The 47,449-nt window shown below is 66.1% G+C and carries 49 protein-coding genes and 2 pseudogenes; 25 read left to right on the forward strand and 26 right to left on the reverse strand.

The window, feature by feature from the left end; translation table 11 throughout:
* On the forward strand, positions 1–735 hold a 735-nt coding region (locus C486_RS13930), incomplete at its 5' end, for a sodium:calcium antiporter (protein WP_008457185.1).
* On the opposite strand, the gene C486_RS13935 is transcribed toward C486_RS13930, so the two are convergent.
* Complete coding sequence (locus C486_RS13935; protein ID WP_008457188.1) at positions 717–923, reverse strand: hypothetical protein; 207 nt, start codon at positions 921–923, stop codon at positions 717–719. The two genes, C486_RS13930 and C486_RS13935, sit on opposite strands and share 19 nt — an antisense overlap.
* A 125-nt stretch (positions 924–1,048) precedes the next feature.
* Between C486_RS13935 and C486_RS13940 the strand changes: the two genes are divergently transcribed.
* Both C486_RS13940 and ftsZ read left to right on the forward strand, forming a co-directional pair.
* On the forward strand, positions 1,049–2,383 hold the full coding sequence (locus C486_RS13940) for a D-aminoacyl-tRNA deacylase (RefSeq protein ID WP_008457190.1): 1,335 nt from the start codon (positions 1,049–1,051) through the stop codon (positions 2,381–2,383).
* A gap of 160 nt (positions 2,384–2,543) precedes the next feature.
* Positions 2,544–3,716, forward strand: a complete 1,173-nt coding sequence (ftsZ, locus tag C486_RS13945) for a cell division protein FtsZ (protein ID WP_008457191.1) — start codon at positions 2,544–2,546, stop codon at positions 3,714–3,716.
* A gap of 111 nt (positions 3,717–3,827) precedes the next feature.
* Here the strand turns inward: ftsZ and C486_RS13950 are convergent, their stop codons facing one another.
* Positions 3,828–4,460, reverse strand: coding sequence for a hypothetical protein (locus tag C486_RS13950; RefSeq protein ID WP_008457193.1), 633 nt, complete (start codon positions 4,458–4,460; stop codon positions 3,828–3,830).
* Positions 4,461–4,548: 88 nt separating this feature from the next.
* Between C486_RS13950 and C486_RS13955 the strand changes: the two genes are divergently transcribed.
* Positions 4,549–5,772: an MBL fold metallo-hydrolase gene (locus C486_RS13955; protein ID WP_049910589.1), complete on the forward strand. Its 1,224-nt coding sequence runs from the start codon at positions 4,549–4,551 to the stop codon at positions 5,770–5,772.
* A gap of 78 nt (positions 5,773–5,850) precedes the next feature.
* On the opposite strand, the gene C486_RS13960 is transcribed toward C486_RS13955, so the two are convergent.
* A complete protein-coding gene (locus C486_RS13960) occupies positions 5,851–6,186 on the reverse strand; it encodes a 2Fe-2S iron-sulfur cluster-binding protein (protein WP_008457197.1) in 336 nt (111 codons plus the stop codon).
* A gap of 87 nt (positions 6,187–6,273) precedes the next feature.
* Positions 6,274–6,612 (reverse strand): twin-arginine translocation signal domain-containing protein, encoded by a 339-nt coding sequence (locus C486_RS13965; RefSeq protein WP_008457199.1) that lies wholly within the window; start codon positions 6,610–6,612, stop codon positions 6,274–6,276.
* Between the two features lie 222 nt (positions 6,613–6,834).
* On the opposite strand from C486_RS13965, the gene C486_RS13970 reads away from it, so the two are divergent.
* On the forward strand, positions 6,835–8,238 hold the full coding sequence (locus tag C486_RS13970) for a geranylgeranyl reductase family protein (protein ID WP_008457200.1): 1,404 nt from the start codon (positions 6,835–6,837) through the stop codon (positions 8,236–8,238).
* A 759-nt stretch (positions 8,239–8,997) separates the two neighbouring features.
* Here the strand turns inward: C486_RS13970 and C486_RS13975 are convergent.
* The 4 genes and pseudogenes from C486_RS13975 to C486_RS13995 form a co-directional block, all read right to left on the reverse strand.
* Entirely contained in the window at positions 8,998–10,233 is a 1,236-nt protein-coding gene (locus C486_RS13975) for a M48 family metallopeptidase (RefSeq protein WP_008457202.1), read from the reverse strand.
* 310 nt (positions 10,234–10,543) lie between these two features.
* Positions 10,544–11,011 (reverse strand): annotated as a pseudogene (locus C486_RS22360) (M48 family metalloprotease); the annotation flags it as partial.
* A gap of 128 nt (positions 11,012–11,139) precedes the next feature.
* Complete coding sequence (locus tag C486_RS13990; protein WP_008457206.1) at positions 11,140–12,417, reverse strand: amidohydrolase; 1,278 nt, start codon at positions 12,415–12,417, stop codon at positions 11,140–11,142.
* A 65-nt stretch (positions 12,418–12,482) separates the two neighbouring features.
* Positions 12,483–12,818 carry an uS10/mL48 family ribosomal protein gene (locus C486_RS13995; RefSeq protein ID WP_008457208.1) on the reverse strand — a complete coding sequence of 112 codons (336 nt, stop codon included), beginning with the start codon at positions 12,816–12,818 and terminating at the stop codon, positions 12,483–12,485.
* A gap of 184 nt (positions 12,819–13,002) precedes the next feature.
* On the opposite strand from C486_RS13995, the gene C486_RS14000 reads away from it, so the two are divergent.
* On the forward strand, positions 13,003–13,443 hold the full coding sequence (locus C486_RS14000) for a bis(5'-nucleosyl)-tetraphosphatase (RefSeq protein ID WP_008457210.1): 441 nt from the start codon (positions 13,003–13,005) through the stop codon (positions 13,441–13,443).
* A 183-nt stretch (positions 13,444–13,626) separates the two neighbouring features.
* The gene (locus C486_RS14005; protein WP_008457212.1) at positions 13,627–14,679 is read left to right on the forward strand and encodes a DUF5787 family protein; all 1,053 of its coding nucleotides are present in this window, start codon (positions 13,627–13,629) and stop codon (positions 14,677–14,679) included.
* A gap of 16 nt (positions 14,680–14,695) precedes the next feature.
* Here C486_RS14005 and C486_RS14010 read toward each other — a convergent pair whose 3' ends face one another.
* The gene (locus C486_RS14010; RefSeq protein WP_008457214.1) at positions 14,696–15,199 is read right to left on the reverse strand and encodes a DUF5797 family protein; all 504 of its coding nucleotides are present in this window, start codon (positions 15,197–15,199) and stop codon (positions 14,696–14,698) included.
* A 131-nt stretch (positions 15,200–15,330) separates the two neighbouring features.
* Entirely contained in the window at positions 15,331–16,620 is a 1,290-nt protein-coding gene (locus C486_RS14015; RefSeq protein WP_008457222.1) for an MFS transporter, read from the reverse strand.
* A gap of 421 nt (positions 16,621–17,041) precedes the next feature.
* Between C486_RS14015 and C486_RS14020 the strand changes: the two genes are divergently transcribed.
* On the forward strand, positions 17,042–17,350 hold the full coding sequence (locus C486_RS14020) for a transcription factor S (protein ID WP_008457223.1): 309 nt from the start codon (positions 17,042–17,044) through the stop codon (positions 17,348–17,350).
* Between the two features lie 279 nt (positions 17,351–17,629).
* Here the strand turns inward: C486_RS14020 and C486_RS14025 are convergent, their stop codons facing one another.
* The 3 genes from C486_RS14025 to C486_RS14035 all read right to left on the reverse strand — a co-directional run bounded on the left by C486_RS14025 (position 17,630) and on the right by C486_RS14035 (position 19,801).
* Complete coding sequence (locus C486_RS14025; RefSeq protein WP_049910584.1) at positions 17,630–18,430, reverse strand: methyltransferase domain-containing protein; 801 nt, start codon at positions 18,428–18,430, stop codon at positions 17,630–17,632.
* Positions 18,427–18,810 (reverse strand): nascent polypeptide-associated complex protein, encoded by a 384-nt coding sequence (locus tag C486_RS14030; protein WP_008457225.1) that lies wholly within the window; start codon positions 18,808–18,810, stop codon positions 18,427–18,429. Before C486_RS14030 ends, C486_RS14025 begins: the two co-directional genes overlap by 4 nt.
* Positions 18,811–18,943: 133 nt before the next feature.
* Positions 18,944–19,801 (reverse strand): SDR family oxidoreductase, encoded by an 858-nt coding sequence (locus tag C486_RS14035; protein WP_008457226.1) that lies wholly within the window; start codon positions 19,799–19,801, stop codon positions 18,944–18,946.
* Between the two features lie 98 nt (positions 19,802–19,899).
* Here C486_RS14035 and C486_RS14040 point away from each other — a divergent pair, with 98 nt between their 5' ends.
* Positions 19,900–20,514, forward strand: a complete 615-nt coding sequence (locus C486_RS14040) for an HD domain-containing protein (protein WP_008457227.1) — start codon at positions 19,900–19,902, stop codon at positions 20,512–20,514.
* A 12-nt stretch (positions 20,515–20,526) separates the two neighbouring features.
* Here the strand turns inward: C486_RS14040 and C486_RS14045 are convergent, their stop codons facing one another.
* On the reverse strand, positions 20,527–21,015 hold the full coding sequence (locus C486_RS14045) for a PUA domain-containing protein (protein WP_008457229.1): 489 nt from the start codon (positions 21,013–21,015) through the stop codon (positions 20,527–20,529).
* Between the two features lie 192 nt (positions 21,016–21,207).
* On the opposite strand from C486_RS14045, the gene C486_RS14050 reads away from it, so the two are divergent.
* Entirely contained in the window at positions 21,208–21,396 is a 189-nt protein-coding gene (locus tag C486_RS14050; RefSeq protein ID WP_008457230.1) for a hypothetical protein, read from the forward strand.
* A gap of 138 nt (positions 21,397–21,534) precedes the next feature.
* Here the strand turns inward: C486_RS14050 and C486_RS14055 are convergent, their stop codons facing one another.
* The gene (locus C486_RS14055; protein WP_008457231.1) at positions 21,535–22,032 is read right to left on the reverse strand and encodes a LabA-like NYN domain-containing protein; all 498 of its coding nucleotides are present in this window, start codon (positions 22,030–22,032) and stop codon (positions 21,535–21,537) included.
* Positions 22,033–22,106: 74 nt separating this feature from the next.
* Positions 22,107–22,931: a M48 family metallopeptidase gene (locus C486_RS14060; protein WP_014865668.1), complete on the reverse strand. Its 825-nt coding sequence runs from the start codon at positions 22,929–22,931 to the stop codon at positions 22,107–22,109.
* Between the two features lie 342 nt (positions 22,932–23,273).
* On the opposite strand from C486_RS14060, the gene dapA reads away from it, so the two are divergent.
* The 3 genes from dapA to C486_RS14075 are packed head-to-tail and all read left to right on the forward strand — an operon-like array spanning position 23,274 to position 25,797.
* Positions 23,274–24,200 carry a 4-hydroxy-tetrahydrodipicolinate synthase gene (dapA, locus tag C486_RS14065; protein ID WP_049910586.1) on the forward strand — a complete coding sequence of 309 codons (927 nt, stop codon included), beginning with the start codon at positions 23,274–23,276 and terminating at the stop codon, positions 24,198–24,200.
* Positions 24,197–24,964 carry a 4-hydroxy-tetrahydrodipicolinate reductase gene (gene dapB, locus C486_RS14070; protein WP_008457234.1) on the forward strand — a complete coding sequence of 256 codons (768 nt, stop codon included), beginning with the start codon at positions 24,197–24,199 and terminating at the stop codon, positions 24,962–24,964. Before dapA ends, dapB begins: the two co-directional genes overlap by 4 nt.
* Positions 24,961–25,797 carry a 2,3,4,5-tetrahydropyridine-2,6-dicarboxylate N-succinyltransferase gene (locus C486_RS14075; RefSeq protein WP_008457235.1) on the forward strand — a complete coding sequence of 279 codons (837 nt, stop codon included), beginning with the start codon at positions 24,961–24,963 and terminating at the stop codon, positions 25,795–25,797. The genes dapB and C486_RS14075 overlap by 4 nt, the downstream gene beginning before the upstream one ends.
* A 51-nt stretch (positions 25,798–25,848) precedes the next feature.
* On the opposite strand, the gene C486_RS14080 is transcribed toward C486_RS14075, so the two are convergent.
* On the reverse strand, positions 25,849–26,619 hold the full coding sequence (locus tag C486_RS14080; RefSeq protein WP_008457236.1) for a hypothetical protein: 771 nt from the start codon (positions 26,617–26,619) through the stop codon (positions 25,849–25,851).
* Positions 26,620–26,787: 168 nt separating this feature from the next.
* On the opposite strand from C486_RS14080, the gene lysA reads away from it, so the two are divergent.
* The 4 genes from lysA (at position 26,788) to C486_RS14100 (ending at position 31,184) form a co-directional block, all read left to right on the forward strand.
* Entirely contained in the window at positions 26,788–28,128 is a 1,341-nt protein-coding gene (gene lysA, locus C486_RS14085) for a diaminopimelate decarboxylase (protein ID WP_008457237.1), read from the forward strand.
* Positions 28,129–28,132: 4 nt separating this feature from the next.
* The gene (gene dapF, locus C486_RS14090) at positions 28,133–28,963 is read left to right on the forward strand and encodes a diaminopimelate epimerase (protein WP_008457238.1); all 831 of its coding nucleotides are present in this window, start codon (positions 28,133–28,135) and stop codon (positions 28,961–28,963) included.
* Positions 28,960–30,153, forward strand: a complete 1,194-nt coding sequence (locus C486_RS14095) for a M20 family metallopeptidase (protein ID WP_008457239.1) — start codon at positions 28,960–28,962, stop codon at positions 30,151–30,153. Before dapF ends, C486_RS14095 begins: the two co-directional genes overlap by 4 nt.
* Before the next feature lie 128 nt (positions 30,154–30,281).
* Complete coding sequence (locus C486_RS14100) at positions 30,282–31,184, forward strand: hypothetical protein (protein WP_008457240.1); 903 nt, start codon at positions 30,282–30,284, stop codon at positions 31,182–31,184.
* 50 nt (positions 31,185–31,234) lie between these two features.
* On the opposite strand, the gene C486_RS14105 is transcribed toward C486_RS14100, so the two are convergent.
* Positions 31,235–32,014, reverse strand: coding sequence for a CPBP family intramembrane glutamic endopeptidase (locus C486_RS14105; protein WP_008457241.1), 780 nt, complete (start codon positions 32,012–32,014; stop codon positions 31,235–31,237).
* A gap of 74 nt (positions 32,015–32,088) precedes the next feature.
* A complete protein-coding gene (purB, locus tag C486_RS14110) occupies positions 32,089–33,474 on the reverse strand; it encodes an adenylosuccinate lyase (RefSeq protein ID WP_008457242.1) in 1,386 nt (461 codons plus the stop codon).
* Positions 33,475–33,651: 177 nt separating this feature from the next.
* On the opposite strand from purB, the gene purH reads away from it, so the two are divergent.
* Positions 33,652–35,283: a bifunctional phosphoribosylaminoimidazolecarboxamide formyltransferase/IMP cyclohydrolase gene (gene purH / locus C486_RS14115; protein ID WP_008457243.1), complete on the forward strand. Its 1,632-nt coding sequence runs from the start codon at positions 33,652–33,654 to the stop codon at positions 35,281–35,283.
* 144 nt (positions 35,284–35,427) lie between these two features.
* Here the strand turns inward: purH and C486_RS14120 are convergent, their stop codons facing one another.
* Entirely contained in the window at positions 35,428–35,871 is a 444-nt protein-coding gene (locus tag C486_RS14120; protein ID WP_008457244.1) for a DUF5518 domain-containing protein, read from the reverse strand.
* 178 nt (positions 35,872–36,049) lie between these two features.
* Between C486_RS14120 and C486_RS14125 the strand changes: the two genes are divergently transcribed.
* Positions 36,050–37,393: a glycerate kinase type-2 family protein gene (locus tag C486_RS14125; RefSeq protein WP_008457245.1), complete on the forward strand. Its 1,344-nt coding sequence runs from the start codon at positions 36,050–36,052 to the stop codon at positions 37,391–37,393.
* Positions 37,394–37,429: 36 nt separating this feature from the next.
* Here the strand turns inward: C486_RS14125 and C486_RS14130 are convergent, their stop codons facing one another.
* On the reverse strand, positions 37,430–38,290 hold the full coding sequence (locus tag C486_RS14130; protein WP_008457246.1) for an amidohydrolase family protein: 861 nt from the start codon (positions 38,288–38,290) through the stop codon (positions 37,430–37,432).
* Between the two features lie 160 nt (positions 38,291–38,450).
* Between C486_RS14130 and thsA the strand changes: the two genes are divergently transcribed.
* On the forward strand, positions 38,451–39,995 hold the full coding sequence (gene thsA / locus C486_RS14135; RefSeq protein WP_049910588.1) for a thermosome subunit alpha: 1,545 nt from the start codon (positions 38,451–38,453) through the stop codon (positions 39,993–39,995).
* Positions 39,996–40,112: 117 nt separating this feature from the next.
* Positions 40,113–40,484: a HalOD1 output domain-containing protein gene (locus C486_RS14140; protein ID WP_008457248.1), complete on the forward strand. Its 372-nt coding sequence runs from the start codon at positions 40,113–40,115 to the stop codon at positions 40,482–40,484.
* A gap of 39 nt (positions 40,485–40,523) precedes the next feature.
* Here the strand turns inward: C486_RS14140 and C486_RS14145 are convergent, their stop codons facing one another.
* Both C486_RS14145 and C486_RS14150 read right to left on the reverse strand, forming a co-directional pair.
* Positions 40,524–41,342 (reverse strand): SAM hydrolase/SAM-dependent halogenase family protein, encoded by an 819-nt coding sequence (locus tag C486_RS14145; RefSeq protein ID WP_008457249.1) that lies wholly within the window; start codon positions 41,340–41,342, stop codon positions 40,524–40,526.
* An 83-nt stretch (positions 41,343–41,425) separates the two neighbouring features.
* Positions 41,426–41,944, reverse strand: coding sequence for a nicotinamide-nucleotide adenylyltransferase (locus C486_RS14150; RefSeq protein WP_008457250.1), 519 nt, complete (start codon positions 41,942–41,944; stop codon positions 41,426–41,428).
* Positions 41,945–42,238: 294 nt separating this feature from the next.
* Here C486_RS14150 and lonB point away from each other — a divergent pair, with 294 nt between their 5' ends.
* Both lonB and C486_RS14160 read left to right on the forward strand, forming a co-directional pair.
* Complete coding sequence (lonB, locus tag C486_RS14155) at positions 42,239–44,395, forward strand: ATP-dependent protease LonB (protein ID WP_008457251.1); 2,157 nt, start codon at positions 42,239–42,241, stop codon at positions 44,393–44,395.
* Entirely contained in the window at positions 44,396–45,370 is a 975-nt protein-coding gene (locus C486_RS14160; RefSeq protein ID WP_008457252.1) for a CPBP family intramembrane glutamic endopeptidase, read from the forward strand. It abuts the gene before it with no gap.
* Between the two features lie 186 nt (positions 45,371–45,556).
* Here C486_RS14160 and C486_RS14165 read toward each other — a convergent pair whose 3' ends face one another.
* Both C486_RS14165 and C486_RS14170 read right to left on the reverse strand, forming a co-directional pair.
* Positions 45,557–45,889 carry a hypothetical protein gene (locus C486_RS14165; RefSeq protein ID WP_008457253.1) on the reverse strand — a complete coding sequence of 111 codons (333 nt, stop codon included), beginning with the start codon at positions 45,887–45,889 and terminating at the stop codon, positions 45,557–45,559.
* A complete protein-coding gene (locus C486_RS14170) occupies positions 45,882–46,145 on the reverse strand; it encodes a hypothetical protein (protein ID WP_008457254.1) in 264 nt (87 codons plus the stop codon). Before C486_RS14170 ends, C486_RS14165 begins: the two co-directional genes overlap by 8 nt.
* Positions 46,146–46,316: 171 nt before the next feature.
* On the opposite strand from C486_RS14170, the gene C486_RS14175 reads away from it, so the two are divergent.
* Positions 46,317–46,499 carry a hypothetical protein gene (locus tag C486_RS14175; protein WP_206536974.1) on the forward strand — a complete coding sequence of 61 codons (183 nt, stop codon included), beginning with the start codon at positions 46,317–46,319 and terminating at the stop codon, positions 46,497–46,499.
* A 385-nt stretch (positions 46,500–46,884) separates the two neighbouring features.
* A complete protein-coding gene (locus tag C486_RS14180) occupies positions 46,885–47,229 on the forward strand; it encodes a hypothetical protein (RefSeq protein WP_008457257.1) in 345 nt (114 codons plus the stop codon).
* 35 nt (positions 47,230–47,264) lie between these two features.
* On the opposite strand, the pseudogene C486_RS22835 reads toward C486_RS14180, so the two are convergent.
* Positions 47,265–47,426, reverse strand: a pseudogene (locus tag C486_RS22835) (trimeric intracellular cation channel family protein); the annotation flags it as partial.
* Positions 47,427–47,449 lie beyond the last annotated feature (23 nt).

The following is a 47,449-nucleotide window of genomic DNA, read 5'->3' on the forward strand; positions in this document are numbered from 1 at the left end:
GATGTGTATAAGAGACAGGTCGTCGGCTCGAACATCGCGAACATCGGACTGGTACTCGGGGTCGCCGCGCTGATCAAACCCCTGCCGATCGCGGACCAGGTCATGCGGCGACACGTCCCCACGATGGTGCTCGCGGCAATCCTCTTGGTCGGGCTGGGTGCGAACGGTCGGATCGGTCGCCTCGAGGGGGCGTTTTTCCTGCTCGTCCTCGGCGGGTTCACGGCCTTTTTGCTGTACTACGTTAACGCGGACCCAATGCCGTCGACGGACGATCCGGACGCGGGCGGCGGCGTCTCGCTGCGAGACGTTGCGCTCGTGATTGGTGGGTTGCTCGCGCTCGTCGTCGGGTCCCGGTGGCTCGTGGCCGGCGGAACCGGGCTCCTGTCGGCGCTGGGGGTGTCGGACTTCGTCATCGGGCTGACGGTGCTCGCGCTCGGCACGTCGCTGCCGGAGCTGGCGGCGTCGGTCGTCGGTGCCGTCCGCGGCGAAACGGAGTTCGCGATCGGCAACGTCGTTGGCTCGAACATCTACAATATCCTCGCGGTCCTCGGCGTCGTGGCGCTGATCACGCCGATCGAGATCGCACCGGCGACGCTCCGGTTCGAGCTCCCGATCATGGTCGTTTTTACGCTCGTGCTGGTCGGCATGATGGCATACGGCCGTCGGCTCAGCCGGCTCGACGGCGCGATCCTCATCGTCGGCTACGCCGGGTTCGTCTATGCTCTCGTGCCCTGAGACGTCTCGTGAGGTAGTCCGGCAGTGGCCGATCCGAGCCACAGCGGCAGCGATGTCCCGTCTCGAACGCCGCGGTCGTTGCATGCGGTCGCGAGTCGGTCAGGGCGCTCGAGAACCAGTTTGCTGTCCGTCGCGGCACGGCTCGGCCCGGTTGTCGAATCGGTTCGATCGGCCGGATCGTTGCTCATTGCTGTCACTCACAGTGGACTGTTGTCACTCCCCACACTCGACAAAGCATGAATCACCGTCGCCGCGGTCTTTTAGCGCGGCTCCGAACCGGCGACGTTAACGGTCCCACCGTCCGAGCACGGATATGACCTCGCTCGCGATCGTCGAAAGTCGCGCCGACCGCGCCTCGGAGCACATCTGTGAGCGACTCCGCGAGCGCGCGGACTGGACGGAACGGACCGATAACGCACGGTCGGACGCCGACGGCGGCGGCACCTATTATCGAACCGAAGGGGCCGAGCTCCGCTCGTTCGACGGGTTACATATCGAACTCGAGCGTCCGGCCGACGCCTTCGACTGTGACCCGGCGCTGCTCGTCTTCGCCTCGCGACACTCGGGCGACACCGGCCCGCTGCTGACCGGCCACTTCACGGGCAACTTCGGCCCCGCCGAGTTCGGTGGCGAGCCCGACGCGCTGGCAGCGGCCGCTCCGAACGCCCTCGTTCACCTGCTCGAGGCCTTCGACGCGTACGCGCCAGCGGAGTACGAGGTTGGCATGGAAGGGACCCACCACGGCCCCACCGACGTGGGCTGTCCGTCGCTCTTTGCCGAACTCGGCAGCGGCGACGACCAGTGGGACGACCCCGCCGGTGCCGACGCCGTCGCTCGCGCGATCCTCGACCTGCGCGGCATCGACCCCCATCGCCCGAGACAGGTCGTCGGCTTCGGCGGCAACCACTACGCCCCGCGGTTCGAGCGGCTCGTCCGCGAAACCGACTGGGCGGTCGGCCACATTGCCCCCGACTGGGCGCTCGAGGCGATGGACCACCCGACGGCCCATCGCGACGTCATCGAGCGTGCCTTCGAGGCCAGCGACGCCGGGATCGCACTGCTCGACGGCGAGTGGCCGGTTCTCGAGGAGACCCTCACGGATGTCGACTGTCGGGTCGTGAGCGAGACCTGGCTGCGCGAGGTCGACGACCGCCCGCTCGAACTCGTCGACGCGGTCGAGGCCGCCCTCGGAGCCGTTGGAGACGGCGTCCGCTTCGGCGATCGGCTCGCGGCATCGATTACCGTCGTCGACCTCCCGACGGCGCTCCTGAGGACCGCACAGGGGATCGATCCCGACCGCGTTCGGACGATCGTCGAGGCCCAAACCGTGGCGTTTACCACCGACAACGGCGGCAGTCGGGTCGGCTCGCGGGCGGCGCTCCCCGAAAACGACGCACGCGAGTCGCGACGCACGATCGTCGCGGACCTGGCCGCCGTGCTCGAGGCGAAATACGACGCGGTGCGGGTCGAAGACGACGCCGTCGTCGCCGAAGAGACGGCGTTCGATCCCGCGCTGGCCCGTCAGGCCGGCGTCCCGGAAGGGCCGAAGTTCGGCAGCCTCGCCGACGGCGAGTCGGTCACCGTCGATGGGGAAACGGTCAGTCCCGAGAGAGTTCGGACTGAGCGGACGGATCGATTCCCGATCTGATCGGCTCGGCCGACGATAGTAAGCCGTTATTAGTCGACTCACTCCGGCCGAATACGGCGGTTCACTCGAACGGACACGTAAGACTCTATTAAGGTGTCAGACGGCCGGCTGACGTGTAGGGGAAAGGTAATTATGCTCCATTGTTTAGACAGGGCCAAGAATGGACTCTCTAATCGACGACGCGATCGACGAGGCCGAAACCGGGGAGGCCGCGGTCCCCGAGGACGCCGCGCCACGGGACGGACAGCCGTCCGACGGCGACGGGTCGGCCGGCCGACAGACAGGGACGATGACCGACGACGAACTCGAGGACGTCCTTCAGGACCTCCAGACCGACATTACGGTCGTCGGCTGTGGCGGTGCCGGCGGTAACACGGTCAACCGTATGCACGAGGAGGGTATCCACGGGGCGAAACTCGTCGCCGCCAACACCGACGTCCAACACCTCGTCGAAATCGACGCCGACACCAAGATCCTGATGGGCGAGGAGAAGACCGGCGGTCGCGGTGCCGGATCGCTCCCGCAGGTCGGCGAGGAGGCCGCCCTCGAGAGCCAGCAGGACATCTACGACGCCATCGACGGCTCCGACATGGTCTTCGTCACGGCCGGCCTCGGCGGCGGCACCGGCACCGGCTCCGCACCGGTCGTCGCCAAGGCCGCCCGCGAGGCCGGCGCGCTCACGATTTCGATCGTCACGACGCCCTTTACCGCGGAGGGCGAAGTTCGCCGAACCAACGCCGAAGCGGGCCTCGAGCGCCTGCGCGACGTAAGCGACACCGTGATCGTGGTCCCCAACGACCGCCTGCTCGATTCGGTCGGCAAACTCCCCGTTCGCCAGGCGTTCAAAGTTTCCGACGAGGTATTGATGCGCTCGGTCAAGGGCATCACCGAACTCATCACGAAACCCGGCCTCGTCAATCTGGACTTCGCCGACGTTCGCACCGTCATGGAACGGGGCGGCGTCGCCATGATCGGCCTCGGCGAAGCCGACTCCGAAGCCAAGGCCGAGGACTCCGTCAAGACGGCGCTACGCTCGCCCCTGCTCGATGTCGATATCTCCGGCGCGAGCTCCGCGCTGGTCAACGTCACCGGCGGTAATGACATGGCCATCGAGGAGGCCGAAGGCGTCGTCGAGGAGATCTACGACCGGATCGACCCCGACGCTCGCATTATCTGGGGGACCTCGATCGACGAGAGCCTCGAGGGCAGCATGCGGACGATGATCGTCGTCACGGGCGTCGAGTCGCCCCAGATCTACGGTCGGCCGGACGGCGAGGACCCCGTCCAGCCCCAGACGCCCGCACAGGGCGAAGACATCGACTTCGTCGAATAATCGAGCCCGGTCGCGTCGGCGATTCGAGTCCCCAATTCCGCTCGCGGTCGTTTCTCTCGGTCGGCGGTAGCGCCACGACAGCTGCCGCTGGGGGGACACGTCGGTCCCTGCTCAACAGATCGGCTTCGGATCGACGCCGAGATCGTCCAGCGAATCGGCATACGCCCCGTAGGCGATGTCGATCACGTCCTCGGCGACCGTCCGCGCCCGTTCCCAGTCGTCGCTGTCCGTATTGACGTCTCCGAGCCGCTCGACCGCTCGATCGCCCTGTGCAGCCGTTTCCTCCCGCAATTCCCGGAAGCAGTCGGCGCGTGTCGTCTCCCCTTCGTTGACGAAGAAACTGATTAACTGAAGGTGCGTCCGATCGGCGACCAACGCTCGTCCGACGAGTCCGCCCAGCCGAGCCGTCGTCGCCTCAAGCGAGCGAAGCGTCGCGTGCATCGGCCCCGCGTCCCCCGCGTCGACCTCGTCGTCCGCGAGCATGGCCGTGATCCGATCGTAGTGGTCGCGTTCCTGATCGCGATACTCGTCGAACATCCGGCGGACATCCTCGTTCGTTTCGTTGGTAACCCACGCCTCGAGCGTCTCCATCGCGGCCCGTTCGCTCCTCGCAGCGGTTCGGAGTATCCGTTCTTCCGTCAGGTCGGCGTCGGTAAGCGCAACGAGGAGTTTCGACGAGCCGAGGCGGTCGAGTTCGACGGCCATCGATGCTTCGATCGACTGCTGGAAGTCGGTAGCGTCCATATCGGAACGACATTACGAAGCCTGTTGAACGTTAGTGACTGTTCAATCGACCACGACCATTACACACCTCGAGCACGTACCGATGACCATGACCGATCGGAGCGACGCCGCCGATGCAGCCGACGAGACACCCTCCATTGCTCCCGACGCGCTGCCCGAACGGCTGCAGTCCGGCGATTCCATGACCGTCCTCGACGTCCGCGACCGCGACGAGTTCGAACGCTGGCACCTCACCGGCGACGGGATCGAGGCCGTCCAGATCCCGCACATGAAGTTCATCCAGGCACAGGCCACCGGCGACGTACCCGATCTCGTCACCGACCTCGAGGAGCCGATCCTCGCGGTCTGCGGTCACGGCGAAGCGAGCGCCCACGCCGTCGACCTCCTCCGAGACGCGGGCATCGATGCGGCCAACCTCGCCGGCGGGATGGACGCCTGGGCCGATCTGTATCGGGTCCGCGAACTCGATGTCGACGCACCCGCGCGAGTCCTGCAGTACGACCGCCCCTCGAGCGGCTGTCTCGCCTACGCGATCTATAGCGGCGGCGAAGCGGCGGTGATCGACCCGCTACGGGCGTTCGCCGACCGGTACGACGCTGACACTACCGACCGAGACGCGGCACTCACGTATGCGATCGACACTCACGTCCACGCCGATCACGTCAGCGGCGTTCGCGCGCTCGCGGACCGGACCGACGCGACGGCGGTCGTCCCCGACGGCGCGACGGATCGGGGTCTCGCGTTCGACGCGATGACCGTCGAAGACGGTTCGACGAACCCTGCTTCGCACGCTCAGCAGGATGCTGTCGACGAACTACGAATCGGCGACGTGACGCTGACCGTTCTGGCGACGCCGGGCCACACGACCGAATCGATCTCGCTGCGACTCGAGGGCGGCGATTCCCCGATCCTGTTTACCGGCGACACGCTGTTTCTCGAGGGGGTCGGCCGACCGGATCTGGAACGCGGCGACGACGGCGCGGCCGCTGCCGCCGGGCAGTTGTACGAGACGCTTCGAAATCGTTTGCTTGAGTATCCCGACGAGACGACGATCGCGCCGGGCCACTACAGCGACGCCGCCGACCCGCACGAAGATGGGGCGTATGCCGCTCGGCTCGGGGCCCTCCGCGATCGACTCGACGCGCTCTCGATGGACGAAGCCGCGTTCGTCGCGCACGCGACGAGCGACCTCCCGCCGCGGCCGTCCAACTACGAACGCATCGTCGCGGCGAACCTGGGACTCGAGGACGTCGACGCGGACACGGCGTTCGAACTCGAACTCGGGCCGAACAACTGCGCGGTCGCGGACTGACGCCGACGGGTTCCCGTCAGGCAGTGCCGGCGCGCCCGCGCCCTGTCCGTGTGCCGATACCGTCGACGGCGGCTCGGCTCAGTCGTCGGCGGCCGCGCCGTCGATCGCGCCGGCGGCTTCGAGGTCGCCCTCGATGCTCGGCGGATACTCCCCGCGGTCGAGTTTCAGGTCCGACTGTGGCCGCGCCATACAGGTCAGCGCGTAGTTCTCGGCCTCTTCGTCGGTCAGCCCGCGGGCGGCGGGCTGGGTGACCTCCCCGTCGATAATCTCGGCCGAACACGCCAGACACATCCCGACTCGGCAGGAGTACTCCTGAGCGATGCCTTCCTCGAGACACCGACTCAGGATCGTTTCCTTGTCGGAGCAGGTGATCGTCTCACCCGTCCCGACGAATTCGATAGTGTACTCTGTCATATCTCTCGGTACGACTGACCTCCCTAAAACGTTTTATGTGCCAGCGGACGCTGGCTTCGGCTGGCTCCCTCTACCCACGGGAGGCGGCTAGATTTCCCGAACGAACCTGTCCGCGATCCACCAGTCGTTGTCTAGCTTGTGCCAGTCGACCTTGTAGACCGTCGTTCCGTCGTCGTCGGCGATCGCCTGAACGTATCCTGCCCAGGAGTGGTTGATCTCCGTCCACTCACCGCTTCTGTCGCTGTTCTCCCAACCAGGAGCGTAACCGAAGTCACCCCAGGCCTGAACTTGATCACCCACGTCGATCCCCCAATCGGACGCACTGGCCGTGCCGACCGCAGCGACCGTACCGACACCCGCAGCGACCGTCGCGGCGGACGTTTTCAGCACGTTTCGTCGAGATCGCCCCTCATCGTTTTCGGACATTGCAACCGTGTAGTGAAACTCGGTAGCCATAAATTTAATCTAGAGAAAATTATGATATGAATCACGTCGTATCAGTCGGCTCGCGAGCCACGACTGCGAGTAAAGAACCGGGCGCATCACAACGTCGCGCTTGCTCCAACCCGAGTCCCCGCCGCGATCGACGCGGCACCACCGCGGACCGACCATAAAACGTTTTCTTACCACGGCCTCCACACAGTTGATATGAGTACGCAGGAGCAGTCGGCCGCCACGACGCCGAAGACTCGGTCGCCGGACGCGGTCGTCGTCGGGGCCGGAACGGCAGGGTGCTACGCCGCAGCGACCATCGCACGGGCGGGGTACGAGGTCGTCATCCTCGAGCGAAAGGACGAGCAGGAAGCGGGACACATCGCCTGCGGCGACGCCCTGAAGGGTGCCGACGCCTTCCCCGAAGCGATCCCGAAATCGAAACTCGAGCCGGCCTTTACCAACACGGATGTCGACCACGGCCGCTTCGAGATTCCCCAGGAGGACACCGTCCTCGAGATTCCGGTTCCCGGCGAACTCGCCGTCATCGACCGCTGGGAGTATGGCCGACGGATCATCGACGGGGCCGAGGACGTCGGCGTCGACTTCCACTACGATACCGTCGTGAAAAACGTCGTCCAGAACGACGACGGTCGCGTCACGGGCGTCGAGGCGATCCGCAAGGGTGACCCGATCACGTACGCGGCCGACATCGTCATCGACGCCGCCGGCTCGCTGTCGGTGCTACAGGACCACGTCGACTTCTCGGACTCGACCTTCGACACCAACGTCGACTACAGCCACTTCTGTTCGGCCTACCGGGAAATCGTCGAGGTCGAGGAGCCCGTCGAGTGGGACGACGCGCTCGTCTTCAAGCCGACCGAGCGCGCGGCGGGCTACCTCTGGTACTTCCCGCGGACCGAGACCGAGATCAATGCAGGCCTGGGCTTCCAGATGACCGAGGAGCCGATGCAACTGGTCGACGACCTCAAGCGCGACCTCGAGACCCGCCCCGAGTTCGACGGCGCAACCGTCGAGGACAAACTCGGCGCGGCGCTGCCGACCCGGCGACCGTACGATTCCGCCGTCCACCCGGGGTACATGGCCATCGGTGACGCCGCCGGCCACGTCAACCCCACCACCGGCGGCGGCATCGCCGGGGCCGCCTACGGTGGCAAGTACGCCGCCGAGCGGGCCATCGAGGCCCTCGAGACGGACGACTACGGGGAGGACGTCCTCTGGGAATATAACCAGAAGGTCATGGATCACTTCGGCGCGCGCTACGCCGCCCTGGACGTCTACAACATCCTCTCGACGGCCGTCGATGTCGACGACCTGATGGGGCTGCTCGCCGCGATGCCCGGCGACAAACTCGCCGAGGCGCTGTACTCGGGCAGTGCCGATATCGGGCTCAAACTCAAACTCGAGTCGCTGGTCAAGAGCCGCGGCCACTGGGGCACCATCTGGAACCTCTACAAGACCAAGCGCCGCGCCGACGAACTCCTCGCCCACTACGAGAACTATCCGACCAGCCCCGAGGGACTGGCGGGCTGGCAGGACCGCCGCGACGAACTAATGGAGAGGGTCTACGAGACGACCGGGGCCGATCCAAAGTACTAGAACCGAAATTTTACGCTGCGGTCTGTCGCGCTGGCGGCTTCGCCACACAGCGCGACGGCCCTCTCGGTAAAATCTTCAAAAAAGCACGAAGCGCTCTTTTGGACAGCGAGGGACCGAAGGTCCCTCGAGCAGGCGGCGCGAAGCGCCGCCGACCTCGCGGGATCTTCGATTCCGCTCAGGTTCGATCAAAAGCACTCTTCCTTCCCCTCCATTCGCTTCGTTCATTCCGGGTCAGTCGTCGGCCCGCTCGTTCGCTTCGCTCACTCGCGGTTGGGTATTGGGCAACTGCTTGCCCTTCCCCGCTGATCGGAAACGTCGTTTCCGCGATGCTCGGAAGCGCTTGCTCTCCCGTAGGGTCGCGGACTCCTCGCGATGTTCGGAGCCCACTCCGGCCAGTGAGCGTTCGATCAACCCCTCTCGAGCAACCGACTATCACTCGATTACAGAGCCAATCGAGTCTACTCTAATAGATCAATAACCGTGGCTATCCCCCCACGTCGTTATGGGATTCCGATTATCCTCTCGGTCAAATAATGCGTTATGGTGGTGCAAGATCACACACGACGGCGCGTACTGTCACTGTCGGCATCGCGGGCGGGATCGGACTCACCGGCTGTGTGGGGAGTGACAACGGCAAGGGTAACGACACGAGCGACAACGAGTCGGACGACGGAATGAGTGACGGTGAATGACGCCTGCTGGGGTCACCAGCCGCGAACCTGCCGAGAGAACCAGCGGTAGGAAGTGGCAACGAATCAGTTACCGTTCGTCGGTAGCAGCCCTGAGCCGCTCGATCCGTTTCTCGGTCGGTGGATGCGTCCCGAAAACTATGCGATAGACGAATCGCCGCGGTCTATCGAAAACCCGCCGCTCCTCCCACGGCCGGGGGACGATCGAGAACGCGGCCACGGTGTGACGCTCGGATAGTTCGTCGTCGAACCGTCGCTCGCGGGCCCGCTCGAGCGTCTCGAGTGCACTCGCGAGCGACGCGGGATCGACCATGAGCGCGGTGGCACGGTCGTCGGCGACGCACTCGCGATGACGAGCGACGACGCTCACACACCACCGGAATACGCCCTCCACCACCAATGGGATAGGACAGCAAATAGCAACAGCAGCACGTCGGTATCGTGCGAAAAACGCCTCCAGTTTCGCCGCCGGAACCGAGATTGCCGAGCAGACAGTGGCGTCACGGCTCGCAACGTGTGCGAGTTCGTGGGCGAGAACGGCTTCGAGTTCGCGGTCGTCGAGGGTCTCGAGGAGTCCACGAGAGACGACGATCGTCGACGCGGCCGGCCGGTAGCCGACTGTCAGTGTCATCGGTCGTTTGATCTCGGCAATCCTGACGTTCGGTGTCGGAACGCCTGCAGTACCAGCCAATCGCCCGACACGCCGCTGAAGGTCCGTTTGATCCGATTCGCAGGTCTCGTCGGTATCGGGAATCGATTCCTCGAGGAGTCGGAGCACCGCTGGCGTGCCGGACAGTTCGGTTCGGATAGACGATCCGACGTACGTGCCGACAGCCAAGACACTCAGGATGGCCGGAAACGCCAACACCGAATCGGCATCCGGCTCGAGGTGGACGGTCTTCCCGAGCCAGAATCCCCCGAGAGCGACCACGGCAACGCCGCCGACTCCGAGGACGATTCCGTGAGCTCCGATCCGGTCACGGACCGTGGTATACGTGACCCGGAGTTCGGCGGCGATCACGTCGGGCTCGAACACGAGATCGGGTGCAGATGCGACTCGAATCGCGTGAGAGCCGATGACCAAGAGACAGCAAACGAGCCCGACGCCGGTGCTGAGCACGGCAATCGAAACCGGATGAAGATCGGCGAGCAACACAGTGAGACCGAGGGTCGTGACGAGAGCCGCTAGAAGAAAGACACCGATGACGGCGACAGCGATCACGAGTACGACCAACAGCGCTACGATCCCGCTCGCGACGAGCAGTCGAGTCCAGTATCCGACTCGAGAGAGTGAGCGGTCGCACATCGCGTATCCGTTGGGATTGTTCGACCTTCTCGGATGCAGTATAAAAAGATTTTTTATTGTCAGCATGTCTCCGACCCAACCAACTGCGATCGATCACCCGCCGATCGGTTCCCGAAGTCGGCCGATCCGCTTCTCGGTCAGCGGATGTGTTTTGAACATCTACCGAGCGATGACCCGCCGGGTCCGGTGGCAAAAGCGGTGCTCCTCCCACGGCGGCGGGACGATCGAGAACGCCGCCGCAGAGCGGTGTTCGCGCAAATCGCTTGAGGGACGACACTCGAGGTCGCGATCGAGCATCTCGGTTTGTGAGACGTGCGAATTCGTGAGCGAGGACGGCATTGAGTTCACGATCTGGCAGGAGTTCGACGAGCCTCTGTGAGATGACGATCGTCGAGATCGACGGACGAGAGCCAACGGTTGCGGCGGTCGGAGTTGTCGTCGCACTAATTCGAACGGTCGGCGACGGGAGCCCGGCCTGTTGTATGAGCCGATCGACCCGCGTCTGCACTGGCTCCCGGTCGACGACGATCCCGGCCGCGAGTAGCCGGCGGAGGACGACCGCGAGAGACCACCGGCAGACGACGGTGACGATGCCGACCAGCGAGAGCAGCACCGCAACGGCGAGCACGGTCTCGGCCGCCATTACGAGGAGCAACACCATGAGACTGGCGAGGACGAACTCGACTGCCAGCAGGATGCTCTGACTGATGATCGCGACACTGCAGGCGACGACCAGTCGGATCCAGAGCCCGACTCGAATGGGCAGCAGACGTCTCATCGTTCGTTCACCCCGCCGAAATCGAACCGGACTGCTACGTCACCGTCGAGTAGATCGTGCACCCACTCACCGGCCGCCTACTTCCATCGAAAAATAAGCGAATTGACTCGAGGCGAAATCGCGGAGGGTCAAACGCCCTCGGCCCCGATCCGTTCGATCGTCCCCGTCAGCACATCGATCCCGTGGCCGATGCTGGCCTCGTCGACATCGAACGTCGCGGTGTGGTGGCCGGTCGGGTGGTCGGTTCCGACGCCGATGTAGCAGGCCGTCCCGCCGTTTTCCTGCACTGCCTTCATCAGGAACGTCGCGTCCTCGCTGCCGCCGAGGTCGTCGCGCTCGAGGACGCGGTCGACGCCCGCTGTCTGGCCCGCCACGTCGGCGACGATCGAGGCGAGTTCCCCGTCGCTGGTCGCGCTGGGGGCCTCCGCGCCGGTCTCGAACGAGACCGTACAGTCGTGCATCTCGGCGGCGCTCCGGAGGACTCGCCGGGACCGTTGTTTCATGTACTCCATCAACTCGGTCGTCTCGCCGCGCACTTCGGCGACGACCCGCGCGTCGCCCGGGATGACGTTGGCGGCGCTGCCACCCTCGACGACGCCCACGTTGATCCGCGTCGCGCCGTCGTTGTGCCGGGGAATGCCATAGAGGTTCTGGACGGCCGTCGCCATCGCCTGCACGGCGTTGCGACCCTGTTCGGGGTGCCCGCCCGCGTGGGCCGGTTCGCCGGTGAACTCCGCATGGATGTGTGAGACGGCCAGAAAGCCGTCGATGCCGGCGACGATCTCGCCGGTCGGATGATCGAGCCCGATATGGACCGCGAGCAAGGCGTCGACATCTCGAATGTGGTCGCTTTCTGCCATCGCTTTCCCGCCGCCGACGACCTCCTCGGCGGGCTGGAAGAAGACTTTGAACGTTCCCGCGAAGTCGCTCTCGGCGATGCGCTCGAGCACGCCAACCCCGATCGTCGCGTGGGCGTCGTGGCCGCAGGCGTGCATCGCGCCCTCGTGTTCGGACCGAAAGCCGTCGGCGGCGGGCGCGTGGTCCGGCGCGTCTGACTCCTGCTGCGGGAGGCCGTCGATGTCGACCCGCAGCCCGACGGTCGGCCCCGCGCCGCGCTCGAGAACGGCGACGGCACCCGTGTAGCCGCCCGCGAGCCGCTCGAGAACGTCGTCGACGCCCGCCTCCCGCGCTCGGTCGTACCAGCGGGTCAGGTCGGCGTCGTCGGGGACCGCCAGTCGGTGGTCACTCGCAATGGCCTCGGGGCCGACGTGGAGGTCGGCGAGTTCGTCGCCGAGTCGGGACTCGAGTTCGGTGACGATCCGTGCGGTCGTATAGAATTCGCGCCAGGCGGGTTCGGGTCGCCGGTGTAGGGCTCGGCGCAACGAGACGAGGTCGTCAGCGGTCATATGCTGCCCTCGTCGGGAACGGTACAAAGGCCTGTCGACGGCCTGGCACGTACTGAGACCACCAGTCAGTTCCCGCGGCCCGCGCCGTGGATCTGCTCGACCTCGGCCTCGATGTGGACCGAGTCGGGAAAGCTCTGCGAGGCGATATTGCGCGCGAGGCTGTCGTGGCCGTGAATCTCGAGTTCGCGGGTGAAGACGGTATACTGCCACGACGAGAACTGGCGGTCGTCGTCGTCGTGGAGCCGACAGCGCTGGGGCACCGAGAACGTCTCGGGCGGGTGGGAGTGCGGGCCTTTCAGCGCGGCCCCCTTCCGTTCGGCGTTCGCTTTGATGTCGTCGACGATACTATCGAGGGCGGTCCGATCGCCGCTCTGGAGGGTGAGACGGGTGACGAAGGTCATGGCTGGTACTGTCGCATACGTCTACGGTGAGCGCGTAAAAACTTGCTGAGATGGCTCCTGCCGTGTCACCACTCCACGACCGCGGTCGATGGGATATCAGACACATGACACTCGAAGGCGGAATCAGTGTTCGTTGGACGAACAGTCCGATATTCTCTTAACGTCGCACCTATTAGCTGACTTAATGGCAGTCGAAGCTACGAGCGCAGGCGCGATCCTCTTCCGCGATACGCGGGGCCGGCGCGAGTATCTTCTACTCAAGAGCCGCCCAGGCGATTGGGAGTTCCCCAAGGGCGGTGTCGAAGGAGATGAAGAACTACAGCAGACGGCGATCCGCGAAGTAACGGAAGAGGCAGGTATCGAACAGTTCCGACTACTCGACGGCTTTCGCAAGGACTACGACTACGTCTTCGAGGCGAACGGCAAGACGATCCACAAGACCGTTCATCTCTTCATCGCGAAGTCGTTCGAGGCCAGCGCGGAACTCTCAAACGAACATCGCGACCTCCAGTGGCGCGATTACGAACAGGCGGTCAACACCGTCACGCAGGACGGCCCCCGGGAGATCCTTGAGGACGCCCACGAATTCCTCGACGAACTCGAGGAGGAGGACGACGAAGCGTAGTCGAGCATGATGACCGTCGGCGTCGGTTCCGACAGGCCGGTCCCGTGTCGCGGACGCGACGTGACGGCTGGGACCGCGTTTCATACCTGGCGATAAGCCGGCAGCGCCGCTGCCGTCACTTGCACACTGATCGGTGCCGGCCGATCGAATAGCGTTTTTGCGCTCGCGTTCCAACGCCCCGCCGTGGACCCACACACTGCCGAGTTCGGGTTCGAGCTCCGAACCTGTCGGTGGGCCGAACGCGAGTGGCCGCCGGGAGCGGACCCCGCCGACGATAGCCACGCGATCGTCGTCGCCCGCCAACTCGGGACGAAGCGCCGCCTCTGGGATACCATCGTCCTCGAGTGCGACCCCGAGGGCCTGCGTCGCCGCGCTCGGTTCGGCCCCGGCCGCCTCGATAGCGACCTCCTGCACGTCGTCCGAAACGCCCCCGCGGAGTGGTGCTACTATCGTGACGCGCTTCCGGACCCCGGCTACCCGTGGCGGTACGTCCGCGAGTCGATCCACCGTGCCGACGACCGTGGCATCCTCGAGACCCGCAAGAACGGCACCCGCATCGAGATCAGGCGCAAGTGGGTCTATCCGGACTGGCTCGAGCGGATCGTCGCGATCGAGAACAAGCCCGACTTAGACGCCAGCGCCGCCCGCACGCTCGCCTCGCAACTCGAGTACGACGTCGCCGTCGGGCTGGCCGACGCAGTCTGGGTCGCGACCGAGATGACGAGCGAGCGCGTCCAACCCGCCCTTTTCGAGGACCTGCCGATCGAAGCGGGCATCCTCGCGCTCGCGCCCGACGAGCTGACCGCCGAGGTCGCGTGGCACCCCCGCTCGCTCGCGGTCGACGAGCCGGGGACTCGCATCCTCGAGCAGCCGGCCGGCGGCGAGCGCGACGACTCCGCCGCCCGCTTCGAGTACGCCGACCCCAACTGGAAAGCCGACAAACGGCTCGGGATCGCCGAGCGCGCCTACGAACGCGGCTGGCGCTCGTTCGCCGACACGATGCGTCCCGACTGTCGTCACTTCCAGTTGCGCGCTCGAGACGCAACACAGGCGCTGCCGTACTGCGCCGCTATGGGCCGGTGCCAGACGGCCGCCGAGTGTGCCGGCTCCTGTGACGAGTTCGAACCCGAGCCACCGCTCTGGCGTACCCGCGGCTGGCCGATCGACGGCGGTCCCGGAAAACGGCTCCAGCAACTCCTTGCGGATCGTCGGCGGCGACGGCGGCCGGGGCTATAGGCTCCCGATCGCGGTGTCAGTCCGAGACGGCGACCTCGAGCTCCTCGCGCTCGACCGTCAGCCGGAACGTGGGGACGGTGCGGTACTCGACCTCGACGACGCCCTTCCGACGCAGACTCTGGAGCCCCGACCGGACGGCCTCGGCCTCGGGATCGACATCGTATTCCTCCCGGAGTTTGTGGAGCACCGAAACGACGCTCTCGGTGCGGTCCGTCGGCCCCGCCACCACCGCGACGATTTGCGCCTGTAACTCGGGCACGCGGATCTTGGAGGGGGTGCCGTCACCCTCGGGATCGCTCTCGATGCCCGGCTCGACGTCGACCAGATCGGCCGCCTCCGCGGTCGCACGGATCAGGCTGTTGTCGTCCCGGAAGTAGTAGTCGCCGAGTTCGTCCTCGAGGTACTGGTGGACCTCGCTGCCGCTTTCCATCCCCCACCGCTCCTGGAGTTCGGAGTTCTTCGTCGGCTGTAGCTCCACCACGTCCGCCAACCGGTCCTGGGCCGCCTCCGAGAGCGTCATCGTCGAACCGTATGGGGATCCGGTACTTTTGCGTTGCGTCCCGCCGCGGGCCCGGCTCTCGTCGCCCCGACTCACTCGGTCGAACGGATCCGTAACGGGCCAGTCGGCCGTTGACGAACGGTTCCGACCGTTCACTCGCTTCCGACGACCGGCAGCGATCCCGTCGTCTCGAGCGTCTCTTCGACCTGCGTATAGACGAGTCCCGTCCCGATCACTGCGAGCGCGGTCCCGAAGAGGAACGGCATCTCGAAGCCGAACCCCACCAGCGCACCCGAGGAGAGCGGCCCGACGGCGATGCCGTAGCCGAAGGCCATCGTGAGCACCGACAGCTTCGATCCCGACTCCCCCTCGCCGGCGAGATCGCCGGCCAGCGCGAGCGACGGGGCAAACACCATCGCAGCGGCCACTCCCTGGAACAGCCGGGCGACGAACATCAACGACGAGGAGAAGAGAAAGCCCTGCACGAGCGTCGTCGGGATCAACAACGCCATCCCGGCCACGATGAACGGGCGGCGGCCGTACCGATCACAGGCGCGCCCGATCGGCGTCTGGAGCGCGACCTGTGCGATGATAAACGCCGCGAACTGCAGGCCGAACCAGGTCGCCCCCTGCTCGAGGCGGGCGTTGACCTGCGGTTGGATGGTTGCGAACATCGCGATCGCGGTCGCCATGAACAGCGACGCGACGCCGAGCGTGAAGATAGGGTCGAGTAGCGTGGGCCCCGACCGGTCGAAGACCGGAACCGAGAGGTCCGCGCCGGCGTTGGCCACCGTCGACGCGGGATCGGAAACGAGGACCGTCACCATCACGTAGCTGATCGTCGCGGTGATGGTCGCGACGTAGAAGGCTGCCTCGAACCCGTCGACCGCCAGTCCGCCCGGGAGCGCGTACGGACCGCGACTCACGACTGCGCCGGCCATCGCCGGACCGGCACCGAACCCGACCAGCCGGAACGTGTTGTAGACGCCCATGTTCCCGCCGCGGTCGCCGGCCGTCGCGAGTTCGTTCACGAGCGCGATCGACGCCGGGACGATAAAGGCGACGCTGACGCCTTGCAGTCCACGGATAACCAGGAGGGAGACGTACGTCTCCGCGACGACGTAGGCGACGTTGGTCAGGGCCAAACCGGCGAGGCCAACCAGAATAAACGGCTTGCGTCGGCCGAGTCGATCCGATAGCTGGCCGGTAAACGGCTGACAGCTGCTGTTGAGAAACCCGAACAGCGAAAGGATCACTCCGATGAGCATCGACTCGTCGAGCCCGAACGTCGTCCCGTCGACGACGCCGCTTGTCACGTACAGCGGAATGACGATGATCAGAAACGAGTTCCCAATCCCGTCCGCCATTCGAGCACCCGCGAGCGCGAGCACCCGCCGATCGACGACAAATGGTGCCACGATCCGATCGACGATGCCTCGCATCGTCTCCCCCTGCGGTGTCCCGGCCGATTATAGTTTCGAAGCGAAATAGTATTGATAGTGACAGTCCCGTTGCTCGTCGTGAAACGACGACCCCGTTGCACGGATTACCCATGTCGGCCGCGTCGACCCCGTCGTCGAGCGATCCCCCCCACCCGGTGCCGAACGCGAGGCCGGACCGCTCCTGTCGGCGGGCGGCGAGCGAAACTGGAGAGTGCTGTGCGAGCAACGCGGCAGCGACCGCCTCGAGCCGATGGACGCCCGCGCGTCGGAACACAACAGCGTTCTCTCGGGAGGCCATCGGCGAAGTTCCCGGTTGACGGGCCAAAAGGCCCCTCTCGTCCTTGCGGTGGGAAACTGTGTAACTGCGCAACGATCCTAAACAGGTTCCTTAAGTCGCTCGGCCTCCGTAGCCCGGACAACGATGGAATTCTGCGACGAATGCGGTTCGATGATGAAAGCCGAGGACGGTCTCTGGAAGTGTGGCAGTTGCGGCTATACGGAGCCGAAAGGCGACGCCGACCAGTATATCGTCACCGACGATCAGGAGGCCAGCGAAATCATCGAGTCGTCCGGCGAGACGTCGTTGCCCGAAACCGACGCCATCTGTCCCGAATGTGGCAACGACCGCGCCCACTGGTACATGCAACAGATCCGGTCGGCCGACGAGTCCGAGACGCGCTTTTTCATCTGTACCGAGTGCGAACACAAGTGGCGCGAGGACGACAACTAGAACCGAACTTTTGCGCTGCGGGCGCGGCGAAGCCGCGCCCTCGGCAAAATCTCGAGAGAGCGAAGCTCTCTCGGACCTCGCGGGAGCTTCGCTCCCGCTTAGCTTCGATGAAAAGCACTCCTCTCTCCCCTACGGGTCGGTCGTCGGCCCGCTCGCTCGCGGTCGATATCGGGTGACGGCCTGCCCTCCCCCGGATCGCGGACTCCTCGCGTTGCTCGGACCCGCTCTCGGCCACTGTTCTCTCGAGTTAAACGCGTGAATTAAGTAAAGAGAACCGCCCTATTCGTTGCGAGCGATCGTCAGATAGCCGGTGTGACCGACGGGCGCGGTCGTGGGTCGCGAGCCCCGGTCGTCGAACTGCATCTCGCGTTGGATCGTCTCGCGAGTCGTGACGTGTTCGAGGCCGACATCGCGGGCCGTCCGTGCGACCTCGCGGGTCGACTCGATGAAGGGGCTGTAGACCGCGACGAACCCGCCGTCGACCAAGAGAGCCGGCGCGTGTTCGACCATCGCGGGCGCGTCGGCCGTATCGAGCGTGAGGACGTCGAACGACGACGGCTCGAGGGCGTCGACCTCGTCGGTCACGTCGCCGGTTCGGACGTCGACGGCGTCGGCGACGCCGCCCAGCGCCATGTTTTCGCGGGCCACGTCGGCGAACTCGGCGTCCTGCTCGTAGGTCACGACCTCGGCCCCGGCCCGGGCCATCATGGCCGCGAGGACGCCGGTTCCGGTGCCAGCGTCGAGGACTCGATCGCCGCCCGCGATGCCGGTCTCGCCGATGACGAGCCCGATGTCGCGGGGCACCATCGGCGCGCCGGTCCGCTCGAAGTGATGGAAGAGGTCCGGACCGCGCAGCCGGCGCACCTGGAACTCGTCGCCCAGATGCGTTTCGATGGTATCGCCCGACTGAACGTCCGTGGGGACCTCGAGCACGCCGAGATCGGTTCCCTGTTCGCCGCCGGGTTCGACGAGATACTCGCGGTCGCCGCGAACGAGCAGCACCGGGACACGGTCGCTCTCGCCCTCGGTCCCGGCGTCCGCGCTGTCGTCTTCGATATCGTCGCCGCTCACGCGAGTCACTCGAGGGACTCGATCGCCGCGGCGAGGTCGCCGCCGTTGTCCTCGAGGGCCGCGCGGGCCTCGTCCTCGCTGACGCCGGCGCGCGTCGCGACGAGGTCGATGTCGTCGTCGGGGATCGACGAGCCGGCGTCGGCGTCGTCCGTACCGCCGCTGTCGTCGGCCGAGCCGGACTCGACCTTCGCGGGCGAGCCGATGACCTGGTAGGTCTCCTGACCGCGGGCATCCATCTTCGTGACTTCGGCGTCGTCGAAGACGAGGTCGTGCTCGTCGGTCCGGATAATGACTTCCTCGGCGTCGATGTCCTCGACGTCGATGCCCATCTGTTCCATCATCTGTTCCATCTTGCGCGGGTTGAGCCCGCCGCCGCCTCCTCCGAACATACTCGACACGTGGCCACGGGTGACCTTTTAGTTTGTCGTTCGCTCGAGGGTGGGTGGACGAACTTCCGTCCGTCAGTGTCGGCGCGACCGCAGGCCGATTCGGTCGCACCGCCAATCGGTACAGCAGCCCGTCTCAGGCGTCGTCCGTTCGCGAGTAGTCCGGATCGAACAACTGTGCCGACGTCGGTTCGGGATCGCCCTCGGTGAGGTTGTACGCGGAGAAGTCCTCGACGCCGGCCTCGCGGAGGAAGTCCTCGTCGTAGACGCGGTTCCCGGTGAACGCGGCTGGGTCGCGGGCCAGGATCTCGAGGACCGTGTCCGAGACGATGTCGGGCGTGCGCCAGTCGTCTTCGGTCCCCATCTCGAAGTACCGGGTCGCGCGCGTGTCGATCGCGGTGACCGGCCAGAAGGTGTTACAGCCGATCTCGTCGGCCGCCAGTTCCTGGGCCATCGACAGCGTCACGAACGACATGCCCATCTTCGACCAGGAGTAGGCGGCCGATCCCGGGGCGCGATCGAGTTCGACCGGCGGCGCGTTCGTCAGGATCCAGGCGTCTTCCTCGACACCCTTGAGGTGGTCGATGAACGCCCGCGAGACGAGATAGGTGCCACGCACGTTGACCTCGTTCAGGAGGTCGTAGCGACTCGCCGGCAGGTCCTCGACCGCTCCCATCTGGATGGCCGAGGCGTTGTTGATCACGATGTTGATCTCGCCCATCTCGTCGATCGCCTCCTCGACGGCCGCCTCGACGGCGTCCTCGTCGCGTACGTCCAACTGGATCGCGTGCGTCTCGACGCCCTTCTCGGCGCACTCCTCGGCGGTCTTGTGGATCGTCCCCTCGAGGTCCGAGTCCGAGTCGTCGACGGTCTTGCCCGTCGAAACGATGTCACAGCCCTGCTCGGCGAGCGCGAGTGCGAGTTGCTTCCCGATTCCGCGCGTGGTACCCGTTATAAATGCGGCCTGCCCGCTCAGATCTGGTTGCTGCGGCATTCGTGATCTAGACACAATCCCCCATCCCTAATAGTCCATTCAAACTCCCGGACTGACGATCGACGTTTTCAATCCCCGCCGGTGCGTGGGCGAGCGTAATGGCCGACGAACTCGATGCCTTACTCGAGGCCCTCGAACTGAAAGACGAGCGCCGGACCGGATGGGTCCTCCGCGGGATCGACTCCCCGGAGTCGGTCGCAGCCCACACGTGGGGCGTGGCGACGCTGTGTCTGTGCTACGCCGACCGGGTCGACGATGTCGACCGGGACCGCGCGGTATCGATGGCGCTGGTCCACGACCTCGGTGAGGCGCGGACGGGCGACGTTGCGACGCGTGCCGAAGACGGTACCCAGCGGGTCGACGGCGAGGAGAAAGTCGCCCGCGAGCGCGACGCGATCACGGACCTGCTCGAGCCGTTCGACCACGACGACGAGTTCCGATCGCTCTGGAATGCATACGAGGCTCGGGAGACTCCGACAGCGCGGTTCGTCAAGGACATGGACCTGATCGACAACTGTCTGCAGGCGCTCAAATACGAGCGCGAGCACCGGTATGACGAGACCGAGCGCAACGAGGCGTTCGACGAGTACGAGAACCTCGACGAGTTCTTCGCGACGGCCGCGCCCCGGCTTCGAACGCCGGTCGGCGAACGGCTGTTCGAGGCGGTCAAGACACGATACGAGTGTGAGATCGGGCGGGCGTGTCAGCTGTAGCAGTCCCGTGAATCACGTTTCCGCTGGCGCGCCCTCGCGGACGTTTACTGCCATCCCCGTCTCGAAGTCCCGGATCGCATCGGCGTCGAGCCGTGCCGTCCCGACCGCGAGCAACTCGCCGCGCTCGTGGACGACCAGTACCTCGTCGCCCGGCCGTATTTCGTCGCCGACCGCGAGGACGAACTTCGTGAACACGTTTTTCTCGTCGCGGACGAAGGGCTCGCTCTCGTCGTCGACGACGACGCGGTAGGCGGGCTCGGCGAGTGCGTCGTCGAGTCGGCGACCGCCCTCGAGGCCCAGCGTGAATCGGCCGTCGGTGCCAAAGGAAACGATCCGGCCGTCGTCGGCGTGGATCTGCTGTGGGCGGCCCGACGATGTCCGTTTGACCGTCAGCGATTCGGCGGGCGGGAACAGCGCCGTGCCCGCGCCCGCCCCGAACTGGTAGTCCGCGATCGTTCGGAGCTGGGGCAGTCCCGCGCTCCCGTCTGGTGACTCGCTCATTGACCGGGCTTCGAGGCGGCGGGTCGAAAGCCCTTCGACCTGACTGTGTGGGCCGCTTTCGGCGTCCCCGCGGTGGGGTCCCGTCGGTGCCCGTGCACGGCGGTCCCGCCGGCCGACCCGTCGAATAACGGCCACCGAACCAGGAGAGAATGGTGACGCTTATACTATCCGATACGGTACGTCCGCTATCGCATGGACGTCACGCAAATCGGGCTCGGGGCCGCCCTGCTCGTCATCGGTTCCTTGACGCTCGCCGGCCCCGCCACGCTCGTCACGGGGCCGTTCGTCTATCTCTTGACGGGCGCGACCCTGCTCGTCACGGCGTACGCACTGGTGATCGGCCTCTGGCAGCGCCGGCCACCGTACTCGAGTGCTCGGTGACTCGGCGTCCACCGCCCGATATACGGGTCGGGAGCCGCTCTCTCACTCGTCGTTCAAGTCGACCTGTCAGCCCGCCGTTCGCCGCCGTCATCCCCGCTGCCGGGGGTCAGTCGATGGCGATCGACAGCCGCGGCGGCCTCAGAGCAGGAACGTCTCGTGGCGATCGCCGAGGTCGAGGAACGAATCGGCGGCCTCGATGAGTTCCTCAGCTGTCGAGGACTCGAAGGCCATGACTTCCACGCGGACGCCCTCGTGGCGCAGGTGCGAGCACAGCCGCGAGAAGTCGCCGTCGCCCGTACAGAGGACGATCGTGTCCACGTGATTCGCGAGCGTGACCGCGTCCAGGCTCATTCCGACGTCCCAGTCGGCCTTCTTGGAGCCGTCCGCGAAGGTCTTGATAGCCTTGATCTTCGGCTCGAAACCGATGTCGATCAGCGCCTCGAAGAAGCTCTCCTCCTCCGGCGAGTCGGCGCGGATGACGTAGGCGATCGCGCGCGTGAGTTGCCGGTCCTGAACGGCCTTCTCGAGCAGCGCGGAGTAGTCGATATTCCGGCTGTGTAAGCTTTGTGCGGTGTGATAGAGGTTCTGCGCGTCGACGAGGACGGCGACGCGCTGACCGGGATGAATTTCAGTCATATACTAGCATGTCGCGGGCGACCATAAAAAATCGCGGCGTTCGATCCTCCGAGACCCGCCCCGGGGGGCGGCGCTTAGCTTCGGAGTTTCCGAATGCGCTTTTCCGTCGGCGGGTGCGTCGCGAACAGCGTCTGCAGGAGTCCTTTCTCCGAATTGAAGATACACAGCGCGCTTACGCTGTCATCGACCTGTGATTCGCGACCCTCCGCACCCTGTGAAATCTTCTCGAGGGCGCGGGCTAGCGGGTCGCCGCTGCCGATGTACTGGCGGGCGTCCTCATCGGCGACGTACTCGCGGTACCGCGAGATGGCCAGCACGAAGACCATCACAAGCATCTGCGCGATGTTCGAGATGATCATGCCGACGATGAAACTCCCGACGTTGCGCTCGCCGCCCATCATGTAGACCATGTAGGCGACCCAGCCGACCATCATGGCGATGGAACTGCCCAACACCATGGCGACGACGTCGCGGTTTTTGATGTGGGCGAGTTCGTGGGCGATCACGCCCTCGAGTTCGTCGCGCTGGAGGAGGCGGATGAGTTCCGTCGAGACGACGACGACGCCGTTACCTTTCCGACCGGTCGCGAAGGCGTTGGGGACGCCCATATCCATGACCATCAGTTTGGGCTTTTTGATGCCCATATCCCGACAGAGCGAGTCAACTGTCCGATGGATATCCTGATACTGGCCGTCTTCGGGCATCGGTTCGGCCCGTCTGGTCGCGGACCACGTCCCGATCTTGTACTGGATGACCGGCAACACGAGCAGTCCCAGGAGAACGAAGGGCCACGCACCGAAGCCGAACATCGCCAGGCCGAAGGCTCCGACGAGCATGTAGAACGCGAACAGGATCGAGCCGACGACCGCCATTCGCACTTTCAATCCGAAATCCGTCATGGGTGACTATAAGTAACGACTCGGGATAAATTACGCGGACTCGGATTGTCAGCCCCACCACATGATCGGGGACCGATCGGAGCAAAGACACAACTAATAAGTCGGATTAGGCCAGTCACCCGTACATGCGCCTCGCCGCTCACCCGACCGCCGGTTCCGTCGTGAGCGGCATCCGCCCTCGTTTTCCCAAACGTAAACGTGCGTAGGTGTGCTCGTTGCGGGCTGGCAACCCGTTTCGGGGACGATTCGACCGCGCACGATCGATTCCAGTAACTACCCACCGATCGGAACCGAGACACCGCCGATCGTGGTGGCGACGCGACCCAAGAGACCACACGACACATGAGTTCAACTATCGACCTTTCGGGCGTCTTTCCGGCAATGTGTACGCCCTTCGACGATGCGGAGCGAATCGACTTCGAAACACTGCAGACCGATGCCCAGCGCCTCGAGGCCGCGGGCGTCGACGGACTGGTTCCCGTCGGCTCGACCGGCGAGTCGGCGACCCTGACCCACGACGAACACGTACAGGTCGTCGAGGCGGTCATCGAGGCCGTCGACGATGTCCCCGTCATCGCCGGGACGGGGTCGAACAACACGCGCGAGGCGCTCGAACTCTCCGAACGCGCCGCCGACGCGGGTGCCGACGGCTTGTTGCTCATCTCGCCGTACTACAACAAGCCCGAGCAACGCGGGCTACTCGAGCACTACCGAACGGTCGCGGACGCCGTCGACCTGCCACAGATCGTCTACAACGTGCCCTCGCGGACGGGCCGGAACATCGAGCCCGACACCGTCGTCGAACTCGCGAGCCACGACAACATCGCGGGGTTCAAGGCTGCCAGCGGCGATCTGGGCCAGATCGGCGAGATCGCCGAGCGAACGGCCGACGAGGCGTTCGCCGTCCTCTCGGGCGACGACGCGCTCACCCTCCCGACGATCTCCGTCGGCGGAACCGGGACGATCAGCGTCGCGGCGAACATCGAACCCGAACGCACGTGCGCGATGGTCGGCGCGGCGCTCGACGGCGACTACGCCCGCGCTCGAGCGATCCACCACGAACTCGGGCCGCTCTTCCGCGAGCTCTTCGTCGAGACCAACCCGATCCCGGTCAAGGAAGCCATGCGAATCCGCGGCTATGGTCCCGCTCGCATGCGTTCGCCGCTCACTCGACTGGCAGCGGAGCACCGCGCGGACCTCGAGGCGGTACTCGCCGATCTCGAGCGTGAGACGACGGGACTCGCCGACGCGGCGGAGGGTGACCGATGACGACGCGAATCGGCGTCACCGGCGCGACCGGCCGCATGGGCCGGGAAGTGATCGCCGTGGCGACGGGCCGCGAGGACTGCGAGGTCGTCTTTGCCGTCAACCGGGAGCCCGCCGGGGAGACCGTCGACGGCATCGAAGTCGAGCCCGCGGCCGAGTTCGAATCGCTGGTCGCCGATCGCGAGCCGACCGCCGTGATCGACTTTACCGGGCCGGAGTCGGCCGCCGACTACGTCGCGGCCTGTGCCGACGCTGGCATCGCGTTCGTCACCGGGACGACCGGCTTCGACGACGAGGGCGACGAGGCGCTCGAGGCGGCCAGCGAGGACACCGCCGTCCTCCACGCGCCGAACTTCGCCCGCGGAGTCCAGGCGCTGGTCAACGTCGTCGGCGAGGCCGTCCGGAACCTGCCCGGCTACGACGTGGAACTCGTCGAAACCCACCACAACGCGAAGCGCGATGCCCCGAGCGGGACCGCCAACCGCCTGCTCGAGGAGATCGAGGCAAACGGCGACTTCGGCGGCCGCACGCACGGCCGCGAAGGCGAGGCCCCACGGGAGACGGGCGAGATCGGCGTCCACGCGCTGCGGGCGGGCGATATTACGGGCGAACACGAGATCGTCCTCGCGGGCAACCACGAGGAGGTGCGGCTCACACACCGCGCCGAGGATCGCGGCGTCTTCGCCGCGGGCGCGGTCGACGCGGCGGTCTGGATCGCCGGACAGAAGGCAGGGTGGTACGACTTCGCAGACGTGATCAGCGAATGAGCGCACTCGAAACCGAAATCGGCGAACTGTGGGAGCGCAAGCAAAACGGCGATATCAGCGCCGAGAGCGCCGGTGAAGACGCGTACGCGACGCTCGAGGCCTTCCTCGACGCCCTCGAGTCCGGCGAGGTCCGCGCCGCCGAGAAACGGAGCGGCGAGTGGGAGGCAAACGAGTGGGTCAAACAGGGCATCCTGCTGAACTTCGGTCTTCGGGAAATCCAGCAGTACGACCACGGCGGAACCACGTACAACGACGTGCTGCCGCTTGCGGACGCGAGCGAGTACGGCGACCGCGGGAGCCGGAACACGCCCGACGGGACCGTCGTCCGACGGGGCGCTCACATCGGCTCGGACTGTATCATGATGAGCCCGTCGTTCGTCAACATCGGGGCCGCCGTCGGCGATGGCACGCTCGTCGACTCCTGTGACACGGTCGGCTCCTGTGCCCAGATCGGCGACAACGTCAAACTCGGCGCGAACACGCTCATCGGCGGCGTCTTAGAGCCGGTCGAGAACGCGCCGGTCATCGTCGAGGACAACGTGTCGCTGGGCGCAGGCTGTCGGGTCACGAGCGGGTTCGTCGTCGGCGAGAACAGCGTCGTCGGCGAGAACACGCTCTTGACGCCCCGAATCCCCGTCTACGACCTCGTCGAGGAGGAAGTCCTGTACGGTGAACTGCCCGCCGATCGGCGCGCCTTTACCCGCTTCGTCGAGTCCTCGATCAGCGACCACGACCTCTTCGAGGGTGGCGCATACAAGCCCGCCGTCGTGGCGACCGACCTGGAAACGGAGACGCTCGAGGCGACCGAACGCGAGGACGCGCTGCGGGAGTAATCGTCCATCCGGATTCCGCTGCTCCGCGCGGGGTGGCGTAACCGGTCCGCGTCAGGGCCGGTCGCGACCCTCGTCGTCGCTCGCGTGGCTCACTTCGATGCGCCGCGAAAGGCGAATAAGTAGCCAGAGCCCCGCCAGCGGTGCGAGGTACGTCAGCACGAAATCGATGCCACGTGACACTGGTGACGCGTCGTCATGGCCGGCCAGATACACGCGGTAGTACGTCCCGTTCTTGAGCTGGATCGTCGTTTTCGGGACATCTGTCTCGCCGTGTGCTCGAGCGTCGCCGCTCCGTGCGGCCTCGATGACGGGTGGCGACAGGTCGTCCGATGTCACGTGGCGGCTCACGGTTTCCAGCGCCTGATCGGGCTCGGTCCGCTCCAGGGACAACTCGACGCGATACATGCCGTCTTCCCGCTGTGCCGAACGATTGGCAACGTACGTCGGCTCGTATACGGCGTCGTCGATCCGGACGTATCGGTAGCGTTCGTCGATGGGGAGCTGCGTGTCGCCCGGATTGCTGGCGTGGACTCCCGTGGGGACAGTCGTGTTCTCGAGAACGACGCGCTCGAGTGCGCAGGGACGGACCTCCCAGGAGTCCGAACAGGCGATTTCGTCGCTGATGGGGCCGGAGATCGAGTCGGTCGCCGTTGCGTATTCGATAGCCGTTCCGTTGGTCGTCACTTCGGCGCGCTCGTACTGATAGACCGGGCCGCCGACCGGTAGTTGCGTGACCCAGACCGGTGCAGTGAGTAGCCCGAGCGCAACGACGACGAAACCGAGGTTACGACGGTCCGGTGTCAAGCGGCGGTCGGCGGGCATCGAATCTCCCTCCTCAACACAGCACAATAATAGTTGGCTTTCCAAGGGATGCGTTGCCGACTGGATAGCGGTGTATCGTCCGCTGGTCGCCGTTCCCGGCGGCGACAGCGAACAGCAACGACGAACGAAACCCAAACGTTGAATTCTCACGGCCACGTGAGCACGATAATGACTGACGTTGGGGAGTCACCACCCGTCCGCCGCCTCTCCGAGTGGGACGCGGCCGAACTGCGACCGCTCGCCGGGGAGTACGGCACGCCGCTGTACGTCCTCGACCTCGAGCGCGTTCGCCAGAATTATCGGCGGCTCGAGGCTGCCTTTCCCGACGCCGACGTTCTCTACGCGGTGAAGGCGAACGCGCTAGGCGACGTGCTGTCGACGCTGCACGAAGCGGGCGCTGGCCTCGAGTGTGCCTCCGCCGGCGAAGTACAGCGGGCGCTCGCGGCGGGTGCACCCGGCTCCGAAATTCACTACACGGCGGTTAACCCGCCCGCGGGCGACCTCGATTGGATCGTCGACGCCTGGGCGGACCACCCTGATCTGACGGTCACCGCCGGCTCCACGGACACGATCGACCGGCTGGCCGATCGGGGCTACGACGGACGCCTCTGCCTGCGCGTGAATCCGGGTATCGGCGCTGGCCACCACGAGAAGGTCGAGACGGGTGCGGCCGCGAAGTTCGGCGTCCCCGCCGAGCGCGCCGTCGACGTGCTCGTGGACGCAGCCGATCGGGGCTTCGACGTAGTGGGTATCCACGCCCACGTCGGCTCGGGCGTCTCGAGCAAGCAACGCGACGCTCACCGGGAGTTCGTCGCGCGGATGGGTGATCTCGCGCGGGATGTCGCCGGGGCCGTCGGCGGCCTCAAGTTCGTCGACATCGGCGGCGGCTTCGGCGTGCCCTATCGCGAGGACGAGACCCCGCTAGACCTCGAGTCGGTCGCGGACGCGACACGGGACGCGCTCGGCGAACTCGACGCGACGGTGACGATCGAACCCGGCCGCTACGTCGTCGCGGACGCGGGCGTGCTCCTCACGACAGTGAACACGGTCAAGGATGCCCGCGAGACGACCGTCGCCGGCGTCGACGCGGGGCTGACGACGTTGCTCCGGCCAGCGATGTACGACGCGTACCACCCGATTCGGAACCTGACTGCCGACGTGAGCGAGCGCGGCTCCTCCCGTGAACGGACTCCGCAGACCGTCGCCGGCCCCATCTGCGAGAGCGGCGACGTTTTCTGTACTGCCCGTGAACTTCCGAGAAGCGAACGCGGGGATCTCCTCGCGATCGGCAACGCGGGGGCCTACGGCTACGAGATGGCAACCCAGTACAACACCCGACCCCGACCCGCATCGGTCGTCCTCGACGACGGCGACGTGCGACCCGCGCGCCGCCGCGAGACGATCGCCGACGTACTGCGGCCGGAACGCGAGGCGCTTCCCTCCGCGAGCGCGGATCGAAAGACCGACCACGACCGAGCGACCGACACTGACAACGAATACGACCGATAGCACGATGAGTATCCCATTTCAGAAGTACCACGGCACCGGCAACGACTTTCTAATCATTCACGCGGACGAACGCGTTCCCGATCGGGGCGCGCTCGCCGAACGCGAGTGTGACCGGACCGACGGCGTCGGTGCCGACGGCATCCTCTTTCTCGCGCTCGAGGAACAGTTCAACCCGCCACGCGTCGTGATGACGCTGGTCCAGCCCGACGGCGCGACGGCACCCATGTGCGGCAACGGCGCTCGCTGTGCCGCCGAGTGGGCGATGGATCGGACGGGCACCGAGAGCGTGATGATCGATACCCAGGCGGGGACCCTCCGCGCCGAGCGTGACGGCGAGGCCGTCGTCGTCGAGATGACCGAACTCACGTTCGTCCCCGACGAGGTTCCGGTCGACGCCGACGAGCCGGTCCTCCGGGAGGAGATCGAGGGGCTCGAGGTCTCGGTCGTCAACACCGGCGTCCCCCACGCGGTGAGCTTCGTCGACGACGTCGACGACATCGATCTCGAGGAAATCGCGCCGCCGGTTCGCTACGCCGATGTCTTCCCGAAGGGGACGAACGTCTGCGTGGCCAGCCCGGACGGCTCGGGCGGGTTCCGCCAGCGAACCTACGAGCGCGGCGTCGAGGGCGAGACCGACTCCTGTGGCACTGGCGCGGTCGCCATCGCCGTCACGGCGCGTCGTCTCGGACTGACGGACGCCGATCCGGTCGCCGTCAGCCCGCCGGGCGGCGACCTTCAGGTGAGCTTCAACGACCGCGGGCGACCGACGCTCGCCGGCCCCGTCGAACACGAGTTCGACGGCGAAGTGGCCGTCGAATCCCCGGCCGAGCCGTGACGGACGCTGATGCAGCCACCGAGGCCGGGGGCACCGACGCGTTCGATCCGATCGCCTTCCTCGAGACCGCGGTCCAGCACCCCTCCCACGAGAACGTCGACCCGATGCGAGAGCTCCTCTGCGAGACGCTCGCCGACCAGGGGATCGAGCCCCGCGTCGACGAGGCCGGGACCGTCCTGGCGAGCCGCGGCCGATCGATCGAGGACGCCGAGACCCACGTCGTTTTGAACACCCACATCGATACGGTCTCGCCACACGTTCCCTTCGACCGCGATGCGGACGCTCCGGAAGCCGACGGTGCCCCGGTCGTTCGCGGCCGCGGCTCCTGTGACGCGAAGGGGCCGCTCGCAGCGCTGCTCTCGGCATTCGTCGCGGTCGAACCGACCGACGGCCGCGTCACGCTCGCGGTCACGCCCGACGAGGAGGTCCTTTCGACGGGGGCCCACGCGCTCGTCTCGAGCGACGACCCGCCCACACGGGACGCCGACGCGGTGATCGTCGGCGAACCCACCGACCTCGATGTCTGTACGGCCGCGAAGGGACGGTTTCAGGGGACGATCCACCTGTCGGGGGCGAACGCCCACGCCGCCGAACCTGAGACTGGGACGAACGCCGTCGCCGCTCTCGAGCCGGTGCTCGAGGCGATCCGGACGTTCGGCGAGCGCGCCGACGCGCCGCCGGCCCACCCGCAACTCGGCGCGGCGACGCTGACCCCGACCGTCGTCGAGGGCGGCGAGGCGACGAATCAGGTGCCGGCCGACACCGCGTTGACCGTCGACCGCCGGAGCGTCCCCCCGGAGACGGCCGACGACTTCCACGAGGCGCTGACCGCGCACCTGCGGGCCGCCGTTCCCGACGACGTCGGCCTCGCGTTCCGGTTTACCGACCGGCCGACGCCGTTCCTCGAGGCCTGGGAGACCGACCCTGACGCGGCGGTCGTCGACGTCCTCGCGGATGCCTCCGGCGGCGCGGTGCGTCCGTTCACCGCGGCGACAGAGGCCTCCTACTTCGCGTCCGCGGCCCCGACGGTCGTCTTCGGCCCCGGCGTTCTCGCCGACGACGAGGGAGCCGTCGCACACGCCCCACGTGAGTACGTCCGCGTCGATGCCGTCCGCGAAGCGGCGCGGGCGCTCGAGGCGACGGTGGCCGAACTGCTCGGGGAGCGGTCCCCGCCTGGCCGTCGCAGTTAATACTCGCTCCGGCTCGTATCCGTCACAGCCACGCTCCAGATACCGCCGAGCAGCCGTCCGTCCCGGCACGGTCCCCGGCAGATCGACCGCACTTTTTTACCGGTCTTCCACCTGTCTCGAGACGAACCGTGGTCCCCACCATCGCCGCACTCTCCGTTCCGGTACGTACTGGCACCCCGACGCCGGCGAGCGCGTCGACCGCGCTCGTCGGATCGGCGCTCTCGCAAGCGGCGTCGGTAACGCTCGCCTGGATGGTGATCACCGTCGTCGCCGCGGCCGTCCTGTTGCTCGGGGCACCGAAAGCGATGCGCGGACTTCGTGATGACCTCGTTGCCGAGCCGGACACGACGTTCGCTGTCGGATTTCTCGCCTTCTTCGGCGTGCTCGTCTGTTCCGGACTACCGCTGTTCGTCGGCACGTCACTCAAGCACTCGGGGCTGATCGCGGTCGGCCTGCTCGTGGCCACGCCAGGACTGCTCGCATGTATCGCGTTGCTGATCGGCGGCGGCTGCGTCGGCACCGTCGCCGTCGGCGATCGGCTCGGCGACCGGCTCGGATCGGAAGCGCCGTCAGCGTGGCGGGCGCTCGGACTCGGACTCCTCGCACTCGGCGGCAGCCAGCTCGTCCCGATTGCCGGCACGATCGTGACGATTGCGGTGGCGAGCGTCGGCAGCGGTGCGATCGTCAATCGCGGGACCGAAGCGTGGCGCGGCGAGCCGTTGCTCGGGGCGTCGACCGACGCTCGCACCGATCGTCGGGCGGCTCGGTCGGTAGCGCCGTCGGAACGGGACCGATCGGAACGGCGTGCCTCGAGCGACCCCACCGACAGCGGCGAAAACGCGGACCCGATCCCGGCCGTGTCCGGGACTCGATCGACTGGAAAAGCCGACCGCCGCGGCGACGCGGCGTGGGGGCTCGAGGACGGTGAGCCGGATCTCGAGACCGGCACTCGAGGGGCAGACGAGCGTCGTGGCACTGATGCGGTGTCGCGGGACGATCGTGGCGGCGAGCGCCGGGATGACGCGAACTGATCGATCGACGGCGGTGCGGCCACGCGTTTTCCGCCTCGCCGAAGGATCGGTCACGCGTAGGTCAGATAGTTCGTGAGATAGACGGTCGCGTTGAAACAGCCGTGGACTAGCGCGGGGACGAGCAGCGTCCCGCTGCATTCGTAGAGGACCCCGAAGTACAGTCCCAGCGTCGTTACCGTCCCGAGGCTGACGACGACTGCGCTGGGTTCCGACCCCATGTAGACGGGTAGGTGGACCGCCCCGAAGACGAGCCCGGTCAACACCACTGCGACCGCCGTCGGGAACGTCTCTCTGAGCCGCGACTGGAGGACGCCCCGAAACAGGAGTTCCTCGCCGGGCCCCGTCAACAGGAGCGCGAGCGGAATCCCGAGGAGGAACAGGGCCGGATACTCCCGGCCGGCCTCGATCCCGGAGTGGGTCGTCCCCTCGCTGCCGCCGAGCGGTTCGATCAGGTCGACGACCTGCTGATAGCCGACGACCGCAACGAACGCGCCGACGAGGCCGACGACCACCCAGCCGAGATCCCAGCGGGTTGGCCGTCGGAGCCGGAGGAAGTCGACGATGAACGCCCGATCGAACCCGCGCCGGCGGACGATCAGATACGACACGGCGGTTCCGCCGGCCCCGACGACGTTGAACGCCACCGAGAGCCCGATCTCGTCGACCGTTTCCGTGCTGTACCCCAGGGCGGAGAGGTGACCGACCGTACCGATCCCCGCGGCCGTCCCGCTGAGATAGCCCAGCAACCCGACTGCGAGACAGACGGTGATCGCTCGGCCACCGCGCTTGACCCGTGACCCGATCCGCCGACGCCGTTGGCTCGAGGACACACGATCACGTTGCCGGGAGACACAAAAATAGGTACTGACACGTCGGGGCACCGGCGATCGCCGTCGCGGCGATCCTACTCGAGGTCGTCGACTAACTCGCTCGCGACGCCGGTGTAGTCCGCCGGCGTCAGCGCGTGTAACTCCTCGCGAACGTCCTCGTCGACGTCCAGTTCGTCGAACATATCGCGGAAGTCCGCGAGCGTCACGTCTTTGCCGCGAGTCACTGCCTTGACGCGCTCGTAGGCGTCTGCCTGTCCCTCGCGCCGGAGGATGGTCTGGACCGCCTCGCCGATGATCTCGGGCGTGTCCGCGAGGTCGTCGCGCATGACCTGCTCGTTGGGGACGACTTTCGAGAGGCCCGCAGCGGTCTTGCTGTAGCCGATCAGGCAGTGGGCGAAGGCCCCGCCGATGTTGCGCTTGACCGTCGAGTCCGAGAGGTCACGCTGGAGCCGGGAGGTGGTGACATAGTCCGCCAGGAAGGTCAGATCGGCGTTCGCTTTCGAGAGGTTCCCCTCGCTGTTCTCGAAGTCGATCGGGTTGACCTTGTGGGGCATCGTCGACGACCCCGTTTCGCCCTCGACGGCCTCCTGCCCGAGGTAGCGATCGGAGACGTAGAGCCACATATCGAGATCGAGGTCGAGCAGTACGTCGTTCGCGCCGCGGACAGCGTCGAACAGCGCCGCCAGATCGTCACAGGGGTTGACCTGCGTGGTGAGGGACTCGAACTCGAGGCCCAGACCCGTGACGAAGTCCGCTGCGAACGCCTGCCAGTCAACGTCGGGATAGGCCGCGACGTGGGCCGCGTACGTGCCAGACGCGCCGCCGAGTTTCCCACGCAGGTCGTCGGTCGCCTGCCGGATGCGACCGGTCGCCCGACCCAGTCGCGCGGCGTAGACGGCCATCTCCTTGCCGAAGGTAGTCGGCGTGGCGGGCTGGCCATGGGTGCGCGCGAGCATCGGGAGCGCGCGGTAGTCACGTGCCATGTCGGCAAGGGTGTCTCGAACGTCGTACAGCTGTGGCAAAAGCACCTCGTTGACGGCGTCGCGGACGAGCAGCCGGTGGGCGAGGTTGTTCACGTCCTCGCTCGTCAGCCCGAAGTGGATCCACGGCGAGGCGTCGCTGTCGTCGGGGAGTCGGTGCCGGACGAAGTACTCGACGGCCTTGACGTCGTGGTTCGTCGCCTCGAACTCGGCGTGGCCCTCCGTCTCGAGTTTCTTGATCAGCTGGGCGTCCTCCTCGGCGAAGTGCTGGTAGAGCCCTCGCAGGTGGTTCCGATCGTCGAGATCGAGTTCCAGCGGCGTCGCCTCGAGTTCCGCCAGCGCGATCAGGTACTCGACTTCGACGCGAACGCGGGCGCGCATGAGCGCAGCCTCGCTCGCGTACGGCGACAGCGGTGCGGTCCGGCCGTCGTACCGGCCGTCCAGCGGCGAGACGGCGTACAGGGCGTCGGTCTCGGTCATACTTGCCGTTGGTCCGGGCCGTCGCAAAAGCGTATCGATACCGTGACCCGTCCGAGACCACGAGCGTGCATACCTTTTCGATCCCGGTAGCTAATTCGACCGTAATAATACATGGATGTGTATATATCGGCGCTCGAGACCGCAACCACTTTGCCGCTCGCGGGTGCGGACTAGACCATGACGCGAATCGCCGGGATGGCCGGCAACCGAGGGCGCAACCTGTTGAACATCGCCGACCGCGAACCGGGCGGAGCCGAGTTCGCCGTCGTTCTGACGACCGACCCGGACGCGCCGGTGCTCGAGGCCGCCGCCGAGCGCGACATCCCGACCGAGGTCGTCCCGCTCGGAGACGAACTGAGCCGCCGCGAGCACGAGGAGGCGGTACTCGAGGCGCTCAGCGACTACGAGTTCGACCTCGTCTGTCTGGACGGCTACATGCGAATCCTCTCGAATACCTTCCTCGACGAGGTGCCGACGACGCTGAACGTCCATCCCGCCCTGTTGCCGTCGTTCCCCGGCATGGACGCCTGGAGCGACGCGCTCGAGGCGGGCGTCTCGGTGACGGGGTGTACGGTCCACGTGGTCACGGATGCGACCGACGAGGACGGGGCGGTCGTCGAGGAAAAGGTCGACGCCGGGCCGATCGTCACGCAGGAGCCGATCCCGGTCTACGAGGGCGACGACGAGGACACCCTCAAAGAGCGCGTCCTCTACGAGGGCGAGTTCCGCGCCTACCCGCGGGCGGTCAAGTGGGTCGCCGAGAGCGCGGTGGACATCGACCTCGAGGCGGGCGAAGTGACGGTCGACGCCGATACCCCGACCGCGCCGGATTCGGCGGGGCTGCCCACCCGCCGACTCGTTTCGGACGACCGCGCCGACGAACTCCGCTACGGCGAGAACCCCCATCAGGACGCTGCGGTCTACGCCGACTACACCTGTGACGAGGCCAGCGTCGTCCACGCCGACCAGTTGAACGAGGGCGCGAAGGCGCTGTCGTACAACAACTACAACGACGCCGACGGCGCGCTCAACCTGATCAAGGAGTTCGACGAGCCCGCCGCGGCGGTCATCAAACACACCAACCCGGCGGGCTGTGCGACCGCCGATTCGCTCGCCGACGCCTACGAGAAGGCCCTCTCGACGGACCCGATGAGCGCCTTCGGCGGTATCGTCGCGCTGAACCGCGAGTGCGATGCCGCGACCGCCGAGCAGATCATCGACTCGTTCAAGGAGGTCGTCGTCGCACCCGGCTACACCGACGCCGCCCTCGAGGTCCTCTTCGAGAAGGATAACCTCCGCGTCCTCGACGTGGGCGAAGTGGGTGAACGGACGGAGCGCTTTACCGAAAAACCGCTCGTCGGCGGGCGACTCGTCCAGGAGCGCGACCTGCAGTCGATCTCGGCCGCCGACCTCGAGATCGTCACCGAGCGCGAGCCGACCGACGCTGAACTCGAGACGATGGTCTTCGCGTGGCAGACCCTGAAACACGTCAAGTCCAACGGGATCTGCTTTGCGGACGGCACGGAGACGGTCGGCATCGGCATGGGGCAGGTCTCCCGCGTCGACGCGGTTCGGCTGGCGGCGATGAAAGCCGACGAGCACGCCGAGGGCAAGGACGCCGAGGGCGCGGTCATGGCCTCGGACGCCTTTTTCCCGTTCCCGGACGGGATCGAGGCGGCCGCCGAGGCGGGCATCGAAGCGGTGATCCAACCGGGTGGCTCGGTCAACGACGAGGACGTGATCGAGGCCGCGGACGAACACGGCATGGCGATGGCGTTTACCGGCCAGCGGTCGTTCAGGCACGATTAGAACCGCGAGCGAAGCGAGCGGCTTTTTGATCGAGAAAAAGGTCGATGCCGCGATGGCGTTTACCGGTCAGCGGTCGTTCAGACACGACTGAGCGAAGCGACGGCGAACCAGACGTTTCGGCGACACTGACCGACAGCGGCCCATTCAGTGTCCGATCCCTGGGACTCGGATGCGGCCGACCGTTCCGCCCAGCCAGTCGCCGACCCACGCGCCGATCATGGCGAGGACGACGGCAAAGCCGACGCTGAGCAGTGTAAACGCGGCCGCGATCACGACGGTGAACGCACGAAACCCCGGCGGCGAGACCATTTCGGTGCCGATGTACAGCACCATGTCGCCGAACTGCCAGAGGACCGGCACCGCACCGATGATCCCGACGCGAGTCGCGACTCGAGAGCGGTCGGTCGCCCCCGATCCGTAGAGGTAGCCCGCCAGCAGGCCGGCGTAAAACACCGGTCCGAAATCGATCTCGGTCCCTGTCCGCACGTAGCTTGCGGTCGTAAACGGTAGCGCGGCGACGCCGGCGACGAGCGCCACTCGCCACGCGTCGTCTTCGAGCAGGGATCGGAGGACCGGGGTGCGGCTCACAGTCGTTGCTTGTTTCTGCCGAACTATAAATACAATCCATCGACACGACTGCCTCATCGTCGATGGCGGCCCATCGGACCGCGAGCGCTCGGTGGCGAGCGGGCCGTCACCGGTCGACCGCACGACGTGTCGCGGTCGATGCCGCGAAGCTATCAGGGCCGTCCCCGTTCGTGTGACTATGATCGCGAATCGTGATCGCCTCGCCACGAGCGAGGCCCGCGAGATCGCACTCGAGTGCGTCGAGGCCGGCATCGAGGCGGGCCATCCCCGAACGGTCGTCCGCGATACCGTCGCGCTCGAGGGTGAGACGCTCCGCATCGCCGACGCGACGTACGACCTCCGCGAGTACGACACTCTCGTCGTCGTCGGCGGCGGCAACGCCGCGGCACACGTTGCCGTCGCGCTCGAGGTGATCCTGGGCGATCGAATCGACGGCGGCGTCGTCGTCACGGACGATCCCGTCGAGACCGAGCGCGTGACGGTCCGGGAGGGTGACCACCCGATACCGAGCGAGCGCGGCGTCGACGCCGCAGACGATGTCCTCGCAGCGGCGGCCGCGGCCGACGGGGACACGCTCGTGCTGGCGGCGATCACCGGCGGCGGGAGCGCCCTCCTGCCCGCACCCGCGGGGGACCTCTCCCTCGACGATCTCCGGACGACCACCGACGCTCTGCTCGCCAGCGGGGCCGACATCGGCGACGTCAATGCGGTCCGCAAGCACCTCTCGGCGCTGAAGGGCGGTCGACTGGCGCGCCGCGCCGCCCCCGCGACGGTCGCCGCGGTGCTCCTCAGCGATGTCGTCGGGAACGACCCGAGCGTGATCGCGAGCGGCCCCGTCGCACCCGACACGTCGACGTTCGACGACGCGCTCGCGGTCTGCAAGCGGGACGGGATCGACGCCCCCGTCTCCGTCCAGGCTCGCCTCGAGCGCGGGGCAGCCGGTGAGATCGCCGAAACGCCCGGCCCCGACGACGCGGCGTTCGAGAGCGTTTCGAATCACATCGTCGCGGATGGCATGACCGCTCTCGACGCGGCTCGCGATGCAGCGGCCGAGCGGGGGTACGAGACGATCGTTCTTTCCTCGCGCGTTCGCGGCGAGGCTCGCGACGCGGCCGCGACCCACGTCGCGATCGCCGAGGAGGTGCTGGCGACCGGCAGGCCGGTCGCGCCGCCGGCCGTCGTGCTCTCCGGGGGCGAGACGACGGTGACGGTCCGGGGCGACGGGACGGGCGGCCCGAACCAGGAATTCGCGACGAGCGCGGCGCTCGAACTCGCGGCCGGTGGCGGCGTCGAGGACGGGGGCGAAATCGCGGTCGCTGCGGTCGATACCGACGGCAGCGACGGGGCGACCGATGCGGCGGGCGCGCTGGTCGACGGGACGACCGTCGTCGACCCCGACGCGGCGCGCGAAGCCCTCGCGGAAAACGACGCCTCTCCGTACCTCGAGTCCCGGGACGGGCTGCTCTGTACCGGCCCCACGGGAACGAACCTGAACGACCTGCGGGTCATCGGTATCGAGTAGCCCGGACACGGCCCGGAACGACTCGAGCCGGCCGACTCACCGCCAGTAGTCTCCGTCGGGCGCGAGCGGGTCGATCACGCGGCAGGCGTTTTTGGAGAAGGCACGGCGCAGCAGGTCTTCCGAGACATCGAGAGTCAGAATCTCCATGACAGCGACGTTCGGGTGACAGGCGGGTGCGCCGCTCCCGAAGAAGACGCGATCGGGGTGTTCCATGAGCGCCCGCTCGAGGTGGTCGCGATACCGGACGAAACTCGTCTCGAGATAGCAGTCGTCGTATTCGGCGAGCAGATCGATCATCTCGGTCATGAGCGACTGATCGAGCGGATAGCCGCCGAAACAGCCGACGACGACGGGAAACGAGCGCTCGAGGAGGACGTCCGCGAGCGTCTCGGGCGGGGCGTCGACGCCGCCGCGGACGATTACCGGCAGGCCGACATCGTCCAGAGCCGCGAGGACGTCGTCGTCGGGGTAGTCGTCGACGCCGGGGTCGAGGACGAACCCGTGAAAGCGGTCGTCGTACGCGTACTTCTCGATGTCTTCGGGGGACGTGTGGTAGTCCTCGCGACTGCTGACCGCGTTGCGCAGCCGGCCGGTCGCGTTCCGACCTGGCGTCTGGGTACCGTTGATTCGGGCGAAGGCGACGAACGGGCGGTCGACGCTCCGTCTGGCGACGCCGTTGTTCGGCGCGAGATAGCTCGTCTCCGCCAGCGCCGGCGGGAAGACGACCGACCGCGTGATCCCGGCCTGATGCATCTCCCGCTCGAGTCGTTCCGCCGTCATTGGTCGCCCCCCGTGGTCCCCACTGCCGTCCGTCGGCGGCAGTCGCGTCGAGACGTCGACGACGCGGAACCCGTGTTCCAACTCCAGCATCTTCCGAACCGTTTCGAGTCGATCCATATTTCCCTACCGGCTCCGTCGCCGCCCGCCGTGGCGGTCGTTCACATGCGCAATCGCAAGACGGAGCGGCGGTCGGAGGGAAAGAATTATATAGAAGTGCTGACGACATGGTTAGTGAGGATCAACGATGGCACAACAGCGACGCATGGGTGGGCAGCCCATGTTCATCATGAGCGAGGATAGTCAGCGAACGCAGGGTCGCGACGCGCAGTCGTCGAACATCATGGCCGGCAAGGCCGTGGCTGAGTCGGTACGGACGACGCTCGGACCCCGCGGTATGGACAAGATGCTCGTCGACTCCGGCGGGGATGTCGTCATCACAAACGACGGGGCGACCATCCTGAACGAGATGGATATCGAGCATCCCGCGGCACAGATGATCGTCGAGGTCTCCGACTCCCAGGAGGAGGAAGTCGGCGACGGGACGACCACGGCTGCGGTGCTCGCCGGCAACCTGCTGGGCGAGGCCGAAGACCTCATCGAGCAGGACGTCCATGCGACGACGATCGTCGAAGGATATCACGAGGCCGCCGGAATCGCCCTCGAGGCGATCGACGAACAGGTCAACGAGGCCGACGTCGACGACGAAATCCTCCGGCAGGTCGCCGAGTCGAGCATGACTGGCAAGGGCACCGGCGGACTCACCGCCGCGTCGCTGGCGGAGACGGTCGTCGAAGCGATCCGCCACGTCGATACTGACGCGGGCGTCGCACGCGACAACGTCACCGTCCACACGCAGATCGGAGCCTCGTCGAACGCGACCGAACTCGTCCCCGGAATCGTCGTCGACGAGGAACCCGCACACGACGGCATGCCGAGCGCGGTCGAGGACGCGTCGATCGCCGTTCTGGACGTCGAACTCGACGTCCGTACGGGCGACGTCGACGCCGAGTACGCCATCGACTCGATCGACCAGCTCAACGCCGCCATCGACGCCGAGGAGGGCGAACTCGAGGGCTACGCCGAGACCGTCGCCGAGAGCGGTGCCGACGTCGTCTTTACGACCGAAGACGTCGCCGACCGCGTCGCCAACGCACTCGCCAACGAGGGCGTCCTCGTCTTCGAGGGACTTGGCGACAGCGACGCCCGGCAGGTCGCCTCCGCGACCGGCGCACGCCGCGTCGGCGACCTCGACGATCTCGAGGACTCCGACTTCGGCTCGGCCGATCGGATCCACACGGAGACCTACGGCGACGACGACCTCGCGTTCGTCGAGGGCGGCGCAGCGGCCGAGACGGTCACCGTCTTCGTCCGCGGCGGCACCGAACACATCGTCGACGAACTCGAGCGCGCCATCGGTGACGCGCTCGATGTCGTCGCGACGGCGCTGGAATCCGGCGAAGTCGTCCCGGGTGCCGGCGCGACCGAAATCTCGATCGCGGACAAGATCCGCGAGGAAGCCGCCGGTATCGAGGGTCGCAAGCAACTCGCCGTGACGGCCTTCGCCGACGCGGTCGATATCGTTCCCCGCACGCTCGCGGCCAACACCGGCCGCGACCCCATCGACGTGCTCGTGGACCTTCGTGCCGCCCACGACGCCGAGGGCCGGGCCGGCCTGATCACCACGGGTGACGAGGTGACGATCGGCGATCCCTTCGAACACGGCGTCGTCGACCCTGCCGATGTCAAGCGTGAGGCCATCGAAAGCGCGACCGAGGCCGCCACGATGATCGCTCGCATCGACGACGTCATCGCCGCCGAATAACGTCGCTGCTCGCAGTTTTCGCTTCAAAACGCCCGCTTTCTTCGAACGCTTTCGTCCCGGTAACCATCATGATTAGCCGATAGTGTTAAGTGTTAACACTCACCAGTTAGAAGTATTATGTCCGGTACTGCTCCGCGAGACACACTGACGCCGATCGCCGCCACTGACGGCCGCACCGTCTACTACGACGACGATCGTGGCACCTACCACACGTGGTGTGAGGACGGCGCGTACGAGCCGGTGAGTACGGCACTTCTCATGACCGTCTCGTCGGTGCTCGGGATCGAACCGGGCGATCTCGAGGCGCTCTCCGAGTGCGTCGAACCCGACGCGCTGAACGCCCTTCTCGTTCACTGGCGCGGTGCCGGCTCCCACGCCGGTGGCGGGTCGATCACGTTCACGTTTTCGCAGTGTGTCGTCACGGTCCGTGCCGATGGCGAACTCGTGATCGATCCGGTCCGGACACACGCCGGTCCGACCGGTGAGTGATTCGGGGTTCCACCGCCGCGTTTCACCACCACTGAGCCGTCATGAGGGCGCTTCGAGGACGACCCGATCGCCGGGCGCGAGGCCGAACGCTTCCTCGCCGCGGCCCCGATTGACGTCGAGTTCCACGTACCCGTGGCTGCCGACGGTCGCGAGTCGGGCACCCGCGGACACGGCCGCGAAGGTCTCGACGGCCGGAACCGGGTCGCCGTTTACTAGGACCCGGGTCCGGCCGTCGAGGAACGATCCGGGAACGTTCGTGATCGCATTCCCGAACCCGTCGACAACCATCACCTCGCCGACTGCACGGTGCTCCGCGAGATCGGCCGTCGGAAGCTCGAGGTCGACCGTGATGGATCCCGACTCGAGACACATGAGCGAGCCGAGCGCATCGCTCTCGGCGTCGTGAACGGCGGCGGCAGCGGGAGCGAAGATATCCCGACCGTGAAAGGTCTTACTCCGCGGTGAGCGGTGGTCGTTCGACTCCGACGGTATCGTCGGCTCCACAGGACGGAGTTCGTCCTCGTCGATCACGTACGCCTCGAGTTCGCCGTCGTCGCCGCCCGCGAGTCGCCGCGCCGTGGGGCACAAAACGCCGTTGTCCGGGCCCACGAGCGTGTGATCGCCGGCACGGAGCACCAGCGCGGCCCGCTCGGTGCCGACGCCGGGATCGATCACGACGAGGTGGGTTGCCGGAGGGAAGTACGGCAACACCTCGCGAAGCCAGAACGCCGCCGTTCGAACGTCCTGCCGCGGAAAATCGTGCGCGATGTCGACCACTCTAGCAGCCGTCCGCTGTCCCAGTACGCCCTTCATCGCCGCCGGATACGGCGTGCCGAAGTCGGACGCGAGCGTAATCATGATCGGCCATACGGCGTGAGCGCCCAAAGACGGCGGGGATTCGGCGGCGGTCGCTCTCGCTCGTCACCCGGGTTCGTGCTCCGTCAGTCCCCGTTCGAGTCCGAGTCGCTGACCATCTGGATGCGCTCGATCCCGTTCATCTCCTCGACGACATCGACGACCGGTTCGGGGACGAGCGACTCCCAGTCGCCGCCCGTGATCATCCGCTCGCGGACCTCCGACCCCTCGAGGACCTCGCGGTTGAACATCGGCGACTGGCGGATCTCGATGTCGGCCTCGCGGAAGAGTTGGATCACGAGCGGATTGTTCGAGTAGGCCACGTCGAAGTCGGGACTCATGCTCTGGACGTGGCTGACCCACACCGAGTTGCGTTCGAGGTCCTCGATCGGCACGGCGTAGGTGACGAGATCGAACTCGACGAGCGACTTCGTGATCATCATGATCCGTTCGCCCGCCGTAAACGGGTTCCGGACGGTATGCGAGTCGTCGGCGCTGCCGATCCCGAGGACGAGTTCGTCGACGTCCGCAGCGATCTGCTCGACCATATTCCGATGGCCGTTGTGAAAGGGCTGAAAGCGACCGATGTAGAACCCCCGAGTCATGCCGGTCACTGCACGGGCGCGGCGCTTAAGGGTGGCGAGTTTACCCCAAGCCGAGCGGTCGCCATCCCAATCGATCCGTGCCGACGTTCCGCCGACCCTGACACTGCTCGACGGGGACTGATCAGGTAACTATATATTCCTTCTCGGGTAATACTGTATTAAACGAACCGGTCTCATCGGCTGCTTTCCGCTTTCGACCGCTGTTCCGCCCGGTATCACCGACTGACACCATCCTCCGCATGGAGAAAGTATATCAGTCGCAATCCCTTCGAACCAGATACCGAACAGAGTTCTATGAGTAACGATACGAACGTTGACGACCCTCCCGAAGACGCCTCGGACACTGCTTCCGATGGGACCGACCCCGTCGAGCAGCCCGAGCGTCAGGGAGACCGGTCGCCGCTCGAGGAGGACGGTGACCGTCGCACCGACGTCGACGATCCGATCGACGAGTTCGAGCCGTCGTCCGACGAGGACGACGACATCGAGACCGTCGAGGACCTCGGGAGTACCGTCGAGGTCGATCCAGGCGTCGAGGTCGACGAGGAGATCGCCGAGGACGATCTGCTGGGCGGTCTGAAGATCGATTCGACCGAGGACATCGAAGTCCCCGATCGGCTCGTCGATCAGGTCATCGGCCAGGACGAAGCGCGAGATATCATTATCAAGGCGGCGAAGCAGCGCCGGCACGTCATGATGATCGGTTCGCCGGGGACCGGCAAATCGATGCTGGCGAAGGCGATGAGCCAACTGCTTCCGAAGGAGGACCTTCAGGACGTCTTAGTCTATCACAATCCCGACGACGGCAACGAACCGAAGGTTCGAACCGTTCCTGCCGGAAAGGGAGAACAGATCATCGACGCCCACAAGGAGGAGGCCCGCAAGCGCAACCAGATGCGCTCGATCCTGATGTGGATCATCATCGCCGTCGTTATCGGCTATACGCTTCTGGCAGGCGCAGAGCTCCTGCTTGGCATCCTCGCGGCGGGGCTCGTCTGGCTGATCTTCCGCTACACTTCCCGCGGGACCGATGCGATGGTGCCCAACATGATCGTCAACAACGGCGATCAGCGCGTCGCGCCCTTCGAGGACGCGACCGGTGCCCACGCCGGCGCACTGCTCGGTGACGTCCGCCACGATCCCTTCCAGTCCGGCGGCATGGAGACGCCGAGCCACGACCGCGTCGAACCGGGCGCGATCCACAAGTCCAACAAGGGCGTGCTGTTCGTCGACGAGATCAACACGCTCGACATCCGCACCCAGCAGAAGCTGATGACGGCCATCCAGGAAGGCGAGTTCGCCATCACGGGCCAGTCCGAGCGCTCCTCGGGCGCGATGGTCCAGACCGAACCCGTCCCCTGTGACTTCATCATGGTCGCCGCCGGGAACCTCGACGCCATGGAGAACATGCACCCCGCGCTCCGCAACCGGATCAAAGGGTACGGCTACGAGGTCTACATGGACGACACCATCGAGGACACCCCCGAGATGCGGCGCAAGTACGCCCGCTTCATCGCCCAGGAGGTCGAGCGCGACGGCCGCCTGCCTCACTTCACCGACGAAGCCGTCGAAGAACTCATCCTCGAGGCGAAACGCCGCTCGGGCCGCAAGAACCACCTCACGCTGCTGTTCCGCAGCCTCGGTGGGCTGGTCCGCGTCGCGGGCGACATCGCCCGCGCGGAGGATCGCGAGTACACCACCCGTGAGGATGTCTTGCAGGCGAAGAAACGCTCGCGCTCGATCGAGCAACAGCTCGCCGACGACTACATCGAGCGCCGCAAGGACTACGAGCTGCAGGTCAACGAGGGCGGCGTCGAGGGCCGCGTCAACGGCCTCGCCGTCATGGGCGAGGACTCGGGCATCATGCTACCGGTCATGGCCGAAATCGCCCCCGCACAGGGCGGCGGGCAGGTCATCGCCACCGGCAAACTGCAGGAGATGGCCGAGGAGTCGGTCCAGAACGTCTCCGCGATCATCAAGAAGTTCTCCGACGTCGATCTCTCGGAGAAGGACATCCACATCCAGTTCGTCCAGGCCGGCCAACAGGGTGTCGACGGCGACTCCGCTTCCATCACGGTCGCGACCGCCGTCATCTCGGCACTGGAGAACATCCCCGTCGACCAGTCGGTCGCGATGACCGGCTCGCTGTCGGTGCGGGGTGACGTCCTCCCGGTCGGTGGGGTCACCCACAAGATCGAGGCCGCCGCCAAGGCGGGCTGTACGAAGGTCATCATCCCTGAAGCGAACGAACAGGACGTGATGATCGAAGAGGAGTACGAGGACATGATCGAGATCATCCCCTGTGCGAACATCAGCGAGGTCTTGGACGTCGCCCTGATGGGCGAGCCGAAGAAGGACTCGCTGGTCGACCGTCTCAAGTCGATCACCGGGACGGCGTTCGATCAGGGCACCGTCGGCTCCGCCGGCGGGTCGAACCCGAGCCCGCAGTAAATGGCGCAGTGGGCGACGTTCATCGGCATCACCGGCGTCGTCCTCGCGCTCCTGCTCGTTTTATCGCATCTGACACAGTCCGCGTTTCCCGACGGCGATCCCGACTCGAGCGACGGCGAACCCCGGGCGAACGCGACGACCGTCGCCGAGACGGTCGACGGGACGGATACCTCGCAGTCGCTTGACGCCGAGTCGGCGGCCGGTTCGGACGGGGACGAGCGGCCGGCCGTCGCGAGGGACAGTGAGTCGGCGCGAGACGATCGCTCCGCCGATACCCCGTCCGATGCCGCGGGCGATTCACGTGGTGTGTCGCTCGAGTCACACGGGCAGCGACGGCCGGCCGACCGCGGCGTCGATCCGGACTCGCTGTCGACCGGTTTGGTTCTCGCGAACGTCGCCTTCTCGCAGGGCCTGTTCGCGCTCGTATTACTCGGGGCCGCGGTCTACACTGCCGTTCCAGCCGCGGCGCTGGGGATCGAGTTGTCCGTCGCGTATCTCCGATCGGGGCTGCTCTGGGGGACGGCCGCCGGATGCGTCTTCTACGTCGCGAACGAACTCGCTGGGGCGGCGGCGACCCGCGTCGGATTCGACCACAACGAGGCACTCCGGGAGCTATTGTCTCCCGACTCGCTCGCGGGCTGGCTCGTCCTGTTGGTGGGCGTGCTCCCGATCATCGCCTTCTTCGAGGAGTTCCTCTTCCGGGCGGCGCTGATCGGCGTCCCCGCCGCCGCCGGCTACGGACTCTCGCCGTGGCTGCTCGCGGTCGGGTCTTCGATCGCGTTCGCGCTCGGCCACGGCATGCAGGGCTCGGTCGGCATCGTCGTCACCGGACTCCTCGGATTCGTCCTCGCGGCCGTCTTCATCGTCACCGGGAGTCTCCTGGTGATGGTCGTCGCCCACTACCTGATCAACGCCCTCGAGTTCGTCGTCCACGAAGGGATCGGTCTCGAGTGGGCGGCACCCCTCGAAGGCTAAGGGTCGTTGCAAGCACGATTTCGGTCTGCAGTCTGCACCGCGTTTTTCGTGCCGACCCCTCCGTCTCGCATGAGTTATGTCTCCCGGTGACCCTCGTCGTCTCCTATGAGTTCTGACACTGGTCCGACCTCGTATCGTGGGTCGCCCCGCCGTCGTCGGTACGGACAGTACGGCGGTCAACGGGTGTCACTGGTCTGCATCGTCACGATCAGGAACCGGGTTTCGCGCGGTAATCTCCTGTAGCTCCTCGCCTGATAGTAGATCCTCAACAGCAGGCGGACGGTCGGCCTCGGGACAGGCATCGTAGAGTACATCGACGAACATGTCGGCACGTTCGATCGCGTGGGCCAGCCGCCGAGCGTCAGCCTCGGTGATGCGGTCAGCGTTCCGCGCCTTCTTTGAGGCTTTCTGGAACTCGTAGTAGAGGTTGGCAGCCGCTGCCTCCAACTCGAAGGACAGCAAGTCCCGACCAACCCCTGCGAGTGCCTGAATCTGATCATCATCGCTGTCGTCAGCCATCGAACTGGCCCTCCGCTGCGTCCCCTGCGATCACCGATCGTACGGCTGCCGTCGGGATCAAGACCCATACTGGCCTCGATGGAGTCAGATATCCATGGCGTCCGACACCGCTCCAGTCGTTCTCCTTTTCGATGCCCTTGACCTCGAGCGATCGGTCATTCATCTCGGCGATGACGAGACCGTTACTGAGGACGTCGAGGCCAGAACTGCAGTCCGTGTCGGCACGTTCTTGTGCCGCGATATTGGATTTCTTCATGCTTCGTGGAGCGCACGAAGCGCGGGGTCGGTGCCTTCAACACCGGCCTTACTTTCTGGGGCATCTCGCGCTTCCTGTTGCCAATTATGGGGTTCTTCAGATGCGGGAACGCTACCATATATACGAATGGCGCTGGAACCGGACAACCAAGAAATGGCGAGGCGAAGAGCGATGCTCACGGACACCGAGCGTGAGTTGTTAGACGCCGATGAGAAGTCGGACCGGTACTATCAGGCAGTTTCGCGCGTCAGACGAAAGATCAACGAAGAGCTAACCGAGGATGTGCAGCTTCTCGAAGAGAACCATCCAGAGCTATTGACGGAACTGCGTGACGTGGTCTGTGAAGACGACTGAGAACGTTCAGCGAAAACTGACGAGACGGGATCCAGTTTGAGAAACGAGCAGGCCATTGAGTGAATCGGGTGTGGTTCTCGCAGCCCTGCTCAGCGAAAGCAATGACGTGCATTGAGACGAATCCGTCTTTTTGGCTCCTTCCCATCATGAAGGGATGGGATTTCCCGAAGGGGAGTTCAAGATTGCGCGTTTCCTCGCCTCTCAAGTACGCTTTCGCGTAGGGTGTTCAACGGTCGCCGTCCGGTTCCGACCCCGAGCGTGCGTTCCAGCGCGTACAGCCCGGTCAAATCCTCAATCGTGTCGGCTTCATCCACGGCTAAGGCCGTGGGCTTTCGCCTTGAACAATTGTAACAACTGCTAAGGGTCGGGAGTGGGTTGGTAGCGCATGGAACTGCCTGCTGGATCGACGACCCGCTCTCGAGCGGTTACCGGCCTCATTCTGGGGTACTTCGCCGTGTTCGCCTACGCGACGATCACGAACGATCCGCTGGCGGCGACGGTTACGCAACTCGTCTTCGGAATCGTCGCGATCGCCGTGGGGGCGATGCTGTACGGGCAGCGGTCGGCACCGCGGACAGCGCTGACCGCGGCCGCGGGCTGTCTCGTCGCGGGCGGTGTGTTGACTATCGGTGCCGTCCTCACGCAGTCGGCCGTCGTCGACGGTCTCTCGTCGCTGCTGGTCCTTCTCGGACTCGGCTGCTACATCTATGCGGTCTGGCGTGCGAACTGAACGAGTACGGCAACCGATGGGCTTTCGGTCGTCGCTCACGCGCTCATCCGGAGCACTTGCGCCGTCGGGAGCGTCCAGCCGTAGGTGACGGCGGCGATGCGCGTTCCGACCGTCACCGCCGCACAGATCGCCGCGGCGACGCTGCCGGTGCCCCCCAGCAGGGTGATGACCCAGTACGTCCCGCCGCCGAGCACCTGTCTCTTATACACATCTCTGATGG

Source organism: Natrinema gari JCM 14663 (genome assembly GCF_000337175.1).
Classification (GTDB): Archaea; Halobacteriota; Halobacteria; order Halobacteriales; family Natrialbaceae; genus Natrinema; species Natrinema gari.

Bases quoted from the DNA above. Each gene is read 5' to 3' on its own strand.
- C486_RS13950 (WP_008457193.1), bottom strand. From the start codon at position 4,460: ATGGACGCTACCGACTTCCAGCAGTCGATCGAAGCATCGATGGCCGTC.
- C486_RS13940 (WP_008457190.1), top strand. From the start codon at position 1,049: ATGACCTCGCTCGCGATCGTCGAAAGTCGCGCCGACCGCGCCTCGGAG.
- C486_RS13935 (WP_008457188.1), bottom strand. From the start codon at position 923: ATGAGCAACGATCCGGCCGATCGAACCGATTCGACAACCGGGCCGAGC.
- C486_RS13955 (WP_049910589.1), top strand. From the start codon at position 4,549: ATGACCGATCGGAGCGACGCCGCCGATGCAGCCGACGAGACACCCTCC.
- C486_RS13995 (WP_008457208.1), bottom strand. From the start codon at position 12,818: ATGACCTTCGTCACCCGTCTCACCCTCCAGAGCGGCGATCGGACCGCC.
- C486_RS14170 (WP_008457254.1), bottom strand. From the start codon at position 46,145: ATGAAGAAATCCAATATCGCGGCACAAGAACGTGCCGACACGGACTGC.
- C486_RS14045 (WP_008457229.1), bottom strand. From the start codon at position 21,015: ATGAGCGAGTCACCAGACGGGAGCGCGGGACTGCCCCAGCTCCGAACG.
- C486_RS14015 (WP_008457222.1), bottom strand. From the start codon at position 16,620: ATGCGAGGCATCGTCGATCGGATCGTGGCACCATTTGTCGTCGATCGG.
- C486_RS14075 (WP_008457235.1), top strand. From the start codon at position 24,961: ATGAGCGCACTCGAAACCGAAATCGGCGAACTGTGGGAGCGCAAGCAA.
- C486_RS14040 (WP_008457227.1), top strand. From the start codon at position 19,900: ATGGCCGACGAACTCGATGCCTTACTCGAGGCCCTCGAACTGAAAGAC.
- C486_RS14160 (WP_008457252.1), top strand. From the start codon at position 44,396: ATGGCGCAGTGGGCGACGTTCATCGGCATCACCGGCGTCGTCCTCGCG.
- purH (WP_008457243.1), top strand. From the start codon at position 33,652: ATGACGCGAATCGCCGGGATGGCCGGCAACCGAGGGCGCAACCTGTTG.
- C486_RS14050 (WP_008457230.1), top strand. From the start codon at position 21,208: ATGGACGTCACGCAAATCGGGCTCGGGGCCGCCCTGCTCGTCATCGGT.
- C486_RS14020 (WP_008457223.1), top strand. From the start codon at position 17,042: ATGGAATTCTGCGACGAATGCGGTTCGATGATGAAAGCCGAGGACGGT.
- C486_RS13990 (WP_008457206.1), bottom strand. From the start codon at position 12,417: ATGACCGCTGACGACCTCGTCTCGTTGCGCCGAGCCCTACACCGGCGA.
- C486_RS14080 (WP_008457236.1), bottom strand. From the start codon at position 26,619: ATGCCCGCCGACCGCCGCTTGACACCGGACCGTCGTAACCTCGGTTTC.
- C486_RS14175 (WP_206536974.1), top strand. From the start codon at position 46,317: ATGCTCACGGACACCGAGCGTGAGTTGTTAGACGCCGATGAGAAGTCG.
- C486_RS14030 (WP_008457225.1), bottom strand. From the start codon at position 18,810: ATGTTCGGAGGAGGCGGCGGCGGGCTCAACCCGCGCAAGATGGAACAG.
- C486_RS14180 (WP_008457257.1), top strand. From the start codon at position 46,885: ATGGAACTGCCTGCTGGATCGACGACCCGCTCTCGAGCGGTTACCGGC.
- C486_RS13960 (WP_008457197.1), bottom strand. From the start codon at position 6,186: ATGACAGAGTACACTATCGAATTCGTCGGGACGGGTGAGACGATCACC.
- ftsZ (WP_008457191.1), top strand. From the start codon at position 2,544: ATGGACTCTCTAATCGACGACGCGATCGACGAGGCCGAAACCGGGGAG.
- dapA (WP_049910586.1), top strand. From the start codon at position 23,274: ATGAGTTCAACTATCGACCTTTCGGGCGTCTTTCCGGCAATGTGTACG.
- thsA (WP_049910588.1), top strand. From the start codon at position 38,451: ATGTTCATCATGAGCGAGGATAGTCAGCGAACGCAGGGTCGCGACGCG.
- C486_RS14010 (WP_008457214.1), bottom strand. From the start codon at position 15,199: ATGACGCTCTCGGAGGCGGCCCAGGACCGGTTGGCGGACGTGGTGGAG.
- C486_RS14140 (WP_008457248.1), top strand. From the start codon at position 40,113: ATGTCCGGTACTGCTCCGCGAGACACACTGACGCCGATCGCCGCCACT.
- C486_RS14165 (WP_008457253.1), bottom strand. From the start codon at position 45,889: ATGGCTGACGACAGCGATGATGATCAGATTCAGGCACTCGCAGGGGTT.
- C486_RS14125 (WP_008457245.1), top strand. From the start codon at position 36,050: ATGATCGCGAATCGTGATCGCCTCGCCACGAGCGAGGCCCGCGAGATC.
- lysA (WP_008457237.1), top strand. From the start codon at position 26,788: ATGACTGACGTTGGGGAGTCACCACCCGTCCGCCGCCTCTCCGAGTGG.
- dapF (WP_008457238.1), top strand. From the start codon at position 28,133: ATGAGTATCCCATTTCAGAAGTACCACGGCACCGGCAACGACTTTCTA.
- purB (WP_008457242.1), bottom strand. From the start codon at position 33,474: ATGACCGAGACCGACGCCCTGTACGCCGTCTCGCCGCTGGACGGCCGG.
- C486_RS14055 (WP_008457231.1), bottom strand. From the start codon at position 22,032: ATGACTGAAATTCATCCCGGTCAGCGCGTCGCCGTCCTCGTCGACGCG.
- C486_RS14130 (WP_008457246.1), bottom strand. From the start codon at position 38,290: ATGGATCGACTCGAAACGGTTCGGAAGATGCTGGAGTTGGAACACGGG.
- C486_RS13975 (WP_008457202.1), bottom strand. From the start codon at position 10,233: ATGTGCGACCGCTCACTCTCTCGAGTCGGATACTGGACTCGACTGCTC.
- C486_RS14150 (WP_008457250.1), bottom strand. From the start codon at position 41,944: ATGACTCGGGGGTTCTACATCGGTCGCTTTCAGCCCTTTCACAACGGC.
- C486_RS13970 (WP_008457200.1), top strand. From the start codon at position 6,835: ATGAGTACGCAGGAGCAGTCGGCCGCCACGACGCCGAAGACTCGGTCG.
- C486_RS14145 (WP_008457249.1), bottom strand. From the start codon at position 41,342: ATGATTACGCTCGCGTCCGACTTCGGCACGCCGTATCCGGCGGCGATG.
- C486_RS14060 (WP_014865668.1), bottom strand. From the start codon at position 22,931: ATGACGGATTTCGGATTGAAAGTGCGAATGGCGGTCGTCGGCTCGATC.
- C486_RS14035 (WP_008457226.1), bottom strand. From the start codon at position 19,801: ATGCCGCAGCAACCAGATCTGAGCGGGCAGGCCGCATTTATAACGGGT.
- C486_RS13965 (WP_008457199.1), bottom strand. From the start codon at position 6,612: ATGTCCGAAAACGATGAGGGGCGATCTCGACGAAACGTGCTGAAAACG.
- lonB (WP_008457251.1), top strand. From the start codon at position 42,239: ATGAGTAACGATACGAACGTTGACGACCCTCCCGAAGACGCCTCGGAC.
- C486_RS14000 (WP_008457210.1), top strand. From the start codon at position 13,003: ATGGCAGTCGAAGCTACGAGCGCAGGCGCGATCCTCTTCCGCGATACG.
- dapB (WP_008457234.1), top strand. From the start codon at position 24,197: ATGACGACGCGAATCGGCGTCACCGGCGCGACCGGCCGCATGGGCCGG.